Origin of the sequence: Pseudomonas sp. LB-090624 (assembly GCF_003205205.1) — a bacterium.
In the GTDB taxonomy this organism is placed as follows: Bacteria; Pseudomonadota; Gammaproteobacteria; order Pseudomonadales; family Pseudomonadaceae; genus Aquipseudomonas.
In genome coordinates this window covers 1-55,050 of sequence record NZ_QJRL01000005.1, presented here as the reverse complement: position 1 = coordinate 55,050, position 55,050 = coordinate 1, and the positions used below count along the sequence as shown (strand labels likewise).

The following is a 55,050-nucleotide window of genomic DNA, read 5'->3' as shown; positions in this document are numbered from 1 at the left end:
ATGGACGAGCCGCTGGCGGCCCTCGATGGGCCGCGTAAACGCGAGATTCTGCCCTATCTGGAGCGCCTGCACGACGAGCTGGACATCCCGCTGGTGTATGTCAGCCACGCCCAGGATGAAGTGGCGCGGTTGGCCGACCACCTGGTGTTGCTTGAGCAAGGCCAGGCCATCGCCAGCGGCCCGATTGGCGAAACGTTGGCACGCCTCGATCTGCCTCTGGTCGAGGGCGACGACGCCGGGGTGGTGTTCGAGGGCATGGTGGTGGGCCACGACCCCCACTACGACCTGCTTGACCTGCGCCTGCCCGGCAGCAGTGGGCCGCTGCTGCGCATTGCCCACCCGGCGCATGTGATGGGCAGCAGCCTGCGGGTCAAGGTGCAGGCCCGCGACGTCAGCCTGGCACTGTCGGCAGACAGCCTTTCGAGCATTATCAACCGCCTCCCGGTGCGGGTGCGCGAGAGCCGTCCGGCTGCCAACCCGGCGCATGTGCTGGTCAGCCTGGATGCCGGCGGCAATGCCCTGCTTGCACGCATCACCCGCTTCTCGGCCGACCAACTTGGCCTGCATCCTGGCCAGGCGCTGATCGCCCAGATCAAGTCGGTGGCCTTGCTGGGCTGAGCATCCTCTGCCCGCGTGTTGTCCATAGATCAGTGATCTTGATCGAGGCCAGCCGCCCATGCTCGACTGCCCCCTACCACGCAGCCTGCACTACGTCGACGACAGCCAACCGGGGCTGACCCGGCGCCGCTGGCGCGAGCGCTTCATCTATCTGGATACCGATGGCCAACGGGTACGCGACAAGGACACCCTCGCGCGGATTGCCGGGCTGGTCATTCCCCCGGCCTACACCGATGTCTGGATCTGCGCCGACCCGCAAGGTCACCTGCAAGCCACAGGCCGCGATGCCCGTGGGCGCAAGCAGTACCGCTACCACGCTCAATGGCGTGAGCTGCGCGACCAGCACAAGTACGGGCGCATGCTGGCCTTCGCCCAGGCCCTGCCCAAGCTGCGCGCACAGCTGGAAGCCCACCTGGCACGACCAGGCCTGGACCGGGAAAAGGTCATGGCGCTGGTGGTAAGCCTGCTGGACCATACCCTGATCCGCATTGGCAACCAGCGCTACCTGCGCGACAACCAATCCTACGGCCTGACTACCCTGCGCAACCGCCACGTGCAGGTCAAAGGCAGCACCATTCGCTTTCAGTTTCGCGGCAAGCGCGGCGTCGAACACAACGTCACCCTCAACGACCGACGCCTGGCCAACCTGCTCAAGCGCTGCATGGAGCTGCCCGGGCAGGCACTGTTCCAATATCTGGATGAAGACGGCCAGCGCCACAGCGTGGGCTCTGCCGAGGTCAACCAGTTCCTGCAGCAGCTGACCGGCGCCGACTTCACCGCCAAGGACTACCGCACCTGGGCCGGCAGCAGCCTGGCACTGGACTTGCTCAGGCCTTTGGCCTGGGAGCCTGAAACCGAGGCTAAACGGCAGGTCGCTGCCATCGTCCGCCAGGTGGCTACGCGGTTGGGCAATACCCCGGCAGTGTGCAGGCGTTGCTACATCCACCCGGCGGTGCTTGAGCACTATGCCCTGGGGCGCCTGGCCGAGCTGCCGAAAAACCGTATTCGCAAAGGCCTGGACCCAGAAGAAGTGGCATTACTGTTATTTCTTCAGGCACTTGAGGAACAGGACGACCATTAAGCCTGTCTATTTACCCCATGATGCGAAGAAATTTCCCATTGGTCGCCAAGCGCCCTATTCTTGCCATCGAGCACCTTGACCGACAAACCGCTGACGGTTTGCTTCGGCACCTGCAAGTGAAAGTACGCAACAGAATTTTTCTGTCGGGGAATTACTATCCGCCGAAAGCGTCTTTAATGAGAAGGAAGAGGGACCAGCTCCCGCCGCCGTGGCAACTAGCCCAGCGGTCTTTTATATCACCAAGGAGAACTACATGCTGATACTCACCCGTAAGGTTGGCGAAAGCATCGTCATCAACGATGACATCAAAGTCACCATTCTGGGCGTCAAAGGGATGCAGGTGAGGATTGGTATCGACGCACCCAAGGATGTGCAGGTACATCGCGAAGAAATCTTCAAGCGCATCCAGGCCGGCAGCCCAGCCCCGGAGAAGCACGAAGACTCGCACTGAGTCACCCTCTACAAAGTGCATGGATGCGCTCGACCGCCAGCCTCAGGTGCTCAGTAACTGGCCCACCTTGGCGATCATCTCGTCCATGTCGAACGGCTTGTCGAAGATTGCGGCAAACAGGGCCGGGCATCCTTGGCTGGCCTGGGCGCCGCTCATGAGAATGATCGGCAGTTCGCACAACGCCGGATCTTCGCGCATGGCCCGTGCCAGCTCTTCACCATTGAGCAGCGGCATCATGTAATCGGTAATCACCAACTGCACACGCTTTTCCTTCAGCACCTCCAGTGCCTTGCTGCCGTTGCTGGCCTTTTCCACCAAATAGCCTTCATCCTCCAGGGCAAAACCAAGGATGTCGGCAATCAGGTACTCGTCATCGACGATCAGGATGGTATTCATCGGCCTGCCTGTCACCCGCTCCCTGGCGGCGTCGGCGTACCCGAAAGCACCCCACAGGCGCCTTCGAACGCTTTGCGCAGGGCGATGCCCTGCGGCTGGATCAGCAGCTCATGCAAAGCCGGGTCATGGTGGCTGTCGCGCACCTTGAGGATCGACAGCATGCGCCGCAGTTGCGAATCCAGCTCGACAAAGCGCATCAGCATCAGGTTGTCGACGATGCTCGACAGGTCCGGGGCCGGGGCGCTGATTTCCGAGCCGAAGATATCGCGCATTTCCCAGGTCAGCATCACGCTCACATCACGCGCGCGCAACTCCCCGGTCAGTACGCGGAAAAACGCGTTCAGCCGCGCCGGGTCAATGGCCAGACGGCTGAATGCACCGAGGCTGTCGATCAGCACGCGCTTGGTGCCCTGCGCCGCGACCCGTTCGAGCAGCCGCGCACCGACCTGGTCGAGCAGGCCCTCGGTGGTGGGCTGCCAGCACAGCTGCAGGCTGCCGGCCTGTTCCATCGCGGCAAAATCGTAACCTAGCGACGCGGCCTTGCTGCGCAAGCGTTCAGGCGTTTCGTAAAAACCGAAATGCAGCCCAGGTGCCTGTTGGGTGCTGGCGCCGAGAAAGGCCAAACCCAGTGAGGTCTTGCCAATTCCCGAAGGCCCGATCAACAGGCTTACCGACCCCGCGGCCAGGCCACCGTCAAGCATTTCGTCAAGGGTGGGGACGCCGCTGCTGATGCGTCCGAGGCCGGCGCTGCCCAGCTGGCTGGGGTGGCTGAACAGCGCTTCCAGGCGCGGGTAGACATGCATGCCAGCCTCATCGATGAGGCATTCGTGGCGACCCGACAAGGCGGCACTACCACGGGTCTTGCGTAGCTGGATATGACGCACCGCGCGGCTGCCGAGCAATTGCTCACCCAGCTCGATCACCCCGTCGACCATGGTATGTTCTGGGCTACCCTCGTCAAGCCGGGCGCTGGTCAGCAAGAGTACGGTGCAGCCTGCGAAAGCCGCATGCCCCTGCAGTTCGGAGACGAATTTCTTGGTGTCCAGGGCGGTTTCCGCGCGCACTCGGGCATTGAGCACACCATCGACAATCAGCAGGCTGGCCTGCTGCCGGGCGATTTCCTGGCGCAGCAACCGGACCACGGCGTCCAGCCCATCCTGCTCCAGTGTGTCGAAAGCGCTGACGAACTGGATCTGGTCACCGACCAACGCCGGGTCGAAGAAATCCAGGGTGGCCAGGTACTGGAACAGGCGCTCGTGCGATTCACTCAGCAAGGTGGCCACCAGCACCCGGCCACCGCCACGCACATGCCCACAGGCCAGTTGGTTGGCGAGGATGGTCTTGCCGGCTCCCGGGGGGCCCTGAATGATGTAAGAGGCACCGGCCACCAGGCCACCCCTGAGCAACGCGTCGAGCCCGTCGATCCCCGTCCCCAGCCGCCTGAGTACTTGTGCCATGGTGTCTACCTGTTGGGTTGGCTGTCTGTCTGATCCTGATACATTGGCAAGTAAAGCTGCATGCAAGTTCCGCGGCCGGGTTCGCTGTCGACACAAATCGCGCCACCACTCTGCCTGGCGAAGCCATACACCTGGCTAAGGCCAAGACCAGTGCCTTTACCGAAGGGCTTTGTGGTGAAGAATGGCTCGAAGATACGCGGTATTACATCGGCGGGTATACCCTCGCCGCTGTCCTGAACCTGGAAACGCACAAAACTGCCCAGCAGCCCATCGACCTCCCCAGTCAACTCAACCCCATCGACCGTCAAGGCAATCACGCCTTGCCCTGTGATTGCGTCACGGGCATTGAACAACAGGTTGAGCAAGACCATCTGCAACTGCCCGGCATCCACCTCGATCAGTGGCAGGTCCGGTTGCAGCAGCACCTTGAGCTTGATCGAACCTGGCAACGCATGCTCCAGCAGGCCCCGGGTCGCGGCAACCAGGTCTGCCGGGGCAACGCTGGCGACATCGAGTTTGCGGTGGCGGGCAAAGCTGAGCAGTTGCTGGGTCAGTTCGATACCACGCTGCCCGGCTTCGAGGATGTGTTGCAGCATGCGCTGGGTGCGCGCCGGATCCTGAGTGGCCAGCGCCAGGCGCGCTGAACTCATGATGATGGTCAGCATGTTGTTGAAGTCATGTGCCAGGCCACCGGTCAACTGGCCCAGGGCTTCAAGCTTCTGCGCCTGAAACAGCTGGGCGCGCACGGCGTCCAGTTGCAACGCTGACTCACGGCGGTCAGTGATGTCGCGGGTTACCTTGGCCAGGCCGATGATCTGGCCATTGTCATCACGGATCACATCCAGCGCGGCCAAGGCCCAGAACTGCGTGCCATCTTTGCGTACCCGCCAGCCTTCGTCCTGTGCCACGCCCTGGTCCAAGGCCTGGCGCAGCAGGTGGTCGGGGCGGCCGTCGGCACAATCCTGCGGGGTGAAGAACAACGAAAAATGTTGCCCGATCACCTCATCGGCGCGGTAACCCTTGATCCGTTGCGCGCCCGCGTTCCACGACACCACATGGCCGGTTGGGTCAAGCATATAGATGGCGTAATCCACCACCGACTGAACCAACTGTTCATAGCGGTGGGCAGGCATGATGGGGTGGTTGAGGCAATCAGCTGAAACCATGAAGACTCCACTGGCACAGCAGGAGGGACAAAATGAACGTAGCGCAGCATACCCGGCAACGACCACGCTTGCGACAACAGGCTTTCAGGGGTGCAGTTCCATCAGCACCGGACTGAGCTGCGCGCCTCTCCCTGTGTCATCGCCAACCGCTGTTGGATCCAAGAAAAGGGTCACAGTGGCGTAATGACAGCAAGGTGTCAATTGCCCCTACGATCGGCCCTTCACTGTGTTGATCATAGGCGCTGCGGTTGACTCAACTATAACAATGGGTTATAAAGCCCGCTTGATTGCGAAGCCCTTCTACTTAGAAGCGAGCTGGTCGTTGCGACCCCTTCAAGCGTGCGAGTGTGGTGGAATTGGTATACACAGCAGACTTAAAATCTGTCGGCGTGAGCCTTGCGGGTTCGAGTCCCGCCACTCGCACCAAACTTCCTTGAAAAGGCGCCCTTGCGGCGCCTTTTTGCTGCCTGCCGGCAATGTCTTGCGCAGCTGCTAGAGTGGAGCTTGAACTCGTCCACTGGAATGCCACCATGCGCTACTCCCTGTTCGATGGTCAACGCGACATCATTATCCTGCTTGCTCGCGTACTGCTGATGATCCTGTTCGTCTTGTCTGGCTGGGCCAAGCTCACCGGTTTTGAAGGTACGGTCGGCTACATGACCTCACTGGGTGCCCCTGCGCCGATGCTGGCCGCAGCGGTTGCCGTGCTGATGGAGTTCATCGTCGGCATCCTGCTGATCCTCGGCTTCTACACACGCCCACTGGCATTCCTGTTCGCACTGTTCGTGCTGGGCACGGCGCTGCTTGGCCACCCGTTCTGGAACATGATCGACCCCGAACGCAGCGCCAACATGACCCAATTCATGAAGAACATGGCCATCATGGGCGGCTTGCTGCTACTGGCCGTGAGTGGTCCGGGGCGTTTCTCGGTGGACGGGCGCTGAGTCAATCGTCTTCACAGTCGTCGTACCAGGCTGGATGATCGCGCTCCTCTTCGTCGAGGTCATCCAGCGTCTCCTCGTCTTCCTCTATTTCATCCTCGGCACCCTGTGCATCGGCCTCGGCATCCATGCCATCGTACAGAAACTCATGATCAAGCAAGTGATCGTGCTCGGGTTCATGCAGGTCGTCTTCGTCGTTCATGCTGGCTCTCCTGGGGTGATGGCAGGCCTGTATAGGCGCTTGAGCATGCCGGGTCAATGCGCTATCGCTTAATCCTGGATTAACGGGGCGGGCCCAGTCTGCAGGCTCTCCCTTCAAACGTTGTTTGCCCGCCTTCATGGCGGGCTTTTTTATCGGCCACTTCCGCCCGGCGCGATGACAACCTCATGACCTGCCCTTCACGAAATACCGACATGCACCTGGGCACACTGACCCTGCTCCGTACGTTTTTGCAGCCCGCCGCATCTTTGCCGCGGGCTTTTCTTTGTTCCGCAAATGCCAACCCGGCCTCCCCTGGTATTTTGTGAGAGCGTCCACCATGACCTGAAGCAGTTTTGCCTGGCCAGGCAAGGGCTATGCTGTCCCAGCAATAAACCAAGCCCACATCGGATAGATACGGAGGCTCTTATGAAAGCTGCTGTTGTTGCACCAGGCCGTCGGGTGGACGTGGTAGAGAAAACCTTGCGCCCTCTCGAGCACGGCGAAGCGCTGCTGAAGATGCAATGCTGCGGGGTGTGCCACACCGACCTGCACGTGAAAAATGGCGACTTCGGTGACAAGACCGGTGTAGTGCTGGGCCATGAAGGCATTGGCGTGGTGCAGGAAGTTGGCCCCGGTGTCACTTCGCTCAAGCCGGGCGACCGCGCCAGCGTTGCCTGGTTCTACCAGGGTTGCGGGCATTGTGAATATTGCACCAGTGGCAACGAAACCCTGTGCCGCGAAGTGAAGAACTCCGGCTACACCGTCGACGGCGGCATGGCCGAAGCCTGCATCGTCAAGGCCGACTACTCGGTCAAGGTACCCGATGGCCTCGACTCCGCTGCCGCCAGCAGCGTGACCTGCGCCGGTGTCACCACCTACAAGGCGGTGAAAACCTCCAATGTTCGCCCCGGCCAATGGATCGCCATCTACGGCCTCGGCGGCTTGGGCAACCTGGCCCTGCAATATGCCAGGAACGTCTTCAATGCCAAAGTGATCGCCATCGATGTCAACGAAGAGCAACTGCGCTTCGCCAGCGAGATGGGCGCCGACCTGGTGATCAATCCGCGCACCGAGGATGCAGCCAAGGTCATTCAGGAAAAAACCGGCGGGGCGCACGCTGCCGTAGTGACGGCGGTCGCCAAAGCAGCGTTCGACTCTGCCGTGGATGCCCTGCGCGCTGGCGGCCGCCTCGTCGCAGTCGGCCTGCCATCGGAAGCCATGAATCTTAACATCCCCCGCCTGGTGCTGGACGGCATAGAGGTGATCGGCTCGCTGGTCGGCACTCGCCAAGACCTGCAGGAAGCTTTCCAGTTTGCCGCCGAAGGCAAGGTGGTGCCCAAGGTGACGCTGCGGCCGATCGAAGATATCAACCAGATCTTCGATGAGATGCTGGAGGGCAAGATCAAAGGCCGCATGGTAATTCAGTTCGAAGGTTGATTAGGCTGGACACAGGCCATTGCGCAAGACTACAACAACGCCCACAGATGATCTTCTGCGGGCGTTTTGCCTTTTACACGTCAAGGAACAGACCATGAGCTTCGACTGGCATGCCGGGCCGATTACCCGTTCAACCCCGCTGGACAAGCACTACCGCAACACGCAGAAGGTCCGTCAATTTCTGCTCAGTGAGTGCGGGGCCGCATTCGCGTTTGACCGGGCCTTCATCGCCTGGATCAAGAGCGGCACACCGTCCAACATGGGCGAGGTGGCGGATGAGTGGCTGCGAATACACCGATGACCGTCAGCAACCAACGGCCGCGCGCAGGGCTGTTCTGCTCTTGAGTCTTGCGGTGCGGGCGCTGCTTTCAGCATCCTGTCCAACGATTCAACCATGCTGAAATAATCCATTTTCCGACTCCCTCGCTGGTGGTTTCTGCTCGACGCCACAATCATAGCGTTTGAACATTGCAGAATTGGAAGTGGCAAGCCCAAGCAGGCACGTGCCCCTCCATGCTGATGACCAGCAAGCTGGTCGCCAGGTTCAAGCGAAGATGGCAGAATCCTGGCCAGGCCGGTGAGTGATCACCACGGAAGCCGATAGGCGTTAATCAAGGATGAAACCCATGAAAGGCTCAATCGCGGTCGGTATCACGGCCCTTGCTCTGACGGGGAACATTGCCCATGCCGACCGGGGGCGAGAAGAAGCGCAGCAAATGGCACTTCACCATTTTCAGGCAACGCTGGAAAACCGTTATCAGCATTGTATGAAAGCCGCCAAGACGACCTGGGATTCCGATCACTGCTTGGCGCTCAAACGCGACAGTGTTAATGACGCCGTGGAATGGATGTATCAGGTCAAGCTGGCCCAAGCGCAAATAGACCTCAAATACAAGCGTCCGGCTGAGTCGGACAAGGTCCCGGAGATGCTTCAGCAATCGCAAGCGCTATGGAAGCAGTATACGGATGCTGAATGCCAAGGCCTGTTCGAACAATACATCAGTGGCACCATCAGAACAGGCATATCGATCGACTGCCAGTACCGGCTGGCTGTGCAACGGCTGGCCGTGCTACAGCAATGGTAGGGACAGTGCTATGAAGGCCCGCTTGTTTGAGTGCTCCGGGCCTCATGACACTGATCTTGACGCCCCATCAATGGAGCGGTGAAATAATCTCAGGCAACAAATCGCTATAATCCATTTGAATTTCTTGCACCAACCCACCGAGACGCGAGTCGCCCGTCAGGATCAAGCCCAGCTGTAGAGCCATCACGCTCAGGCCGTTGCTACTCGTGACAACACCCCGGACCAACCCTTCAGGATAGCCTTCGGAATGACGGCGGAGAGGATGGATACCGCTATGAACATAGGAGTTCATAGCCTGATAATTAACATCCTTGAAACTCTGTAACATCTTAGATGGGATCGCAGGTGCCGTACGGTGAATCTCTTTCAACATTTCAGAGAACATTGGCATTTTCTTTGCTGCCTGCTCGGAGATCACACTAAGAGGGGACGCCAAAGTCTCAACTTGACGATCTGTGGCGGCGTACAAAAGCCAGATACCCCTTGCCAGCGCCTCGTACTGCAACCGCAGCATTGAGACAGCTGATGTGTAGCAGCTCGTTCTGACCAGCAACCGAAGGCTAAGCGCGTGCTCGAGAGCCAAACTGCAGGCCACCATACCCATCTCTATGCGCATGCCAGGCGCTAGCTGAACGTTCTCAAGCAGTGTCATCATCAGTCCATGCAGCTCGTCTGAGCTCTCCAGAAACTCGTCCAGCATTCCTTTGCCTCGTTCGCCGATTACATTCCTGACGATGGTATCACGCTGTAGCAGCCCCCTTGACCTAGCACGAAGCCGCTTGAGTCATGATCCCAACTAGTAGGCACGATACGCCGAAACCGAATGCGGCGGGCATACGAAGAGAGCGTAGGTGGCCCCCGTCGAGGTACCGTCTAATCTGCTTGCCCTCACTCGGCGGTTGAGCACCTGACTACGCTGGACAAGTGGCCTTGAGCATTAGGTTCAGGCGTTTACAAGCATTGAAGAATAGTAAACACGGGCTCTCTGTGCGGTGATCAATAAAACCTCGCAGATTTTCATCTGCGGGGGTTCAATAAGGAATAACCGCCGCTAGCCAGGGGAAGCCCATGACGATTCGCAGCTTGGCCAGAAACCTCCCAGCCGACCCCGACAACCAGGGTTGGGTACTTGGCTGGGGCGTGCTACGAGACCGGTATCCATGGCATTTTGTCGATGTATACGCCGATCAGCAGACCGCCAAGGTGGAAGCCGAGCGCCTCGGTGCGGGCTATGTGGTCGAGTACGGATCACACCGGCTTGGCTCGGATGAGTTCATCTGCGGGGTAAGCCTGCCCGAGGGTTAGCGCGCTGGCTGAATGTTATTCCAATGGGCGCTTGTGGTAACTGTAACGCTCTGCGTGGGATACCCGCGATGGGTCCGGCGGGCCCTGCTTCTGCTCCCTTCGAAAGGGAGGGCTGTCGAAATTGTCTTCACGGCCCTCGTGGCAACCACGCTTGTCGTGATCGACGGATCGCTCTGGCGGTCCCTCGTTACCGGCTGGCTGACTGACCTGTCTGTCACTATCTACGCCATACCTGTCTCTGGACATACACACCTCTCAATGCTCAGAAGTCCTGAGCGCTTTGAGTATGCGCTTCAACCTCATCCAGAAAATTTAAAACGGACCACCGGGACACAACTCATGATGAGGGTGCGTCGCCAGCATCAAATGCTCAATCCAACTCACTCAAGCGCCGGTCGCCTGGCTTTTCAGCTTTCATGAGGAAGGTGAAACTGCCCGTAAGGCTCTGGCGTAGCTCGCGGGGCATCGCGAAGGAAAAATGGATGAGCCACGAACCATCTTTCAATCGAAATGTATCACCCCGGTAAAGAGCCACATCCGTCACGCTGACGCCAATCCGCGCGGCAATATCCAAATCACTTGGCGCATGAAACATACTTGTGCCCTCGCGTACGCTATGGAGCGACAAAGCAGTGCATTTGGGCGCGCTATCGTTTGTGGATCGGCTTGGCGGTGTGCGGGCTCGTCCAAACGACCTTCGGCTTACTCGCGAGCACTCCGCTGACGCCGGAAGGAACGCTTTCAATCAGGCCTCCCTGGTTGATGAACAGTTCGGTCTGTTCATTCAAGCGCTCATGGGCACGCTGCGTCTCGGGGGATATGGCCTGGTGCATGACAGCTACCTAGTGAAGAACCGCAGAAAGCGGCTACTCGATCACTATACAGGGAACTGGCAGAAGCCGTGTCAATTCTGACGAGATACTGAAATTTGGCAGCAAAATAAATACAAAATTCAGCAACTTTTGCATAGAAATCCGAGAGGCGCGGCATTTGCCGCCAGATCATCAGGAGATGGGGTCACCTGCAAGCCATCGGACCCGAGGACTACGACGCCAAAAGATGAGCCGGGAAGTGTGCACTGGCCCATTTGACCCTCAACTACGAGGTCACATTCAGCACCAAGGTCATTGACGAGTTACGGCCTGAACCTCCGGTGTGCGTTTCATGAGGTTCCTTCCTTTGAAATGGCCGGGCGTTATACGAAACATCGAACCTCATCGCAAAACCTGACACCACGCGCTGCCAGGCAGGGAGCAGTCGCGATCATCTGGTGCTGGCAGATGAAGTTTCGGAACTCCATGCATTTAGTTTCGGAACTCTTGGCTTTTTGACGCGCAAATAAAAACCCCGCAGACGTTAATCTGCGGGGCTTTCGAATGGTGGAGGCCGAGGTCGGAATCGAACCGGCGTAGACGGATTTGCAATCCGGAGCATAACCACTTTGCTACTCGGCCTCAAAGGTCGGATCTAGCGGCTTTCGCCTTGCTATCTCCTTGAAACGCTGAACCTTTTTCAAAGTTTGCTGCGTTTCGATGGGCGCCATTATGTCTTCATTCTTTTAACCTTGCAACCCCCTGAACGAAAAAAAATTTCAACGGGTTCAAGGTGTTAGCGCAGGCGGCCGAGTTTACTCCACAAACCCACCACGGTGTTCTCCACCGCGCCGCTGGCGGCCACGCCGATACGCTCCTGCAGGCTCTTGCGCTCGGCATAGTGCAGGTGGAACAGGTTGGCGTTGCGCGCCCGCTCGCTCAGGTACTCGTCGCTGGTCTGCAGCGCGTCCACCAGTTTGCGGTTGAGTGCCGCCACGCCCAGCCATACTTCACCGGTGGCCACTTCGTCGATATGCAGCTGCGGGCGGTAGCGGGCGACGAAGTCCTTGAACAGCTGGTGGGTGATGTCCAGGTCTTCCTGGAACTTCTCCCGGCCCTTTTCGGTGTTTTCGCCAAATACAGTCAAGGTGCGCTTGTATTCGCCGGCGGTCAGCACTTCGAAGTCGATGTCGTGCTTCTTCAGCAAGCGGTTGACGTTGGGCAACTGCGCCACCACGCCGATCGAACCGAGCACGGCAAACGGGGCACTGACGATTTTCTCGCCGATGCAGGCCATCATGTAACCGCCACTGGCCGCCACCTTGTCGATGCACACGGTCAGCGGGATGCCTGCCTGGCGAATGCGCGCCAGCTGCGAGGCGGCCAGGCCGTAACTGTGCACCAGGCCACCGCCGCTCTCCAGGCGCAGCACCACTTCGTCACGCGGGGTGGCGAGGGTCAGCAACGCGGTGATTTCGTTGCGCAGGCTTTCGGTGGCCGAAGCCTTGATATCACCGTCGAAATCCAGCACGAACACCCGGCCCTTTTCATCGGCCTTGCCCTTGCCTTTCTTATCCTGTTTTTCCGCTTTGGCCTGTTGCTTGCGCAGGACTTTGAGCTGGGCCTTGTCGAGCAGGCCGGACTCCAGGCGCTCGCGCAAGTCCTTGTAGAATTCGTTCAGGCGGGTGACCTGCAATTGCCCACCCGGTTTGCGCCGCCCTTTGCCCCGCAACCCAGCGATGGCAGAGAGCACCACCAGGATAGCGATGACCAGGGTGGCGGTTTTGGCGAGAAAGCTTGCGTATTCGGCAAGAAACTCCACGTTGACTCCTTAAATGCCTGCGCCACTGCGGCGCGTATTTGTTGCAAGCATACCGTTGCGCCTGGAGTGCTGCCAGCCGATGCAAACGCTGGCAACATCTTTCAAACGACCTTTTCAAACGCTTGTATGTTTTTTCGTTGACAGCCCGTGTGCCGCATCCTAACCTCGCAGCAAACTCCAACAGGCCGGAACCTTCCGTGGGCAACCTCTACCTGATCCGACATGGCCAAGCCTCCTTCGGTGCCGATGACTACGACGTCCTCTCGCCCGTGGGTGTGCGCCAGAGCCAGGCCCTGGGTCAACACCTGGCCCAGCTTGGTGTACGGCTGGACCGCTGCGTGGCCGGCGACCTGCGGCGCCAGCAGGATACCGCGCGCATTGCCCTACAAGCACTGCATGTCAGTGGCTGCCCGGTGCCGGCTGTTGAGACCGACGCAGCGTTCAATGAGTTCGATGCCGACGGCGTGATCCGTGCACTGTTGCCCGGCCTGTTGCCAGAAGAACCCGATGCTCTGCAAGTGCTGCGCAATCCCGCCCAGCACCGCAGTGAGTTCCAGCGGCTGTTCGCGCTGATGGTTCAGCGCTGGCACGATGGCGAGCATGCCGACGATGGCCTGGAGACCTGGCAGGCGTTCACTGCCCGGGTCCAAGGTGCTCTGCAACGCGTGCTGGATGCTGCCGGCAGCGGCGACAATGTCGCCATTTTCACCTCCGGCGGCACCATTGCCGCCCTGCTCCACCTGGTTACCCGCATCACCCCAAGCCAGGCGTTCGCGCTGAACTGGCAGATCATCAACACGTCGCTCAGCCAGCTGAAGTTCCGCGGCCGCGACGTGGCACTGGCTTCCTTCAACAGCCAGGCCCATGTGCAGTTGTTGAGGGCGCCGGAGCTCGTCACTTACCGATAAGCCCGGCTAGTTGTGTCCCTGCGGGGACGTGTAAATCACTCTATAAGGAATGCGCCATGACCTCCGTAGCTGATGCCGTGAAAAAGATGCAAGAGAAGTTCAACCCATCCGCTGCCGCCGGCCTGGACCTGGTGTTCGGCTTCAACATCACCGACGAAGGCAAGCACTACGCCCTGATCGTCAAGGACGGCACCTGCGACCTGCAGGAAGGCGAGAACCCGGATGCCAACTGCACCCTGGTGATGGACAGCGAAACCCTGAAGGGCATCGTCAGCGGCGAAACCGACGGCATGCAGGCCTTCATGGGCGGCAAGCTGCGCGTTGAAGGCGACATGATGCTGTCGATGAAACTCAGCGAGCTGTTCCCGTCCTGAGTGCCGGGGATACCGCATGATCGGAAAACCGAAGCCTGACCGGCTTCGGTTTTTTTTTGCCCGCTTGCGCAGGCTCAACCGACTAGCGCGGCCCTCTGGGAAAGCGGCCTCGGTCGCAAACCGTGCAAGTGATCTGCAGGAATAGGTGGCGCCCTGCAGCGGAGCAAAGAGACTGCTCACACGATGAGCACTCGCCGAGCGGGCAGGTCTCATCAAGGCAGTTGATCTTGCTGCAACACCCTCACCTATATGGCGCCTGGCACGCTTGTTCCAACCTCGCCAGGCCATTAGATTAGCCAATAGTCCTTGCGATCGAGAATAAGGAAAACGCATGACGCTCACCGACCAGTCCACCCAGGTACGCCCCGGCGAAGAGCTCGACGCGGCCGTCATCGACCCTTACCTCAAAGCCCACATCCCCGGCCTGACCGGCCTGCCGAGCATCAGCCAGTTTCCGGGTGGCGCCTCCAATCTCACCTACCTGGTCAGCTACCCGAATCGCGACTTTGTGCTGCGTCGTCCACCGTTCGGCCAGAAGGCCAAGTCGGCCCACGACATGGGCCGCGAGTTCCGCATCCTCAACCAGCTGAACAGCGGCTTCCCCTATTGCCCCAAGGCCTATGCACACTGCACCGACACCAGCCTGATCGGTGGCGAGTTCTATGTGATGGAGCGGGTCAAGGGCATCATCCTGCGCTCGGACATTCCGGCCGAACTGAACCTCGACGCCAGCCGTACCGAAGCCCTGTGCAAGAGCTTCATCGACCGCTTGGTGGAACTGCACCAGGTGGACTACAACGCTTGCGGCCTGACCGATCTGGGCAAACCGGAAGGCTATGTACAGCGCCAAATCGAAGGCTGGACCAGCCGCTACGAGAAGGCCCTGACCCCGGACGCGCCGCGCTGGGAACAGGTAACTGCCTGGCTGCACGCTAAAATGCCCGCCGACCACCCGCAACCAGGCATCGTGCACAACGACTACCGCTTCGACAACGTGATCCTCGACGCTGACAACCCCATGCGCATCATCGGCGTACTGGACTGGGAGATGGCCACCTTGGGTGACCCGCTGATGGATCTGGGCAATAGCCTTGCCTACTGGATCGAAGCCGGCGACCCGCCGCCGGTACAACTGATGCGCCGCCAGCCGAGCAATGCGCCCGGCATGCTGAGCCGCCGCCAGTTCGTCGACTACTACGCCGAGCGCGCCGGCATCCGCCTGGACAACTTCGATTATTACTATTGCTACGGCCTGTTCCGCCTGGCCGGCATCGTCCAGCAAATTTACTACCGCTTTTATCACGGCCAGACCCAGGACAAGCGTTTCGCACAGTTCATCCACATGAACCGCTTGCTGGAGCACATGACCTTGCAGGTCATCGACACGTCCAGCCTCTGAGCATTGCCCACGACGACGGTTAACAAGGAAAACAGCATGTCCAAGACTCACCTGTTCGACCTCGACGGCAAGATTGCCTTCGTTTCCGGCGCCAGCCGTGGCATTGGCGAGGCCATCGCCCACTTGCTGGCGCAGCAAGGGGCCCATGTGATCGTTTCCAGCCGCAAGCTCGAAGGTTGCCAGCAAGTGGCCGACGCCATCATCGCCGCAGGGGGCAAAGCCACGGCGGTGGCGTGCCACATTGGTGAACTGGAGCAGATTCAGCACGTGTTCGCCGGCATCCGTGAACAGTTCGGGCGCCTGGACGTGCTGGTCAACAACGCCGCCACCAACCCGCAGTTCTGCAACGTGCTGGACACCGACCCAGGCGCCTTCCAGAAGACCGTGGATGTGAATATCCGGGGTTATTTCTTCATGTCGGTAGAGGCCGGCAAGCTCATGCGTGACCATGGCGGCGGCAGCATCATCAATGTGGCGTCAATCAACGGGGTTTCACCGGGGCTGTTCCAGGGCATCTATTCGGTGACCAAGGCCGCAGTCATCAACATGACCAAGGTGTTCGCCAAGGAGTGCGCCCAGTTTGGTATCCGCTGCAATGCCTTGTTGCCCGGCCTGACCGACACCAAATTCGCCTCGGCACTGGTCAAGAACGATGCCATCCTCAACGCCGCCTTGCAGCAGATCCCGCTCAAGCGCGTAGCCGATCCCAAAGAAATGGCCGGCGCGGTGCTGTACCTGGCCAGCGATGCCTCCAGCTACACCACCGGCACCGCACTCAATGTAGACGGCGGGTTCCTGTCCTGATCAGGTTTTGACCGCCGCCAGGGTGTAACTCAGGGGCAGACGCGCCGGCTGCTCGCACAGGCGGTACTCACCGTCGTCGCCCTTGACCATCTGCCCAGGCAGCGCCTCCCAGGGGATGCTCTGGTGCTCGACCAGTGCCGTCAGTTGCAGCCCGTGGCCCAGCAAGGCGGTAATCACTTCGCCAAGGCCGTGGTTCCATTCGTGAGTTTCGCTGTGAACCAGCCGTTGATCGGTCTCGACGTAAGTCTGGTCGTTGTGCCACACCGTTGGCTCCTGGTGCTCGAAATAGGGATATTCGAGCTGCAAGCGGTTCTGGTGGTCTTCGTTGACGGCCATCAGCATGGGATGGCCATCGCGCAGGAACAGCCGCCCGCCCGGTTTCAGCAGCGCTGCCACGGTACGTGCCCAGGGTTCGATACGAGGTAGCCAGCAGAGCGCGCCAATGCCGGTGTAGACCAGGTCGAACGTACCCGCCGGCAAGACCTTGTCGGCCGCGTAGACGTCAGATTCCACATATTCGATGGCCGCCGTGCAGCGCGCAGCCAACGCCCGCGCCTCGGCCAAAGAGGCCGCAGAATAGTCCAGGCCGCAAACCTTGGCGCCTAGGCGGGCCAGCGAGAGGGTATCGGTGCCGATATGGCACTGCAGATGGACCGCATTGAGGCCGTCGATATCACCCAGCAACGGCAGGTCAAAGCGCACGGTTTCTGACAGCTGCTCGCGGTGCTGGACCAGCCGTTCGACTTCGTAATCTTTCGAGGCAGCGTGCAGCGGGGCGCGCTCGTCCCAGCTGGCACGATTGAGTTGCAGGGAGCGGTCCATGGCGTCGTCCTTGAGGGTAAGCGCTTGATGCTAGACTCCACCCTGCGCACACGACAGCACTGCCTTGCTAAAATTTGTAAACCCGGTGCCTCAACCCGGGACGGGCCCGTACAGAAGGCAGTGCCCCCGCTCAAGTCGATACCGTTACAAACAGGTCGCCGCTGCCGCCCGGCGCTGCAGCGCCACGCTGTCGTTCTTCTGCGCGTAGTAATCCACGTGCGTGCCACCCGCCTGCGGATACACATCCACGAACGACTCGGCCTGACGGGTATACACGGTCAACCCCCCTTGCTTGCGCGGTTCCAGGTAGCCACTGGCGTCATCGCCGAACACCTTCTCTTCCTGCCAGCTGAACTGGATGCACTGCGCCACCAGCTCTGGTGCCTTGTGCGAGTCGAGCTGGGCAGTCGGCTTGCCGCCGCGCGCAGTGTCCATCGTCGCAGAAGCACAACCGACCAGCATCAGCGCCGCGGCCATCGGCAGAATCGCACGCATGTTCCATCCTCGAGGTTTGAAAAGAAGCGACTCTAGCACTGGCGCGCAGCCCGAGTGAATTGTCACGCCCATTCCGCTGTCGCAGACAAGACATGCCGTTACAAGGAGCCCGTCATGAAACTGCACTACCTGTTATTCGCCGCCCTGCCCTGCTTGCCACTGGCAGCCACCGCAGCCCCCTCCAGCGAAGAAAGCATCACCGCCCCGGAAACCCACAATCGCGAACTCAAGGTCGGCGACAAGGCTCCGGACCAGTACAAGCGTGACGACCAGACCATCAAGGACTGGAAAGCCAAAGGCCTGCCCACGCCGGAAAAGGAAAGCCACTGGGTGCGCATGGGCGAGCACTATGTGCTGATACAGATTACCAACGGAGTGGTGCTGGCCATCCAGCCTGCCTCCTGATCCATCCCGCCTTCACCAGCGCCGCCATGTGCACAGTGTCAGGCCCGGCGGCTTTGGTCTGATAAAGCGCCGCATCGGCCTGGACCAGCAGGCTGGCGGCGCTGTCTTTCGTGCCCCGCACGCCGCCCCCTAGGCCAATGCGCCGCAACCCCATCCACCGGCCCCGGTGACCATTGAAGCGTTGAGACGCGCGATGTTGAACATCGCCAGCGCCAAGCCGCGCCGCTCATCGCCGGCAGCACATTTTTTTTCTCGCTCAGGAAACCAAATGGATCGATCCCAGTCTCAGAAGGTGTGCGGTAAACCTTTGCGGATCAAGGACCTATATCGTGATGATGCGTTTTGCAAGCCTTTCGCTGGTTGCTGTTGTCCTGCTCACCGCAGGTTGCCATAGCCATCGCTACCATGACGATGACGATGGATGGCGTGACCGCGACCGTGACCATCGCCACCACCACCGGCATGACCGCGACAATGACGAGGATGACAATCGCCAATACCGCGGTGACCGTTACTACCGCTGAAGCGTCTTTTCCAGCCCTGACCCGCCGCCCGTCGGGCGGCAACACATCCTGATGATTCCTTTGAGGTTCGTATCATGCGTCTGACTCTGCCTTCCCTTGCCCTCGGCCTGCTGCTGTGCCAGGGCGCTTTCGCCGGTGACGGTACTGCCGCCATCGGCGGTGGCCTGGGTGGTGTCCTGGGCAACGTTGTTGGCCAACAGCTCGGCGGCAGAACTGGCGCCGCCATCGGCGCCGGGGTCGGCGGCGCGGCCGGCAGTGCCGTGGGCGCACGCAAGGGTAACCGCACCGAAGCCGCCATTGGCGGTGGCCTGGGTTCAGCCGGCGGCTCGCTGCTGGGCGGCGCAGTAGGCGGCAAAACCGGTTCTACCGTAGGTGCCGGCCTGGGCGGCGCCGCCGGTGGCGCACTGGGCAACCACCTGGGCGACGACAACCGCGGTAGCAAGAAGCATCGCCGTCACCGTCACTGATACCGTTGGCCTGAAAGGCCGCAACCTCGGCCACCGGGGGCGCGGCCTTGCGCGGCGAAAGGGCCATCACTGGCGAATAAAATCTTCAGCATGACCGGCCGCTTTGCATCACAAGTCTGTTCCTGCCGGACAGTCTTGCCCCCGAAACACTGCAGCACATCAACACCCCCTTCACCGCAAGCTGGCACACTGGCTGCTACTGTCTATCGTGCCTCCGTGTGAAGGAACACCCCCTCCCCATGAACCAAGAGCTGCTCTGGGTCCTCGGCCTGCTGGCCATTGTCATTGTCCTGTTCGTCATCAACCGCCCACGCATGGACGTGGTCGCGCTATTGGTGATCCTCGCCCTGCCATTGCTCGGCATACTGACCGTGGAGCAGGCCCTGGCCGGCTTCAGCGACCCCAACGTGGTATTGATCGCTGCCCTGTTCGTACTTGGCGAAGGCTTGGTCCGCACCGGTATCGCCTACCGCATCGGCGAGTGGATGAGCGAGCGGGCTGGCAACAGTGAGGCCCGCCTGCTGGTACTGCTGATGGTGGCCGTGGCCGGGCTAGGCTCGATCATGAGCTCAACCGGCGTGGTCGCCATTTTCATACCGGTGGTGTTGAGCATCGCCGCACGCCTGCAGCTATCCCCCAGTCGCCTGATGATGCCACTGGCCTTCGCCGGCCTGATCAGCGGTATGCTAAGCCTGGTCGCCACGCCACCCAACGTTGTGGTGCACAGCGAGCTGGTACGCCATGGCCACGCGGGCTTCAGCTTCTTCAGCTTCACCCCGTTCGGTCTGGTGGTGCTGGTGATGGGCATCGGCTACATGCTGCTGACCCGCAAGTGGCTCAATGGTGAAGTGCGCAAGGATGGCCGCGTGGAAAGCCGACGCACGCTGCTGGACTTGGTACTGGACTACAAGCTCAACGGCCGTGAGCGGCGCCTGCGCATCCGCCCAAACTCGCCACTGATCGGCCACACCCTCGGCGAACTGGAGCTGCGCACCCGGCACGGTGCCAACGTGATCGGCATCGAGCGCCAGCACAAGTTCACCACCCGGGTGATCTCCGCCGGGTCCAGCACCGTGCTGCAACAGGGCGACGTGCTGCTGCTCGACCTGTTCGCCAACCGTGACGACCTGCGCAGCCTGTGCCAGACCATGCAGCTGGAACCGCTGCATTTCAAGGCGGCCTATTTCATCGACCAGTCCCAGGACCTGGGCATGGCCGAGGTGTCACTGCCACCAGGTTCACAACTGATCGGCAAGACCATTCTGGAACTTGCCTTTCGTACCCGCTACGACCTCAACGTGGTCGGCCTGCGCCGCGAGCAGGCGGCTATAGAAGAACAACTGGTGGAAGAAAAGCTGCGCCTGGGCGACACCCTGCTGGTGGTCGGCCCCTGGAAGGCCGTGCGCCTGTTGCAAAGCAAACCCAAGGATTTCCTGGTCCTGAGCCTGCCCGCAGAGATCGATCAGGTGGCGCCTGCCCGCACCCGTGCGCCACAGGCATTGCTGAGCCTGGCGGTGATGGTCGGGCTGATGGTCAGCGGCGCGGTGCCCAATGTCATCGCCGCGCTGATTGGCTGCCTGTTGATGGGTGCCGGCCGTTGCATCGACATGAACAGCGCCTACCGGGCCATTCACTGGCAAAGCCTGGTGCTGATCGTCGGCATGTTGCCATTTGCCCAGGCGCTGCAGAAAACCGGCGGTATCGACCTGGCGGTAGGCGGGCTGGTCGGCGTGCTGGGCGGCGCCGGCCCCAGTGCCATCCTTGCCTGCCTGTTCGCCGTCACGGCGGTGATTGGCTTGTTTATTTTCAACAACGCCACTGCCGTGCTAATGGCGCCAGTAGCCGTCAGCACGGCGGCGCAGCTGGGCATGTCGCCCTACCCGTTCGCCATGACCGTAGCGCTGGCCGCATCGGCAGCGTTCATGACGCCGGTGTCATCGCCGGTCAACACGCTGGTGCTGGGGCCGGGGCAATACCGCTTCGCCGACTTCGTCAAAATCGGCGTGCCATTCACCGTGCTGGTGATGCTGGTCACTGTGGTCATGGTGCCGTGGTTCTTTGGCTTGCAATGACAATCGCAGGCAACCTGGCATTATCTCGACCGATCGCGGCAGATTGACATCAAGTACCCTGACGAACCACACTGCTGCTCATTGCCCCAGGTGCTTCAAGCCGTTGTCCTGGATTTCGTTTCCGCTTGCCGGTCGCGCTCATGGTTCATCCAGCCCAATCGCGCTTGTTGCCTTATGTCATTCTGCTGTGCCTGACCTTTGGCCTCACCTTGGGCGGCATCCTGGCCCGCCCGATCGAATCGCTGTCGCTGTTCTGGCCGGTGAATGCGGTACTGGCTGGCCTGCTGCTGCGCTACCCCCGCCAGGCCACGCCTGCCGGGTTCAGCCTGGTGTGGCTGGCAATGGTCGGCGCCGACCTGCTGTGTGGGAGCGCCTGGGCCCCAGCGCTGTGGTTCAACCTGTGCAACCTGGGCGTGGTGGTCACGCTTTGGCAACTGCTTTCGCGCTCGCCGCGCCTGCATCGGCGCATGCGCACCCCGCACGGCGTGCTCAGCGTGTTCGCCGCCTGCGCCGCCGGCGCCATGGTGGCGGCCAGCATGGCCGCGGTCATGGCCGCGCCGTGGTTCGAACAATCGTTGCGCGCCACGTGGCTGGCATGGTTCAGCGAGCAATTCTCGACCGGCGTGCTGGTGCTACCGGTGCTGCTTACCGCGCCCTCGGCACGCGCCATGGTGCGCGGCGGTGCGCAGGCCATCCGCCTGGCGCCGCTGCTGGTGTTAATGGCCTCGCTGGCGTTCAGCATCGCGTTCGGGGGCCCAGGGGCGATTGCCTTCCCGATTGCCGCCTTGCTCTGGTGCGCCTGGACCTACTCGCCATTCCTGGTTTCATTGCTGACCCTCACCGCCGGCAGCACCTTGATCGTGGCGGTGGCGCAGAACCTGATGCACTTCAGCGTGCCGCAAAGCGAGCCCGGGGTCACAACGCTGATGTCCGCACGCCTGGGCATTGCCATGCTGGTACTCGGGCCGCTGGTGGTGGCCTGCGTCAGCCAGGCCAACCGCAGCCTGATGGCTCGGCTGGCGCACCAGGCCACCATCGACCACCTCACCGGCGTGCTCACCCGTAGCGCCTTCACCCGCCGCGCCAACGCACTGCTGGACAGCCGCCAGCAGCACGCCCAGGCGCTCCCGCTGACCCTGATGATGCTGGACATCGACCACTTCAAATCGATCAACGATGCCCACGGCCACGCGGTCGGTGACCAGGTGCTGCGCCAATTCGCCGGCACCCTGCAAGACCAGTTGCATAACGATGAGCTGTTCGCCCGCCTGGGGGGCGAGGAGTTCGTGGTTGTTCTCCCCGGCCTTGCGCCGGAGCGGGCCAAGTTCACTGCCGAGCGCCTGCGCCGCGCCGTGCAGGACCTGCACGTGCTGCAGGGGGGCCAGCGCCTGCAAATTACCGTGAGTATTGGCGTGACTGGCTGCGACGCTGACGTGCCGGCCCCCAGCCTGGACGAACTGCTGGCAAGCGCCGACCACGCGCTGTACCGAGCCAAGGCCCATGGCCGCAACCGTGTCGAGCAGACCGAAGCACAGCGCCAGGTGAGCTGAACTAGCCCGCCAGCAAGTCCCACGACAGCTTGGCGATCAGCACACACAACAGCACCAGGAACAACCCGCGGACAAAACCGGCGCCCTTGCGTACCGCCAGCCAGGTGCCGGTCAGCGCCCCCAGGATGTTGCACACCGCCATGGGCAGGGCGATGGCATACAGCACGTTGCCCGACGGCACGAAGAACACCAGCGCCGCCAGGTTGGTAGCAATGTTCACCACTTTGGCTGAGGCCGAGGCGTGCAAGAAATCCAAGGCGAAGAAGCGGATGAACAGGAAGATCAGGAAACTGCCGGTACCCGGGCCGAACAAGCCATCGTAGAAGCCGATGGCCCCACCGATCAGCACCGCCAGGCATTGTTCCTTGCGGCCGATCCGCGCTGGTTTGTGCAGAGTGCCAAAATCCTTCTTGCAGAAGGTGTAGATGGCCATCAGCACGATCAGCACCAGAACAGCCGGACGCATCACGCTGGGCGGCACCAGCGACACCGTGGCGGCACCGACGAACGACATGACGAAGGCGCTGACTGCCGCCGGTACGATCAGGCCCCAATCCAGTGTCACCTTGCGAATGAACGAGCGCGCGGCGAAGGCCGTGCCACACACCGACGCCAGCTTGTTGGTGCCCAGCAATGCTGCCGGTTGCGCGGTAGGCAGCACGTTGAACAGGGCCGGGATCTGGATCAGCCCGCCGCCACCCACGGCGGCATCGATCAGCCCAGCGGCGAAGGCGAACACAGAGAGCACGGCAATATCCATGAGTAAGCGGTTCCAGGCAGTTAAGACGTGCAAGGCTAATCAAAGAGGCGCACTTGTGTTGAAATGCCATATTGCAAAATCTGCAACGAGGACCCGGCAATGGCATTGGACATGCTGCGAGAAATTCAGGCATTCGTCAGCGTGGCGCACAAGCGCAGCTTCGTTGCCGCCGCCCGTGCACTGGGGCGCTCGCCCAGCGCCGTGACCCGTGCAGTCCAAACGCTGGAAGACAATGCCGGGAGCAAGCTGCTCAACCGTAACGCCAATGCCGTCACGCTGACAGAAGCGGGTGAGCGCCTGCTGCCCCACGCCGAACGCTTGCTGGATGTGCAACGCGACGCTGCCGACGAACTGGCCGCGCTCAGTGGCAGCGCCCAAGGCTGGGTCCGCTTTGCCGTACCGCAGCTACTCGGTGAACATGTGCTGCCGCAGGTCCTTGCCGAGTTTTCTCGGTGCCACCCCCAGGTGACCCTGGATGTGCAGTACAGCGATGAGGCGCTTGACCCGCTGCAGGACAAATTCGATTTCGTGGTACGCGGCGCCTTCCCGCAATCGAGCGAACTGATCGGCTACCCACTATGGCCCTATCAGCGCCACCTGTATGCCAGCCCGACGTACTTGGCCTTGGCCGGTACGCCGCAACACCCGGAAGAGCTGGAGGGGCACACGTTGATCCTGCACACAGCGCCACGCATTCTCAAGGCTTGGCACTTCTGCCGCGATGGGCAGATCACCAGCCTGCGCCCGCGGCCCCGGCTGCGTCTAGGTTCGGGCACCGCGGTGTACCATGCTGCCTTGGCCGGTGCCGGCATCGCCCGCCTGGCCGCCTGGGTTGGCGAAGCACAAGTGGCGGCCGAGCGCCTGGTCCGCGTGTGCCCACAATACCGCCTGACTTCCAGCAGCGGTCAGGACCCACAGATGCACGCCGTATTCCCTGCCGGCGAACTGCCGGCACGGTTCCGCGACCTGCTGGCAGCCCTACGCCGGGCCGGCATGGCCCGTTGAATCAGCCCTCGAAACCACTGTTCAATTTCTGCTCAATTTAACAGAGGCCGCCGGGGGCTTGGCTTACAGCACTTTATCCACAGACCTACCCACGTTTTTTGTGGACAGATTTCCCAGCGCTAAGAACGACTTATCGCACAACCAGCAAGGCCGAATTGGCCAGTTTGACCAGCTCGATCCACTCGGCCGTGCTGATGACTCCGGCTTGCTCAAGCGCCTCGGCATTGCGCAGTGCCTGGTCATAAACCTGCTCATCAAGCGCCCCTTCAGCGAGAAAACGGCTACGCCACTCCAGCATGGCTGAAGTGCCTTTGTTGCATTCCATGAATGTGTCGACTCCAAGACAAAAACACCGACCGAATGAACGGCGGCGGGAGACTACACGAGGCTTTTACACTTGAGAATGACTTGCACCTACCGCTTGTCCAGCAGTGCAAAGCAGGGGAATACTGGCCACTTGGTCAGGTGTTGGGCCCGCCTCTTGAACTAGACGGGCCGCGCAGGTAAACCGCAGTTTGCATTCAGCTCGGCGGAATCGTGCCAAGCAGACCGATCAGAATGGTCAGCAGCAGAAAACCACCGAGGAACAGCGCCAGCTTGCCCATTGGAACCTCTACAGTTGTGATGCGGGAATGAGCACATTGTCGAGCCTGGGCTGATACGGTTACAGATTCAGGTTTGCGGAAAAAAAGCGGATCAGATGGTCCTCATGTTTCTTGGGCGGGGGCAAATGCACGTTGCCACAACGCACGCGCTGCTTCCTGCGCACGCTGTTGTGGCGGCAGGTGCAGCTCAGGTCAGTCGCTGAAGTTTTTCTGCCGGTAGCCAGCCGAGTTCACCATTGCCATGGCGCCGACACCAGACCCAGCCATTGAGCGGGCGAACCAGCTGCACCAGCTGGCCCGGTTCGGCATCCAGCTCGTGCGCGCAATAATGGTCCAGTGCCCTGCCCTGGCCCACGCTGAGCCGTTCGATAAGCTGCGCCGGCACCCAGCCGGGCTCCTGGCCGGTGCAGCTGCACAGGTACCAGTCCTGCCAGCCCGGCTCGCCTTCGTAGCGCGGGCCAATATCCAGCAAGGTGCCCTTGGCGAAGCGGATTGGCCGCGGGTATTCACTGCGGTGCGTTTCGATCACGACGTAATGCATGGGCCTCTCCCTGGCCGAAAACTTCGATGGTAGCAGCCACAGAACACACCGCCGCTGCCGCGCGTTTGTGGCGATCCTGCTGCATGGCTGGCCTTATGACCTTCACCGCCGCGAGCAAGTTGCACCCACCCTCGCGGCAAAAGCAGGACGGTAAGTGCTACATAACGTTTCAGAATGCGCGAGGGGCCCTGTGCCGCAGGGCTACCCCATCGAAAAATGATCGAACCCGGCAAAGCCGGGCTGTCGGGCTGGTTACGAGGACATGATTTGAAACGCCGGATGTAGGACGCTTTACCACGCGATGTAGGAAAACGGACAACGACAGGATTTGCCTGTATGAAACATCAGTTTCTGGAGCAAAATCGAGATGCTACGGTCCATTTTTCCTACAACGGCATGGAAGCCCACAGCGTGAGAACCACATGGACCCGTTCAATACCTCGGCCCTGAAACTGCAGAAAAATTTGCTCAACCTGCGCATTGAGCGGGACCGCCTGAGAAATGAGGGCAAGAACAAGGAGGCGGATCAGCTTGCGGGGCTAATTGCACAGCTGGAAGCGGCGATTCGGCAATTGCCGGGCGACATGAAGCCTGTGACCTTGCAGTGAGGCCTGATGGCCTGAAGACTTGCGCGATTCCTGTGGAAGCGGCCTGGTGTCGCGAAAGGGCCGCAAAGCGGCCCCAGCATTTCGTGCATCACTGCAACTACCCTGTACCTTCAAAACAACTTGACCGTGTAACTCACAATCAACCGGTTTTCATCGATATCGCTGCGGTAATTGGAGCGCGCCATCACGTTGCGAATGCGTACACCCAAACCCGCCAGCGGTCCGCTCTGCACCACGTAGGCCAGGTCCAGATCCCGCTCGCGGTCACGCCCTTCAAAACCCAGCCCGGTGTCTACGTCCCGCCCGTTCACATAGCGCAGGGTCGAGGTCAGGCCCGGAATGCCCAGCGCGACGAAGTTGAAGTCATGGCGCACCTGCCACGACCGCTCGCCCGGCGCCGAAAACTCATAAGTCGGCAACGTATTGCCCATCGGGTTGGTGTTCGCGCCCACCTGGATAAAGCCATCGTCACCGCCGATCTGCTGGTAGCCCACGTAAAAGGTATGCCCACCGGTCTTGGCCGAGAACAGGCTGAACAGGGCATGGTTGTCGTAGTCACCGGCAACCTTGCGGCCGTCTTCGCGGGCATCGAAATAACCGGCATTCACCCCCAGTGTCCAGTCACCCAACGGCTCGGCGTGCTTGAAGCTGTAGAAGCGCTGTTGGTAGATATCTTCCAGCTGCGCCTGCCACACGCCCACGCTGGTGCGGTTCTCGTTGAAGGCATATTCGGCGCCCACGTAGTTGAAGCGGTCACTGGTGAACCGCGCCAGTCGCGCCGGGTTGATCGGGTCGTTCACCAGCGCGTACATCTTCTGGCTGTTGGACGAGTCGCGCAGGCTGGTGGAGCGGAACTGGCCGGCATTCAGGGTCAGCCCGGCAAATTCGCGCGACTCCAGCATCGCCCCCTGATAGGTCGGTGGCAGCAGGCGCAAGTCGCTGAACAACAGCACAGGCAGGTTGGGCATCAACTCGCCCACCTTCAGCTCGGTCTGCGACACCTTGAACTTGATTGCCGCGCCCAGGCGGCTGTATTCGTCAGCCGACTTACCGCTGTCCAGGCTGGGCAGCAAGCCCGACTTGGCATGCTCCGGGCTGCTGTCGAGCTTGAAGCCCAGCAGGCCGGTCACGTCCACGCCAACGCCTACGGTGCCCTGGGTATACCCCGAGCTGGCATTGAGGATAAAACCCTGCGCCCATTCCTGGGTACGCGACTGGCTACTCGCGCCCTTGATGTCGGCATAGTCACGGCTAAAAAAGTAATTGCGCGCCTGCAGCGTGGCGCGGGCACCTTCGATGAACCCAGCCTCTTCAGCCGAGGCCTCGGTGCAGAGCGCGGCGGCAATACAGCCACCGGCCAGGCGCGCAGACGAAGAAAAACGTGGTGTTATGAAACCTTGCATGGGGCTACTCCTGGATTTCGGGCAACAGCGACCCGGCGCGGTAGCCTTGTGCGGCTACCGACGTGCGGGTTGCATAGGGAAAGGGTCGGCAGGCGGGCACCCGGCCCGCCTGCCCTGCCGTTGCGAGAAGCGCTGGGCCGCTAGCGGTTGACCAGCTTCGCCGGCAGGGCGATGACCAGGAAGCAGCTGAGAATCAGGCAGCCGGCGAACACCCATAGCGCCGCGTGGGAAGTCCCCGTCAGGTCAGTCACCATGCCCATCAGCGAGTTGCTGACCAGGCCGGCGATGTTGGCCACCGAGCAAGCCAGGGCGAATCCGGTGGCCGCCGCGGTGCCTTTGAGGAAGGTCGCCGGCAGGCTGAAGAACACCGGCACTGCGCCGATGATCGCCGCCGAGGCGATGGCGAACAGCAGTACGGTCATTACCAGGTTCTGACTGAACAAGGTGCTGCTGGCCATGGCAATTGCACCAATGATGAACGGCACGATGATGTGCCAGCGGCGCTCGCGGTGGCGGTCGGAGCTGGCGCCGATCATCAGCATGCCGGCCAGCGCGGCCAGGCTCGGGATGGCCGTGAGCAAGCCGATGTGGAAGGTGTCGCTGACGCCCGCATCACGAATGAAGGTCGGCATCCAGAAACCCATGGCATAGGCGCTGAGCAGGATCGAGAAATCGATGCCACCGAGCATCCACACCTTCAGGTTGAAGAAGCCGTCACGGAAGCTGTGCTTGCTGTCCTTGCCCTCGGCATCGTCGGCGGCCAGGTCTGCCGCCAGTTGGGCCTTGTCTGCGGCTGAAAGCCACTTGGCCTGCTGGTAGTGATTGGGCAATGCCCAGAACGTGAGGATGCCGAGCAGCACGCTGGGGATCGCCTCCAGCAAGAACAGCCACTGCCAGCCGTGCAAACCGTGCACCTGGTCGAAATGCCCCATGATCCAGCCGGAAATGGGCCCGCCGATCACGCTCGACAATGGCAGCCCGATCATGAACAGGGCAATGATGCGCCCGCGCCGATAGGTGGGGTACCACATGGTCAGGTAGAACAGCACGCCCGGCAGGAAGCCGGCCTCGGCCGCGCCGAGCAGGAAACGCAGGATGTAGAACTGCGTAGTGGTGCTGACGAACATGGTGCAGGCCGACAGCAGGCCCCAGGTAATCATGATGCGGGCGATCCACAGCTTGGCGCCGACGCGCTGCAGGATCAGGTTGCTTGGCACCTCGAAAATGATATAGCCGACAAAGAACAGCCCGGCACCCAGACCATAGGCGGCGGTGCTGAACTGCAGGTCTTCGAGCATCTGCAGCTTGGCGAAGCCGACATTGATGCGGTCCAGATAAGCTGCGAGGTAGCAGAAGCACAGGAAGGGGATGAGCCTCCAGGTGATCCTGCTGTACAGCGCTTTCGTGCCATGGTCAGTGTCACTGTGGACCGTGGTTGCGTTCGCAATTGGCATTTCCTGTCTCCTGGCGGGCGACTTTGTGGTTGTTTTAAGGCCAGCAGTTTTCGACGCGCCGGGCACGCCGCGCACTATACGCGGCGTACCTGGGTAACGCCTGAAAGACCCCGAGTGCTCCTGCGGGGCGACCGCCCGGACAGCAGGCGTTCATGAACGGGCTTCCGGCACCGTTCCTTGATTGTTATTGGGTAAGGCGCTGCCCGGCGTTCAGCCGGCCAGTTGCCTGAGTTGCTGCATGGCGTCCTGCCGGGTGACGACATCGCCATACTTGCTGTCGATGTCGAACAGGTTGGCTTCGTGCGGGTCGTTATGACGGTCACCGACGCACTCACGCACCACGATGGTTCGGAAACCATGCTGCATGGCATCCACCGCACTGGCGCGGATACAGCCGCTGGTGGAGCAGCCGGCCAGCACCACGGTGTCCACCCCTTGGGCATGCAGCAGCGGGGCCAGGCTGGTAGCGAAGAAGGCACTGGCGTACTGCTTGCTCAGCACCACTTCCCCCGGCTGGGGTGCGACGGCCTCGCAGAACGCCGCCAGCGGGTTGCCTTCGACCATGTCCTTCATTACTGGCGCCTTGCGCACCCACACACCGCCATCGGCGAAATGCGGCGGCTGGTAGCGGATATTGGTGTGCACCACCAATGTGCCGCAATCGCGGGCCAGCGCCAGCAGGCCGGCGGCCTGCTCCACCGCCGTGACCACTCCCGGGGCGTAGAGCGGTGCGCCGGGGGTGGTATAGCCCTGCATGAAATCGATCATCAACAGGGCCGGCTTGCGACCAAAGCCGATGCGCTGGCCCCACACCCCTTGGTAATTGTCACGGGCGCTCTGTGCGTCGCTCATGTCCGCCTCCCGGTTCAGTAAGCGCCTGACAGCAGGGCACCGGCGCCGGGTACGACCGGCTCCAGGTCCAGCGCCTTGAGCATGGCGTAGGTGGTGGCGATCGCCGCGGTGACCACGGGTTTGCCGGTTTGCGCCTCGACCTTGGCCACTGCCGGCAGCGACTGCATTTGCACACAGGCCGAGAGCACCACCACATCGACGCCTTCAAGGTCCATGCCGGCGACAATGCCTGGCAGGTTGGCCGGGTCGTGGCGGGCAACGGCGAGGTTGTCAGGGATTTCCAGCGCGCGCCAGTCCTGCACCTCGAAGCCTTCCTCGCGGATGTAGTTCACCACCAACTCGGTCAGCGGTTTCATGTACGGCGCGACGATGGCAATGCGCTTGGCCTTCATCACATGCAAGGCCTCGACCAGCGCCCCGGCACTGGTGATCACCGGCGCCAGCGCGTCGTTGTCGGCGGTGGCCTGCTGCAGGCGCTTCTCCGATTGGCGGTGATAACCCAGGCCCATGGCCATGATCGCCACCAGGCAGGCGTAGCCCAGCACGTCGACCTTGGCGTCGGACAGCTCCACCGCGCAGCGGTCGGACTCGGCGTCCATGGCCGCCAGCTCTTCCTTCTTCACCTGCTTCATGCGCATGCGGCTGGAATGGAAGGTGAAGCGCTCGGGGCGGATGGCCTGGCGGGCGTGGAGCATCGCCGGGATCTCGGTTTCCATGGTGGTGTTCGAGCTCGGCACGATCTGGCCGATGCGGTATAGCTTGGTCATGTTGCGTGCTCCGTCAGACTAGGGGTTGGTCGAGGAAGTCGCCAAAGGCGGCGAAGAAGCCGTCCAGGTCATCCCAAGGGATCATGTGGCCAGCGTTGTCCACCTGGGCAACCTGGATGTCCGGCTTCAGCTCGCGAAGTTCGGCGATGTCGCAGGGCTCGATCACCCCGCCACGCCCGGCCACCATCAGCAGCGCCGGCTGGCGCACGGCGGGCAGGTACTGGTGGATATCCACGGTGTGGAAATCTTCAAAGGCACGCACGACCGCCGGCTCGTAGCAGGTGTGCAGCCATTCGGCACGCAGCGACAGTTGCTCGTCGCTCCAGGTGGCGCAGAAGGCACGCATGTCGTCACCGCTCATGCCAACTGAGGCCTGGCGGATCGAATCGACATACCACGGCAGCTTGCTTGGGTAGGCACGGCGGCCCGGCCCAGACACTGGAGGGTCGACCAGCACCAGCCGCTGCAGCCCGGGCGCCCCTTGGGCGGCAGCGCGAATCGCAAAGCGCGCCCCCATCGAATGCCCGACCAGGTGGTAGCTATCCAGGCCCAGCGCTGCGGCAAAGGCCGGGATATCCGCAGCACAGGTATCGGTGCCGTAATCCAGTTGCGGGCCGCTTGAAGACAAGCCGCGCCCGCGCACATCCAGGACATAGGTGTCGAAGTGCTGGCCAAGGCGCTCGGCGACGAAGCCCCAGGTGATCGCCGGGCTGGTAATGCCCGGTACCAGGATCAGCGCCTGGCCTTTGCCGCCGTAGCGCAGGTAGTGCTGGCGGATGCCATTGGCGCTGACGTTGCCGCCGGCGACGAAGGTCGTCATGCCGCCTCCCCGCTTTTGAGCTGCTGGCCGTACAGGTCGTAGCCGTAGACCCAGGCCGGATCTTCCTGGCTGTAGAGCCAGGTGTTGGCGTTGGATACCGCCTGCACCTGCGAGGCCCGCTCTTTGCGGTTGGCTTCATACAACGCGAACGCGGTGCGGTGGTCGGACAGCCCGGTTTCCTGCAGGCAGCGGGTCAGCATGGCCGCGTCCTCGATGGCCATGCATGCACCCTGGGCCATGTGCGGCTTCATCGGGTGGCAGGCGTCACCCAGCATGACCAGGCGGCCACGACTCCACAGCGGCAAGGGGTTGCGGTTGCGCAGCGGCCACTTGGTGATCGATTCGGTGGCGTCGATCAGCTTCTGCACCGTGGGGTGGTAGCCTTCGAAGGCGGCGCGCATTTCTTCCTGGCTGCTGTCGACGTAGGCGCCCTGGAAGTCCCAGGCCTCGTGTGGCACGCCGGTGACGAAGTAGTACTCGTCGCGCTTGCCGGTGGTGTAGTACACCATCATGTGGCGATCTTCAGACCACCACTTGACGCAGGGCTCGAATACATCGGCATGCTGCGCCAGGTTGACGCCGCGGATCAGTGCCCGATGCGCGACCCAGCCGCTGTAGTTCGGCGCTTCGGCGCCCAGCAGCTCTTCGCGGATCTTCGAGTGGATACCGTCGGCACCAATGACGATGTCGGCCACGGTGTGGCTGCCGTCGGCGAAGTCCAGACGTACCTGGTCGCCTTCATCGACGATCTTTTCCAGGCGCTTGCCAAAATGCACGGTACCCGGCTTGATCGCGTCGATTTGCAGGGCATGCAGATCGCCGCGGTGGATGGTGATGTAGGCCGCACCATACTCGCGGCGGGCAAAATCCCCCAGCGGGATGCGCGACAGGTAATCGCCGCTGGCGCCGTCGCGGCTGAACCAGAAGTCCGGGTGCGACCCCATCAGTTCCAGCTTCTGCTCAAGCCCCATGCGGCGGAAGATCTTCATCACGTTGGGGCCGATATGGATACCCGCGCCAAGGCGGGTGAACGCCGGCGCCTGCTCGTACACTTCTACATCGAAGCCGGCCTGCTGCAGCAACGTGGCGGCCGCTGCCCCACCCAGACCTGCACCGACGATTGCGATTTTCTGCCTACCCCGCATGGGTGTGTCTCCTCTTGTTCTCATGTGTGGTCAGCCGTTCGGCCGCCTGACGATTTAGAGCGTATACGCTACAAATGCAATTTGAAAAGAGGGTGGTGGAAATATTTTTTCAAACCGCTGACGGGAACGCCATTCGGCCTATTGTTACTGCAAATACTGAGCATTGTGTGAATAGGTAACGTTTTAACAGATAACTTGCGCTCGCTGGCAGGATGCGCTTTCATCTGCAAATGTATGGTGTACACACTATTATTTTGCACCGAGATGAAGCACCAGGCACCGCCATGGTGCGCCCCCTGTCAACGCCACCCAGGAGAACCCCGATGCCGGTGAGCAATGCACAACTGACCCAGATGTTCGAGCACGTACTGAAGCTGTCTCGCGTCGACGAAACGCAAAGCGTGGCTGTGCTCAAGAGCCACTATTCAGACCCGCGCACGGTCAACGCCGCCATGGAGGCCGCCCAGCGCTTGAAGGCCAAGGTGTATGCGGTAGAGCTGCCAGCGTTCAACCACCCCACGGCCATGGGCAATGACATGACGGCCTACTGCGGCGACACCGCGCTGACCGGCAACCTGGCGGCGCAGCGGGCGCTGGAAGCGGCCGACCTGGTCGTCGACACCATGATGCTGCTGCACTCGCCTGAGCAGGAGCAGATCCTCAAGACCGGCACGCGCATCCTGTTGGCGGTAGAGCCACCGGAAGTGCTGGCGCGCATGCTACCCACCGAGGACGACAAACGCCGCGTGCTGGCCGCCGAAACCCTGCTGAAACAGGCGCGAAGCATGCATGTGCGGTCCAAGGCCGGCAGCGACTTCCACGCCCCGCTCGGTCAGTATCCGGCCGTGACCGAGTACGGCTATGCCGACGAGCCGGGGCGCTGGGACCACTGGCCAAGCGGCTTCCTGTTCACCTGGCCGAACGAAGACAGCGCCGAAGGCACGCTGGTGCTGGACGTCGGCGACATCATCCTGCCGTTCAAGAACTACTGCCGCGAGCGCATTACCCTGGAGATCGAAAAAGGCTTTATCACCGGCATCCATGGCGGCTTCGAGGCTGAGTACCTGCGCGACTACATGAAGTACTTCAATGACCCCGAGGTGTACGGCATCTCCCACATCGGCTGGGGGCTGCAGCCGCGTGCGCAGTGGACCGCCATGGGCCTGCACGATCGCAACGACGGCATGGGCATGGATGCCCGTGCGTTCTATGGCAACTTCCTGTTCTCCACCGGCCCCAACACCGAGGTCGGCGGCAAGCGCAAAACCCCATGCCACCTGGACATCCCGCTGCGCAACTGCGATATCTACCTGGATGACAAGGCCGTGGTGCTGGCAGGCGACGTGGTAGCACCAGAGGAGTCGCGGGCACGATAGTGGTTATACTGGCCGGGCGCTCCGCTATTGGCGGCCGGCCAGCACCTTTCCACCAGCCCAAGCCATCCTATGCCGAACAAAACCAACCCCAGCAGCCCCCCGCTCGACACCACCCCCTATGACGTCACCGAACAGGTCGGCCACCTGCTGCGCAAGGCCTACCAGCGGCACACGGCGATCTTCCAGCAACAGGCCTGCGACCCGCAGTTGACCTCGATCCAGTTCGTTACCCTGTGCGCCCTGCGCGACCACGGCCCCAGCTCGCAAGCTGAGCTGATCAAGGCCACGGCGGTAGACCAGGCAACCATCCGCGGCATCGTCGAGCGCCTGAAGGCGCGCGAACTGGTACAGCTGTCGCCAGACCCGGGCGACCGGCGCAAGGTCATCGTCGAACTCACTGACAGCGGCGCGGCATTACTTGACGCCATGATCCCCTGCGCCCGGCAGATCAGCGAACTGAGCATGGGCAGCCTGAATGCCGGTGAGCGCGTGGCCATCCTTTACCTGCTGCGCAAGATGATCGACAGCGACGAAAACCCGGGCTGAAATTTGTTGTGACTGCTGCGATTGCCGTCACAGATACGAGGTCTTCGAGATCGAGCGCCGCGCAGGCGGCGCTCGATTTCCCTGGCGCCAATAATCTTCCGCCATACCCATCACCCCCATCACAGCGCTCTGCAAATTCATCTCTGGCCTGCTTCTTGCTCACTCATTTCATGTAGTGAGTACTTACCGAAAATCTCAAATCATTTGAGTCCTTTGGTAGCGCAAGCAACCCCCAGAGATGAGCCAATAATGCAAACAACCATCTCCCTGCAGGTCAACGGCCAGCCGGTCGAAGTCAGCGCCATGCCCGACACCCCGCTGCTGCTTGTCCTGCGCAACGACCTGTACCTGAACGGCCCCAAGTACGGCTGCGGCCTGGGCGAATGCGGGGCATGCACGGTGATCATCGATGGCGTGGCCGCCCGCTCCTGCGTCATCCCCTTGGCCGGCGCCGCCGGCCGCGATATCACCACCCTCGAAGGGCTGGGCTGCAAGGCCGCGCCGCACCCGGTGCAACAGGCGTTCATCGACGAGCAGGCGGCTCAGTGCGGCTACTGCATGAACGGCATGATCATGACCGCCAAGGCCCTGCTCGACCGCATTCCCGATCCCAGCGACGAACAGATTCGCAACGAACTGTCCGGCAACCTGTGCCGCTGCGGCACCCACGTTGAAATCCTGCGCGCCGTGCGCCGCGCCGCCGACACCCGGAGGAAAGCATGAACCACTCACAACAGGTGCCCAGCCGTGACCAGTTGCTGGCCAAGACCGGCGTGCTGTTGATCGTCGACCAGATCACCCCGCCCTCGGGCCCGGTTGCCAAGGGGGTGACACCTGCCGTCAAGGCGCGCGAACTGGCGTTGTTCATCGCGGTCAGCGACGACGGCATGGTCTACGCCTTCAACGGCCACGTCGACCTGGGCACCGGCATCCGCACCTCGCTGGCGCAGATCGTCGCCGAAGAGCTGGACCTGCGCATGGACCAGGTGCACATGGTGCTGGGCGACACCGAGCGGGCACCCAACCAGGGCGCGACCATTGCCAGCGCCACCCTGCAGATTTCCGCCGTACCCTTGCGCAAGGCTGCGGCCACCGCGCGGCGCCACCTTTTGCAACGGGCTGCACAACGGCTTGGCTGCGAGGCACAAGACCTGCGCATTGAAGAAGGCACTGTGGTCGCCGGCAACGGCAGCACCCTGAGCTTCGCCGCACTGGTACAAGGTGATAACCAGCAACTGCGCATCGCCGACGATGCCCCACTGAAAGCCGTCGAGGACTACCGCCTGGTCGGGCGCAGTGCCGCGCGGGTAGATATCCCTGGCAAGGCCACCGGCGAGCTGACCTACGTGCACGACATGCGCTTGCCCGGCATGCTGCATGGCCGGGTGATACGCCCGCCCTACGCCGGCCACGACAGCGGCGACTTTGTCGGCAATAGCCTGCTGGCGGTGGATGAGAGCTCCATCGCCCATGTGCCCGGCGTGGTGGCGGTGGTGGTGATACGCGACTTCGTCGGCGTGGTGGCCGAGCGCGAGGAACAAGCCATCCGTGCGGCCCATGACCTGAAAATCAGCTGGAAGCCCTTTACAGGCAAGCTGCCCGACCTCAGCGATGTCGCCCAAGCCATCCGCGACAACCCGCGGGTGCAACGCACCGTGCTGGACCAGGGCGATGTGGACGCTGGCATCGCCAATGCCAGCCAGCGCCTGAGCCGCAGCTACCTGTGGCCGTACCAGTTGCACGCATCGATTGGCCCATCGTGCGCATTGGCCGACTTCACGCCAGGGCAGATCCGTGTGTGGTCCGGGACGCAGAACCCGCACCTGCTGCGCGCCGATCTGGCCTGGTTGCTGGAATGCGGCGAAGAACGCATCGAGATCATCCGCATGGAAGCCGCCGGCTGCTATGGCCGCAATTGCGCCGATGACGTGTGCGCCGACGCAGTGCTGCTGTCGCGGGCGGTACAGCGCCCTGTGCGGGTGCAACTGACCCGCGAGCAGGAACACGTGTGGGAGCCCAAGGGCACTGCACAACTGATGGAAATCGACGGTGGCCTGAACGCGGACGGCAGCGTGGCCGCCTACGACTTCCAGACCAGCTACCCTTCCAACGGCGCGCCTACCCTCGCCCTGCTGCTGACCGGTGCCGTAGAGCCGGTGCCGGCCTTGTTCGAAATGGGCGACCGCACCTCGATCCCGCCTTATGACTACGAACACATGCGCGTCACCATCAACGACATGACGCCGCTGGTGCGTGCCTCGTGGATGCGCGGCGTGTCAGCCATGCCCAACAGTTTCGCTCACGAATCGTATATCGATGAGCTGGCGTTCGCTGCGGGTGTCGACCCGGTCGAATACCGCCTCAAGCACCTGTCCGACCCACGCGCAATCGACCTGGTCAAGGCCACCGCCGAACGCGCCGAATGGCAGCCGCATACCCGGCCCATGCAGGCGCAGGCCGAAGGTGACGTGCTGCGCGGCAGGGGCTTTGCCTATGCCCGCTACATCCATAGCAAGTTCCCAGGCTTTGGCGCGGCCTGGGCGGCGTGGGTGGCCGATGTCGCAGTGGACCGGCGCACCGGTGAGGTCGCCGTCACCCGGGTGGTGATCGGCCACGATGCCGGGATGATGGTCAACCCCGAAGGCGTGCGCCACCAGATCCACGGCAACGTCATCCAGTCCACCAGCCGGGTGCTCAAGGAGCAGGTCAGCTTCGAAGACTCGACGGTGGCGAGCAAGGAATGGGGCGGCTACCCGATCCTGACCTTCCCCGAGTTGCCCGCCATCGACGTGATGATGCTGCCACGCCAGCACGAGCCGCCCATGGGCAGTGGCGAGTCGGCCTCGGTACCCAGCGCGGCGGCCATCGCCAATGCCATTTTCGACGCTACCGGCATTCGCTTTCGCGAGCTGCCGATCACGGCAGAGCGGGTGCGTGCCGCCCTCGATGGCGAAGGTCAGGGCCCTGATGCACCTGCGCCAGCACCGCCGACAGCCAAGCGTTCGAAGTGGTGGTTCGGCTCGTTGGCCGGGGTATTCGGTGCTGCATTGGGCGTGCTCGCCACCGCCTTGCCCTGGCGCGCCGAAATCGCCCCGGTAACCCCGCCAGCCGCTGGCAGCTGGAGCGCCGCGATGCTCGAGCGCGGGCGCCAGGTGGCCGCAGCCGGCGACTGCGCCGTGTGCCATACGGTCAGCGGTGGCAAAGTCAATGCAGGCGGGCTGGCGATGGAAACCCCGTTCGGCACGCTGTACAGCACCAACATCACGCCCGACCCGGAAACCGGCATCGGCCGCTGGTCGTTCGGTGCGTTCGAGCGGGCCATGCGCGAAGGCATCAGCCGCGATGGCCGCCACCTGTACCCGGCCTTCCCCTACACCTCGTTTCGCAACATCAACGACGCCGACATGCAGGCGCTGTATGCCTACCTGATGTCACAAACCCCGGTACGCCAGGAAGCACCTGCCAACCAGATGCGCTTCCCGTTCAACCAGAGGCCGCTGATGGCCGGCTGGAATGCGCTGTTTCTGCAACGTGGCGAATATCAGCCCGACCCACAGCGCAGCGCGCAGTGGAACCGGGGCGCCTATCTTGTCGACGGCTTGGGCCACTGCACAGCCTGCCACTCACCGCGCAACCTGATGGGCGCGGAAAAACGCGGCAGCAGCTACCTGGCCGGCGGCCTGGTGGATGGCTGGGAAGCTCCAGCGCTGAATGGGCTGGCCAAGTCATCCACGCCGTGGAGCGAAGACGAACTGTTCAACTACCTGAGCACCGGCTTTTCCGAAAAGCACGGGGTGGCGGCCGGCCCCATGGGCCCGGTGGTCAGTGAACTGGCCACCCTGCCAAAAAGCGACGTGCGTGCCATCGCCCACTACCTCAGTTCACTCGACGGCGAGCCGCAGGCAGTGGTCACCAAGGCCGCCCCCCAGGCGGACACGCACGTGTCGATAAGCAATGGCGAGCGGGTATTCAAAGGCGCCTGCATGGCCTGCCACAGCGATGGCCTGGGGCCTAAGCTGTTCGGCGTCAGCCCGTCGATGGCGGTCAACAGCAACCTCCACAGCGCGTTGCCGGACAACCTGCTACGGGTGGTCATGCATGGCATCCCAACCCCGGCAACCCGTGACCTGGGCTACATGCCCGGCTTCAAGGACAGCCTGTCGGACCGCCAGGTAGCCGACCTGGCGGCCTACCTGCGCCAGCGCTTCGCCGCCGACAAGCCGGCATGGCAAGGGTTGGCGGCCAAGGCTGCGCAAGTACGTGCCAACCCAGGCAGCCACTGAGGTCAGCGGCGCAGGCCACGCAGTGCAAGGTCGCTGATGAAGGCCAGCCAGTCAGCCTTGGCCTGCTGGTCGGCCAGGTCCACGGCCAGGAACGAGCTGAGGGTATGGCGGTTGGAGTTATAGAAGTAGCAGAGCGAGGCAATCATCAGGTAGGCGTGGGTGACATCGATGTCGTCGCGGAACAGCCCCTTGGCCTGGCCGGCTTCGATGATCGGCCGCAACACGCCCACCGCCTCGCCTGACAGCGCCCTGAGGTTTTGCGACTTGCGCGCATGCTGGCCCTGGTGAAGGTTTTCGGTGGCGAGGATGGTAACGAATTCGGGGTGGCGCACGTAGTAGTCCCAGATGAATGCCACCAACTCGCGCAGGGCCTGTTCCGGGTCGGCGAGGTCGAGGCGCAGCTTGGCCTCAGCCTGGTTGAAGCTGGCATAGATGTGCTCCAGCACACTGATGAACAGCTTTTCCTTGCTGCCGAAGTAGTAATAGATCATCCGGTCGTTGGACTTGGCCAGCGTGGAGATCTGCTCGATGCGCCCACCAGTGAAGCCTTCCTTGCTGAAGACCTTCACTGCGGCCTTGAGAATGTTGTCCCGAGTACGGTCGGCCTGCTGGGCGCGAACACCGGTTTTGCGAGTTTGCATGGGGGTCCCTGTGGGGCTGGCCTGATACCCAACACTGCCACAGACGTTGAGCCATTGCGCGGCTTTTTCGGCTGGCCGCCAAGGCCCCCGCCAAACATCCAAGGCCCGGGGTTGCCCCACACTGCCGATTGAATCTTCGCTGTTGAATCGACTTCAGTGGCTTGTCAGTACACGCCAGCATCCCTCGCCTGCATCCAGAAATGCACTGCACCCGATCCTGATAATTAATTGGAGTCATGTGCGCATGCCCCCTACCGTGGTACGTCACCCAAGCCTCAGTCAAAAAGGCCCGATCATGAACGACCGTGAGTTCATCAACGCCACCGACGCCGATGGTCTGCCCCTGCACATTGCCGTCCGCAGCGGCCGTATTACCCACATCGGCGCGCAGCGCGCCAGCACCCCCGCCCGCGAGACCATTGACCTTGAAGGCCTGTTGGTACTGCCTGGTTTCGTCGACGGCCACATCCACCTGGACAAGAGCTTTGTCGGCGACCGCTGGCGCCCGCACCAACCGGTCACCAGCCTGCGCGAGCGCCTGGCGGTGGAAAAGCGTGAACTCGCCAGCGCTCCGCCCATCGTCGAACGCGCGGATGCGCTGATGCGCCGGGCCGCCTCATTCGGCACCCTGGCCATGCGCTGCCACGTGGACGTGGACGCCACCACCGGCCTGACCAACCTGCGCGCCATTCTCGAAGCTCGGGACCAATGGAAAGACCTGCTCGACATCGAAATCGTGGCCTTCCCCCAGGCGGGCGTGGTGACCTGCCCTGGCACCGCCGAAGTGATGGCGGCGGCGGTACGCGAAGGCGTGCAGGTAGTCGGCGGCATCGACCCGACCACGCTGGATGGCGACGCCGACGCCCAACTGGACATCGTGTTCGGTATCGCCGAACGTTATGGCGTGAAAGTCGACATCCATCTGCACGAGCCCGGCGACATCTGCATTGCTCAGCTCCAACGCATCGCCGCGCGCACCCACGCACTGGGCATGCAAGGCTTGGTGGCGGTCAGCCACGCCTATGGCCTGGGCGACGTCTCCGATGCGGTTGTCGACCGCACCGCCGAACTACTGGCGGGTGCCGGTATATCCATCATGACCAACGCGCCCGGTGACCATGCGTTCCCTCCCGTGCTGCGCCTGCGTAAAAGCGGCGTGCGGGTATTTACCGGCAACGACAACATCCAGGACGCCTGGTGGCCCTATGGCAATGGCGACATGCTGCAACGGGCCATGCTGGTCAGCTACCGCTCGGGCTTCAATACCGATGAGGAGCTGCGGGTTGCGCTGGAAATGGCGACCGAGGCCAGTGCCGGGGTCATGGGCAAACAGGGTTATGGTTTGAAGGTGGGTAACGAAGCCAGCTTCGTATTGTTCAAGGCACCGAATGCCGCTGCGGCGGTAGCGGCTGCCATTCATGAACGGGTGATCGTGCGCCACGGTGCGTTCTGGGGCGGGCCTGCGCGATTGCAGTTGAAGGCTGCGCAGTTTGCGACGGAAATGCGCCGTTAACACCACACCCAAAGCACAGATCACCAGCCCTGCGCCGCCGCTGTGGGAGCGGGTTCACCCACGAACACCGGCCCGCCATGATGCATTGCCCGAGGGCACGGCGGGCCTTGTCTGCATGCACGAACCGGCTCGTGCACCCGGTCCCCTGCTCACGCTGCAGCGGCCCCCTTATCCTCACCGCTGACCTCGAACTGCCCGACCAGCTTCTGCAACTTGCCAGCATCCACCCGCACCTTCTGCGCGCTACTTTGCAGCACCACCGCCGTCTGCCGCATCTCGCTGGAGGACTGGTTGACCTGCTCGATGGTCTTGCCGTATTCCACGCTCCGCCGGTTGAGCTGCTGGATGATCGCGAACATGCCTTCCACTGCCTGATGCAGCTGAACGTTCTCGGACGAGGCGTCTTCGGCAAGGCGCAGGCTGTTGTCGACGTCCTGAACACCCTGCTCCATGAAGCTGACAGCCTGGCGGGTTTCGCCCTGGAGGCTCTCGACCATGTGGCGGATGTCCTCGGCGGCGCGCGCGGTTCGCGCGGCGAGGCTGCGCACCTCGTCGGCCACCACCGCGAAGCCACGGCCATGCTCGCCGGCACGCGCCGCTTCGATGGCGGCATTCAGCGCCAGCAGATTGGTCTGGTTGGTGATGTCGCTGATCAACCCGGTGATGTTGTCGATTTCGACCATACGGCTGTCGAGGCGCTGCACACTGGAAGACGAACGCGCCACCACATCGCGAATCGATTGGGTGCCTGACTGCACCGCCAAATACTGCTCGCGGGCACGGCTGACCACTTCGTCCATGGCCTGCTTCATCTGTTCAGCGCTGACCGAGGCCTGCTGCAGCTCGCCAAGTTGCTCCTCCATGATGATCATCATCTGATGCACCGCATCGGCCACGTCGGCGGAGCTCACGCTGGCCGCCTGGCTGCGCCCAAGCATCATCTGGTTGGTACTGCCGACCGTGCGGCTGGCCTTGACCACCTGCCCCACCACGGCGTCCAGGCGATCGATGAAACTGTTGATCCAGCGCGCCATGTCGCCGCTCTCGTCGTTGCCCAGGGTGCTGATATCCAGGCGCTGACGCAGGTTGCCTTCACCCTCGGCGATGGTACGCAGCACGCCGCTCATGCCATTCAACCTGGCAGCCAGGCGCCTGGGCCCCAATACCCCGAACAACAGCGTGGCGCCGAGCATGCTCAAGGCCAGAATGACGTCGTTCAGCGCTTGCGACAGGCCGGCATAGTGCTGCACCAGGTAGTTGCAGCCGAATAGCCCGGCCATGGTCGCCACACAGGGTTTCATCAACCCGTAGCTCAGTGAGCGGCGCCGGTAGACCTCCTCCAGGTCGGCTTCGCACATCATGCCCCAGCGGTCGGGCGAGCCCGGCAACTGAAAGGTCACGCCCTTGCCGACCACCGGCACATGGCGGTAGTCCGAATACCCCGGGTAGGTCACGAACAGGTTGGCACCACGCCGGATGGTTTCCCTTACCCCAGGGTGCAGTTCGCCAGTGGAGGGGTCGGTGAAGCGCAGTTCCAGTTCGGTATGGCGCTGGACCTGTACCGTGGACCAAGGCGTGTGCACACCACTTTTGAGGTTCTCGCCATGGGTGAAGGTACCGTCCTCGAAGCGCGAACGCGACAGGGCCGTGCCGGGCTGGATGGCCGGGTCGAAGCGCGACTGCGCCATGAACAGGTAGTTGTCGCCCGACTCGGCGAAAATATGCCCGGCCTCGCGCTGGATCAGGTCGCCCAACACATCGTTGGGTACACGACCACACAGGCAACCGAGGACTTTGCCGCCGGCCTTCACGGGCTGATAGAACATCAGCGTTACTTCGTCGTGAAAGCGCGAGGACGACGGGCCGATGCGCAGGGTCAGGGGGTCGCTGTAGGGGCCATGCAGAAACGGCGCCTTCAGCCCTTGGGCCAGCGCCGAAGTCTGCTCGATACGTGGCGTACCCCGCTGTGGCCAGGTCGAGGTGATAAGGCTGCCAGCGGCATCGACGAGAAACAGCTCGGAAAAATCTTCGGCCTGCGCCAGCTTGTCCCGCAACAACGCGCTGTCGGGTTGCGCGAAGCCTTGCGCCAGCTGTTCCGCCACTTCAGCCAAGTGCTCCCACTGTTCGCGGGCCCAGTCCTGCAGCAAACGCACGCGGGTCTGGGCAATGGCTTCAAAGGTTTGCTCGATCTGCGAGTAGCTCGACCGGTTGACGTGGCACGCCCAGCCCATGCTGAGCTTTCCAGTTTTACCGAACCAGGGCAGCCAGCCCTTTTCACTCGATGACAACTCCATGGACTCACTGGAAAGCGACATTATCTTCACCATACGCGACATCAAATGGCAATCTGATAGCAAGTCGCACGCCAACGGCGGGAGAAGTGATTATTGGGGAGTTACCGGCGTTTAATGCACAGCCCTTGTGCAGGACCGCTACGGGATAGCCTTGTACGCACCAGCAAGGGGCAATATGGCTGCAATCAGGCCCTTGACTGAATTGTGGCAAAGAGACGCCAGAACTGCTCGCAGATCGCACAACAGTTCGATAATCGCACAAATTCCACCAAACCCTCTCTACTGTTGCCCTATCTTGCGGCACGCTATAGCGAAAGTCAGCAAGCAATTGCAAGTGCTGAGTGGCCTCATCGCTTCACACGCGCCGGCCAGCCCGACAACCACAACTCCAGGAACAACCAGGAGCTCGCCTTGATCAATAAAACGTACGAGTCCATCGCCAGCGCGGTGGAAGGGATCACCGACGGATCGACCATCATGGTCGGTGGCTTCGGCACTGCCGGCATGCCGTCCGAGCTGATCGATGGCCTGATCGCCACCGGCGCCCGCGATCTGACCATCATCAGCAACAACGCCGGCAACGGCGAAATCGGCCTGGCCGCCCTGTTGATGGCGGGCAGCGTGCGCAAGGTGGTCTGCTCGTTCCCGCGCCAGTCCGACTCCTACGTGTTCGACGAACTGTACCGCGCCGGCAAGATCGAACTGGAAGTGGTGCCCCAGGGCAACCTGGCCGAGCGCATCCGCGCAGCGGGCTCCGGCATTGGCGCGTTCTTCTCCCCGACCGGCTACGGCACGCTGCTGGCCGAAGGCAAGGAAACCCGTGAAATCGATGGCCGCATGTACGTGCTGGAAATGCCGCTGCACGCCGATTTCGCACTGATCAAAGCCCACAAAGGTGACCGTTGGGGCAACCTGACCTACCGCAAGGCCGCACGCAACTTCGGCCCGATCATGGCCATGGCCGCCAAGACTGCCATCGCCCAGGTCGACCAGGTTGTCGAACTCGGTGAACTGGACCCGGAACATATCATCACCCCGGGTATCTTCGTCCAGCGCGTGGTCGCCGTTAACGGCGCTGGCGCTTCTTCGCTTGCCAACGCTGTCTGAGGCCTGCCATGACCATCACCAAAAAGCTCTCCCGCACCGAGATGGCCCAGCGCGTGGCCGCAGACATTCAGGAAGGTGCCTACGTAAACCTGGGTATTGGCGCACCGACCCTGGTCGCCAACTACCTGGGTGACAAGGAAGTGTTCCTGCACAGCGAGAACGGCCTGCTGGGCATGGGCCCAAGCCCGGCGCCTGGCGAGGAAGACGATGACCTGATCAACGCCGGCAAGCAGCACGTGACCCTGCTGACTGGGGGTGCCTTCTTCCACCATGCGGACTCGTTCTCGATGATGCGCGGCGGCCACCTGGACATCGCTGTGCTGGGCGCATTCCAGGTGTCGGTGAAAGGCGACCTGGCCAACTGGCATACCGGCGCTGAAGGCTCCATCCCTGCCGTAGGTGGCGCGATGGACTTGGCTACTGGCGCGCGCCAAGTGTTCGTGATGATGGACCATTTGACCAAGACGGGTGAAAGCAAGCTGGTGCCTGAGTGCACCTACCCGCTGACTGGCATTGGTTGCGTCAGCCGTATCTACACCGACCTTGCCGTGCTGGAAGTGACGGCTGAAGGGCTGAAAGTGGTCGAGATCTGTGCAGATATCGACTTTGATGAGCTGCAAAAGCTGAGTGGCGTGCCGCTGATCAAGTGATCGTCAGAACCGCGCAGGCATCCGCTGGCCTGCGCGGTTTTGTTGCAAGAATGGCCTTGTGACCCGCCCGGGTCACACTGCGGCCCCAAGGTTCTCAGCTGCGCAGCAAAAATCGCCGGTGCCGCCATGCGGCCCGACCCTGGCGCAAGGCCTCCCCTAAAGGAGTTCAGGCTTCGCCCACGCACGCCTGCACTTCGACTTCCAGCTCTCCAACGCCAGCGCCGAAGCCACGGTTGAACGTAGGCTTTAGTGCCCCACCGTGCCTGGGATCAGGCCTGCCCCTGTGCGGGGATGCTCGCGACACGCAGGTGGGAGGGGCGACGGCGCGTTGAAATCGCAAAGCGACGCCGCGCTCACGGGATGATTTTTCGATCCATTGGCGGTTATAACCTAATAACGAACAAGTCTATTTGGCTATAAAAAAATCTATATGCTGGCTGTATCCGATAACGGGCAAAGTTGGGCAGTCGAGTAGCGTATGGATGTAGGTTCTTTTGGTTTCACCATTGCGGGACTGGTCGTGGGTTTCATCGTCGGTATGACCGGCGTCGGCGGCGGTTCGCTGATGACCCCGATCCTGTTGTGGTTCGGCATCAACCCGGCTACCGCTGTCGGCACCGACCTGCTGTATGCCGCCATCACCAAGGCCAGTGGCGTCTGGGTGCATGCGCGCAACAAAAACATCGACTGGAAGATCACCGGGCTGCTCAGCCTGGGTAGCGTACCTGCCGCGGCGTTGACCCTGTGGTTCCTCAGCACCCTGCATACCGACACCTCGGCGCTCAACGCGATCATCAAGCAAGGCCTGGCGGTAGTGCTGATCCTGACCGCGCTGGCCATCTTGTTCAAATCGCGCCTGCAGGCTTTCGCCAACCGCCACGCCGGTGATCACTACCACCTCAGCGACCGCAGCCTGAACACCCTGACTGTGCTGACAGGCGTAGTGCTGGGCGTGATGGTTACCCTGACCTCCATCGGTGCTGGTGCCCTGGGTACCGTGGCGTTGTTCCTGCTGTACCCATTCCTGGTCACCCGCCGCCTGGTCGGTACCGAAATTGCCCACGCCGTGCCGCTTACCCTGGTAGCAGGCCTTGGCCATGCCGGCATGGGTAACATGGACTGGTCGCTGCTGGGCTACCTGCTGCTGGGTTCGCTGCCGGGCATTTACCTAGGCAGCCACCTGACCGGGCGGATCTCCGACCGCGTACTGCGCCCGTGCCTGGCTGCGATGCTGCTGCTGATCGGGTACAAGTTGGCGTTCTGACCTTCAGGCAAGGCGCAGCCGCCACTGCCCGGTAAAACTCAACTCCAGGCGTGACAGCGGCAACACGTCGATACGCTGACTGGCGTCCATCGGGCAACCCAATACCTGCACCAGCATCGCACGCATGACCATCGGGTGAGTCACCGCCAGCCACTCACCCGGCCTGTCGAAGGCCGCCAGCCAGGCGGCCATGCGCATGCAAAGCGCGGCAAACGACTCCCCTCCATGCACCGCACTGGCCGGGTCCTGCAGCCATTCTGCCAACGCCTGCGTGTGCTCGGCTTGCAGCTGCTTCAACGACAAACCTTGCCAATGCCCCAGGTCGCAGTCAGCCAATGCGGGCTCGACCTCTACCGTGCCTGAGAAGCACGCTGCTGTCTCGCGGGCACGGCGCTCTGGCGCTGTCAGCAGTTGCAGGTTAGGCAAGTTGCCAGCGGGCGGGCGCGCCAGCGGCAAAATGACATCGTCCACGCAGTGCAGGCGCCCGGTCTTCTGGGCCTGGGTCAGGGCATGGCAGATCAGGGTCAGGCGGATGGCTTTCACCAGGCGTTACTCGTAGCGGGCTGGGGCGCATGGTTTAACATGCCGCAACGCGTTTGGCTGCAACAAGATCGATTGATGACTGCCATTACGGCGATCTGCCACCATGAATTACTGCATTCCCGTTTCGTCCCAGTAGTGACCATTGACAACAGGGACGTCGACGCATGACCGATATGACACGTCGCTCGCTGGTGGGCCTGGGCATGGCCTTGCCGCTGCTCGGGCAGATCAACTGGGCCAACGCTGCACCACCCTCTCCGGCCGCTGATAGCGGCCCAGTGCGCATCAACTACAATGAGAGCCCTTGGGGGCCGAGCCCCGCAGCATGCGAGGCGATGCGCGAAGGCATCGACCAGTGCGGGCGCTACCCCTACGAAGCGCAATACCAATTGATCGACACGTTCGCCGCCAAGCACGGCCTGGCGTCAGACCAGGTGCAAGTGTTCTGCGGCTCGAAACTGGCGCTGCAGCACGCGGTAATGGCCTTTACCGGACCTCGCAGCCTGGTGGTACCCGAACCCTCCTACGAAGCGCCAGCCGAGGCGGCCAGCGGGCGAGGTAGCCAAGTGCACCGGGTTGCCCTGACCGCCAGCCACGCCCACGACATCGACGCCATGCTGGCGGCTGACCGCGCACCCGGGCTGATCTACCTGTGCAACCCCAACAACCCCACTGGCACGCTAACCCCGCGCCAGGACATCGAGCGCCTGCTGGCACGCAAGCCGACGGGTAGCGTGGTGGTGGTGGACGAGGCCTACATTCATTTCAGCGATGCGCAAAGCTGTATCGACCTGGTGAGGGAACACCCCGGACTCCTGGTGTTGCAGACTTTTTCCAAGCTGTTCGGCATGGCGGGCGCGCGCCTGGGCCTCGCGATCGGCCAGGCGCCGCTACTGAAGCGGCTGGAAGTGTATGACGGCGAGAACGTCGCACCCGCCCCTACCTTGCTGGCTGGCCTGGCGAGCCTGCAGGATCGCCAGCTGGTGGCCCAGCGCAAGGCCGCCAACGCCCATCTGCGCGAACAGACCGTTGCCTGGTTGGCCGAACGCGGCTGGCGCTGTACAGCGTCGCAGACCAACTGTTTCATGATCGATATGCGCGCGCCTGGGCAGCCGGTCGTCGAGCGCCTGGCCAAGGAAGGGGTGCTGGTCGGGCGGATCTGGCCTAGCTGGCCCAACTGGGTGCGGGTGAGTGTGGGCAATGACCGCGATATGCAACGCTTTCGTACAGCGTTTGCCAAGGTGGTAGCGGGCTGAGCGCATCGACCCCATCGCCGAGCCAGCTGCCATAGGCACTTCACAAGCCTGAAGGGCTGCGGTAGCCCAGCGGGGGCTGGCTTGCCGGCGATGCACCCAGCTCAGCCGAGCATCATTACCGCCCCCCACACTGGCAGCGCCATCACCAGCCCCACCGCCAGCTTCGGCCAGTACGGCAGTAGCATTACCAGCAGCATCCCCGCCAGCGATATCGCCCCTAGGCAGGCCACAGGCCCCATAGCCCAACCCCACGCCTGGGCACACAGCACCAGGCTGACCAGCAAGGCAAGCCACCCGGCCCCACGCAAGACGACCCGCAGCAGGCGTGGGCAGGCCCGATTCCAGACTTGCTGGTAATGCCGCTCCAGCCCTTGGCACAGCCCAAGCATTCCGGCGTAGGCAAACAACATCCCGCCTGTAATCCACATCATCATGCCCCGGCCTCCATCCGCCGCCCTGCCCTGGCCTTGTGGGGTGCCGGTTGTGCTTGCTGAACCCGCCAGGCCACCAGCCCAAGCAAGGCTCCCAGTGCCAGCGCGCACGCTACAACCCCTAGGCGCATTGGGTCGTCCAGGCCGCCGAATGCCACCAAGCCAATGCACAGCAACGCCGTCAGCAGCAGTTGCTCAACCCACGCCCGGCGGGCCGGCCTGACACCCGCATGCAGCAGCGCCAGCAACCAGACCCCAAAGAATGCGCGCACCTCCCAGCTCTCCCGCTGCAGCAACTCCACCGGCAACAGGCGGTTGGCCCACAGCAGCCCCACACATGCCAGCAGCAAACCGCTGATAAAGCCGACGTTACACACCTCGGCCAAGCGGTACCCCCGGCGCGCTGAAGGCTCGGCGGTATCAGTGGCGTATTTACGCCCGCGCTTCACGCAGAACAGCACAAGGCCGCTGGCGATCATCAGGCAACTGACCAGCCCGCAGATGAAATACAGCCAGCGCAGCGGGTAGCCACCGAACTGGGCGAAGTGCAGGCCGACCATCACCCGCTGGGTAAGGGGTACCGCACGCAATTCCGGCACGTCACGGAGCAGTTGCCCGCTGACCCCATCGAAGACCATCGCCTGGCCCTTGGCCAAGGCAATACGGTTGCCCAGCCCAGGGCGGATCTCGATACGCGCCGCTGCGGTGTTGGGGTTGCGAATGTTCAAACCGGCGAGTGGCCCCAGCCGAGCCTCGGCCAGGGCCAGCAGCGGCGCCACATCGACCAGCCCAGCGGGTTCCCTGGCCAGACCACGAGGCTGCTCCAGGCGGGTATTGCCCTGCGCCTGGAAGTAGGCGCGGCTGTCGCCATCGAACAGCGCATCGACCCCGGCCGGGATGTAGACCAGCATGAAGATCACCAGGCCGGTGTAGGTGATCATCAGGTGGAACGGCAGCAACAGCACTGCGCTGGCGTTATGGAAATCCAGCCACGAGCGCTGGCCTTTGTTGGGCCGGAAGGTGAAGAATTCCTTGAAGATCTTCTTGTGGACGATAATGCCGCTGACCAGCGCAGCCAGCATCACCAGGGCCAGCGCGCCGACCACGAAAATGCCCCAGTTGCGTGGCAGGTCGAGGGTGAAGTGGAAGCGGAAGAAGAAGTTGCCGCCGACACTGTCGCGCACGTCGATCGCCGCGCCGGTGCCAGGGTCGAGCTGCACACCCCCGCCATGGCGCCGCTCTCCGGTAGACACGCGCAACCCGGGCGAGCGCTCGCTCGGCAGGCTGATGTTCCAGTTGCCGGCTTGCGGCTCGTGCGCCTGCAGGTAGGCGATGGCGCGCCGGGCGGCATCGGCCTGGGTTACTTGGGTAGCCGGAATTTCCGGCTGCATCCAGTGGTTGAGTTCCTTGTCGAACACCGCCAGCGTACCGGTGACGAAGATGGCGAACAGCAGCCAGCCGAAGATCAGCCCGGCCCAGGTGTGCAGCCAGGCCATCGACTGGGTGACGGTCTGCTTCATGCCAGCCACCCCAGCGCTTGTGGCCAGAAGCCGACCAGGCTCAAGGGTACAGCCAGGGCAAGCGGCGCCCAGGCGCGCAGTGCATTACGGCAGGCAAAGGCCCAGAGCATGGCGACGGTGTAGAAAATGAACGCCGGCAGGGTCGCGACGATGACCGCATCGCTGGCGGGCAGCGGCAGAATGCGGGCCAGGCAGGCGCTGGCGGCGTAGCTGAAGGCATAGCCGCCGAGCAACGCGGCGCAGCTGCGGGAGAAGATCTGTAGCCAGGCAGGGGCTTTGATCATCGGAGATTCCTTGGGGTCCGGTGATGAGGCCGCAGCTGTTGTGCGGCCCTCGGATCAGAAGTTGATATTCAGTGCAGCGAACACCGCCCGGCCCGGCTGGTTATAGGTATTGGCCCCCGAGGTGCTGGCGTTGCCGCCACGCAGGATCTGCTTGTCGAACACGTTGTTCACCCCAACCCGTACGTCGTAGTTGGCGTTGAACTTGTACCCGGCGCTCACGTCCACCAGGCCATAGGCCTCGACATCTTCCTGAGCGGTCTCGTCGTAGTCCTGCTCGGTGCGGTAGTTGTAGGTCGGCGATTTCTGCTTGCCGAACCAGGTCCCCGCCACCTGGAACGACAGCTGTTCGGTAGCGCGCCAGTCAAGGGTGGTGTTGACGGTGTATTCCGGGATCACTGACAGCGGCTCGCCAGTCTCGCGGTTGTCGTTGTCGAGCATCCAGGTCAGGTTGGTGTTCCAGTCCAGGGTCGGACTCAGCTCGATGAAGAAGTTACCTTCTACACCTTCCACCCGCGCTTTGCCGGCGTTGTCCCACTGGGTCACGCGGCTACCGGTGCCGATGGTGTACAGCACATCGGTGTCACCGATGATCTTGTTCTTGTAGTCGTTGCGGAAGTAGGTGGCACTGGTGCGCCAGCTGCCACGGTCGTAGAGCAGGCCGATTTCCTTGTTGACGCTGATCTCGGGCTTGAGGTCGGCGTTCCCCTGCAGGTAGCAGCCACCGTTATTGGTCTGCTGCACGCTGCAGCCATTGCCACGGCTGTACAGCAGGTAATTGGGGTTGGACTGGAACAGGTTCGGCACCTTGTAGGCTCGGGCAATGCCGCCCTTTACCGACAGGGCTTCGGTCAGTTTGTGAGACAGGTTGAAGCTGGGGCTGAAGTTGTCGCCGAAGGTTTCGTGGTGGTCGAAACGCAGGCCCGGAGTAAGGGTGGTATCGCCGACGATGATGTTGTCCTCGACAAATACCGCGTAGCTGCGTGCCGTCATCTTCGAGCTGCTGCGATCAAAACCCACCAGCCCGCCAGTGCTGGTGGGGTCGGAGCTTTGTGGGCGCAGCGAGCCCTGGTCATTGAGGGCTTCGTACAGGTACTCGCCACCGAGTGTCAGCACATGCTCGGTGCTGCCCATGGCAAATGGCAGGTTCACCTCGCTGCTCAGGCGCGTATTGCGCAGGCGCGACATCGCCCCTCCCTCGTCGCTGGGCGCGCCTTCGGTACGCCCGGCCAGGCCCTCGTTGAGGCGCCAGGTGCGTACGTATTCGTAGGCCAGCGTGGTCTTGCTGGTACCCCAGGTGAAATCCCCCAGGTGGGTCAGGTCGTAGGTGCTGCGCTGCATCACGTTGGTTTCGTGACCGTAAAGGCTGGAAACGAAGTCGACGTCACCCCCGCCGTTGCTGTTCATGGTGTCGCCGGCAAAGATATTGCCCTGGCGACTGTAGCCGGCGCTGGCTTCCAGGCGGTGCTCATCGTTCAGTTTCCAGCTCAGCAGGCCATTGATGTCCTTGTTGCGCACCCCTTCACGGCCTGCTACCAGGGCACTGGTGGCGTGGCCGGCGTTGATGTCTAGATCATCGGCGTCGGTCTTCGCCAAGCCTCCGTACAAGCGGAAGCCGAGGTTATCGGTAAGGCCACCGCCAAGGTTGAAGTTGGCGCGGCGGCTGGCGCCTTCGGCGCTGTCTTCGGGCATTTGGGTGTACAGGCTGACACTGCCTTTGAGCGCATCGGTGGGGCGCTTGGTGATGATATTGACCACCCCGCCCATGGCGCCAGAACCATAGCGCGCCGCGGCCGGGCCACGGAGGATCTCGATGCGCTCGACCGCTTCGGCCGGCACCCAGTTGGTTTCGCCACGGGTATCACGGTCGCCGTTCCAGCCGTAGCGCACAGCGTTGCGCGCGCTGGACGGCTTGCCGTCGATGAGGATAAGGGTGTTTTCCGGCCCCATGCCGCGCAGGTCGATCTGGCGGTTGTTGCCCCGGGCGCCACTGGCGCTGTTACCGGTGAGGTTGACGCCTGGCTCACGGCGGATGATATCGGACAAGTCATTGGCCGGTGGGTGGCGCTTGATGTCTTCGGCGGTGATGATTGACGAACCCAAGGCCTGGCGGGCCTCGCGTTCGGCAGTGACCAAGGTGTTCTCGATCACCAGAGCGTTGTCGGCCAGCGGTACTTCCAGCACTTCACCCCCATGCTGATCTTCGGCGTCCGCCGCAGTGGCCATCATGGCCGGTGACGCCAGCGCGACGAACGCCAGGGCCAGGCTGTTAGGTGAAGTTCTGTGCTGCATGGTACATCTCCTGCGATTCATGAGCGAAAAGGCACATCCTTGTCACGAACCGGGAGCCATCGCCCACCGGCCCGCAAATACAATCTGGCGGCCAACAGGGGAGGTAAATATAGGGAGCTTCAAATGCGAGTAAATCTTATTTACGAAGTTTACATGTTTGTAACGGAACTTTGCTGGACCCGCGGGATAGAGCCGTTGCCGTGACCAAGTCGACAGGGGGCCGAAGATCACCCCGATCAGCAGCCCGGCGATCTCGCCAAGGCTGCACGTGCTGGCGGGTGCAATGCATCGCCTGCTTTGCGGGATGAGACAGGCAGGGGTTACCAGCGCCACGCTGGTGGGGCTCACGCTGTTGCGCTGAGCCCTACCAGCTTGCGTTTGCCTAACATCGAGACACTATGCCAACGCTGGCTCTTGCTCCAGCAACGACCAACCGCCCTGCCCATCCACCTCCAGCCGATGGGTATGGAACGCTGCCAGCGTGCTACGGTGCCCGACACTGACCAGCAGTGCACTCGGCAACTCCGTACGCAACAGCGAGTACAAGGCGTGCTCAAGCCCTTCATCCATCGCGGAGGTCGACTCGTCGAGAAACACCACCTGCGGCCGGTTGAACAGCACCCTGGCGAACGCCAGGCGTTGTTGCTCACCTACGGAGAGGATGTGTGACCAGTCGCGGTTGATATCAAGGCGTTCGGCCAGGTGGGCCAGGTTGACCTGGCGCAGCGCCTGCTGCATTCGCCCTTCATCCTCCGGCATGCCGGCTGCCGGATAAGCAATGACGGTACGTAAGTCACCCAACGGCAGGTACGGGCGCTGTGACAAGAACAAGGCCTGATGGCCCATTGGCCGCCTGACCTCACCTATGGCATACGGCCAAAGGCCGGCCAAGGCACGTAGCAGCGTGGTCTTGCCGCTGCCCGATGGCCCTTTGATCAATAGTGCCTGACCGGCATGCAGGCTCAGCTCAAGGTCGGAGATAAGGGCATGACCGTCCGGGCGCAACACCTGCAGGCGAGCGATCTGCAGCACATGTGCCTGTTGCTCGGTGAACACCCTGGGCAAGGCACTCGCTTGCTGATTGGCATCCAGGAAGCCCGTCAGACGATCGAGGGTGGCGCGGTACTGGGCGAATGCATCATACGATTCACGGAAGAACGACAGCGAATCCTGCACCTGGCCAAACGCCTGGGAAGTCTGCATGACATCCCCCAGCTTGATCGCCCCACTGAAAAAGCGTGGTGCCTGAAGAATGAAAGGGAACACCACGGCAACCTGGCTGACGCCCAGGTTGAAACCACTGAACTTGAGGTTCCGGAACACCAGCGCCCAGGCATTCACAATCAACGCAGCAAAGCGGCCCAGCAAAGTGCCCCGCTCGACCTGAGCACCTTGGTAGAAAGCGATGTTCTCGGCATTCTCACGCAGACGCATCAGCGCGTAGCGGAAGTTGGCGGTGAGTTTTTCGTTGAGGAAGTTCAGGCGGATCAGTGGGCGGCCGAGACGGAAGGCGATCCAGGTAGCCACGATGACATACAGGTATACGGCAAACACCATCGCCCGGGGTATCTCCACCCCGCCAACCGCCAGGGGGGCCGACAGCCCCCACAGAATACCGGTGAATGCCACCAGCGAGACCAAAGCACTGACCGCACCCAGGGCCAGGCTAACCGAGTTGCTGACAAAGGCGTTGGCGTCCAGTTCGATACGCTGGTCAGGGTTGTCCACGGGCTCGGCGAGGAACTGGCCACGGTAGTAGGCGTCACCGTGCATCCAGTCGTGGGTGAGGCGCTCGGTCAACCACACGCGCCACTTGATGCTGAACGCTTGGGTGACATAAAAGGTGAACAGGGAGCGCAGCACGTGAATGGTAGCCAGTATCGCGAACACCCCGAGCAGGTACCAGAAGGCGGCTTGGTCAAGGCCTTGCAATGCGCTGTAGAAACCGTTGTACCAGAACGAGAACAGTACATTGAGGCGGACTGAGAACAGCGTCAGCACCAGCAGCAGGGCAAATACCAGCAACGGTCGCCAGCTGCGCCTGAAACTGAAATAGGGCCCGGCAAGTTGCCAGAACTGGCTCCCCCAGCGCGTGTAACGTACGGCCAATAGGGCGGCGGCCGTGAAACCGATAAGTGTGATGAACGAGGCGGTTGCCAGCCAGCTCAGGCTCTCTTGCAGGGCCTGGTGCCAGTTCATTTCCATGGTAGGTATCCGTGCAGGGTATTTCCGCGAGCGTAGCATTGCCCTGCGATTCTTCAGGCATAAATGACGCTTATTTCATTTTCGCGTTGGGCGTTATGCAGCCGCTCTGCAGGAGACCGCGGGTGGTATGGTTTTCAAGGCACAAAGACAAAACCCCTACCTGCATGTGCAGATAGGGGTTTTGCGAAATGAATCTTGACGATGACCTACTCTCACATGGGGAAACCCCACACTACCATCGGCGATGCATCGTTTCACTGCTGAGTTCGGGATGGGATCAGGTGGTTCCAATGCT

At 62.1% G+C, this 55,050-nt stretch carries 55 protein-coding genes, 2 tRNA genes and 1 rRNA gene (1 of these 58 only partly in view); 29 read left to right on the top strand and 29 right to left on the bottom strand.

The genetic code is table 11. From position 1 onward, the window contains the following. The 3 genes from modC to csrA all read left to right on the top strand — a co-directional run. Positions 1-618, top strand: the 3' portion of a protein-coding gene (gene modC, locus DMX11_RS07360) for a molybdenum ABC transporter ATP-binding protein (protein ID WP_110743895.1). 474 nt of this gene lie to the left of the window's left edge; the window shows 618 of its 1,092 coding nt (coding positions 475-1,092); its start codon lies off the left edge, out of view; its stop codon occupies positions 616-618. Positions 619-676: 58 nt separating this feature from the next. Then, complete coding sequence (locus tag DMX11_RS07355; RefSeq protein ID WP_110743894.1) at positions 677-1,699, top strand: DNA topoisomerase IB; 1,023 nt, start codon at positions 677-679, stop codon at positions 1,697-1,699. A gap of 253 nt (positions 1,700-1,952) precedes the next feature. Further along, the gene (gene csrA, locus DMX11_RS07350) at positions 1,953-2,150 is read left to right on the top strand and encodes a carbon storage regulator CsrA (protein WP_012051904.1); all 198 of its coding nucleotides are present in this window, start codon (positions 1,953-1,955) and stop codon (positions 2,148-2,150) included. A gap of 42 nt (positions 2,151-2,192) precedes the next feature. Here the strand turns inward: csrA and DMX11_RS07345 are convergent, their stop codons facing one another. From DMX11_RS07345 to DMX11_RS07335, 3 genes are read right to left on the bottom strand one after another with little or no spacing between them, the layout of a single operon-like run. After that, positions 2,193-2,546 (bottom strand): response regulator, encoded by a 354-nt coding sequence (locus DMX11_RS07345; RefSeq protein WP_110743893.1) that lies wholly within the window; start codon positions 2,544-2,546, stop codon positions 2,193-2,195. Positions 2,547-2,557: 11 nt separating this feature from the next. Continuing rightward, positions 2,558-4,003: an ATPase domain-containing protein gene (locus DMX11_RS07340; protein WP_110743892.1), complete on the bottom strand. Its 1,446-nt coding sequence runs from the start codon at positions 4,001-4,003 to the stop codon at positions 2,558-2,560. A gap of 5 nt (positions 4,004-4,008) precedes the next feature. Further along, positions 4,009-5,169: a nitrogen regulation protein NR(II) gene (locus tag DMX11_RS07335; protein WP_110743891.1), complete on the bottom strand. Its 1,161-nt coding sequence runs from the start codon at positions 5,167-5,169 to the stop codon at positions 4,009-4,011. Positions 5,170-5,510: 341 nt separating this feature from the next. On the opposite strand from DMX11_RS07335, the gene DMX11_RS07330 reads away from it, so the two are divergent. Together DMX11_RS07330 and DMX11_RS07325 are read left to right on the top strand one after the other, a co-directional pair. Beyond that, positions 5,511-5,595 (top strand) — tRNA-Leu (locus DMX11_RS07330). 104 nt (positions 5,596-5,699) lie between these two features. Continuing rightward, positions 5,700-6,113 carry a DoxX family protein gene (locus DMX11_RS07325; protein WP_110743890.1) on the top strand — a complete coding sequence of 138 codons (414 nt, stop codon included), beginning with the start codon at positions 5,700-5,702 and terminating at the stop codon, positions 6,111-6,113. Position 6,114: 1 nt separating this feature from the next. Here DMX11_RS07325 and DMX11_RS07320 read toward each other — a convergent pair whose 3' ends face one another. Further along, on the bottom strand, positions 6,115-6,312 hold the full coding sequence (locus tag DMX11_RS07320; protein WP_110743889.1) for a hypothetical protein: 198 nt from the start codon (positions 6,310-6,312) through the stop codon (positions 6,115-6,117). 426 nt (positions 6,313-6,738) lie between these two features. Here DMX11_RS07320 and adhP point away from each other — a divergent pair, with 426 nt between their 5' ends. The 3 genes from adhP to DMX11_RS07305 all read left to right on the top strand — a co-directional run bounded on the left by adhP (position 6,739) and on the right by DMX11_RS07305 (position 8,834). Then, positions 6,739-7,749: an alcohol dehydrogenase AdhP gene (gene adhP, locus DMX11_RS07315; protein WP_110743888.1), complete on the top strand. Its 1,011-nt coding sequence runs from the start codon at positions 6,739-6,741 to the stop codon at positions 7,747-7,749. Between the two features lie 94 nt (positions 7,750-7,843). After that, positions 7,844-8,050: a DUF6434 domain-containing protein gene (locus tag DMX11_RS07310; RefSeq protein WP_110743887.1), complete on the top strand. Its 207-nt coding sequence runs from the start codon at positions 7,844-7,846 to the stop codon at positions 8,048-8,050. A 325-nt stretch (positions 8,051-8,375) separates the two neighbouring features. After that, positions 8,376-8,834, top strand: a complete 459-nt coding sequence (locus DMX11_RS07305; RefSeq protein WP_158286160.1) for a lysozyme inhibitor LprI family protein — start codon at positions 8,376-8,378, stop codon at positions 8,832-8,834. A gap of 67 nt (positions 8,835-8,901) precedes the next feature. Here DMX11_RS07305 and DMX11_RS26190 read toward each other — a convergent pair whose 3' ends face one another. Continuing rightward, positions 8,902-9,534, bottom strand: coding sequence for a hypothetical protein (locus DMX11_RS26190; protein ID WP_256590520.1), 633 nt, complete (start codon positions 9,532-9,534; stop codon positions 8,902-8,904). A gap of 368 nt (positions 9,535-9,902) precedes the next feature. Between DMX11_RS26190 and DMX11_RS07295 the strand changes: the two genes are divergently transcribed. Next, positions 9,903-10,139, top strand: a complete 237-nt coding sequence (locus tag DMX11_RS07295; protein WP_110743885.1) for a hypothetical protein — start codon at positions 9,903-9,905, stop codon at positions 10,137-10,139. 370 nt (positions 10,140-10,509) lie between these two features. Here the strand turns inward: DMX11_RS07295 and DMX11_RS07290 are convergent, their stop codons facing one another. The 4 genes from DMX11_RS07290 to sohB form a co-directional block, all read right to left on the bottom strand. Continuing rightward, the gene (locus tag DMX11_RS07290; protein WP_110743884.1) at positions 10,510-10,734 is read right to left on the bottom strand and encodes a hypothetical protein; all 225 of its coding nucleotides are present in this window, start codon (positions 10,732-10,734) and stop codon (positions 10,510-10,512) included. Positions 10,735-10,786: 52 nt separating this feature from the next. After that, positions 10,787-10,972 (bottom strand): hypothetical protein, encoded by a 186-nt coding sequence (locus tag DMX11_RS07285; protein ID WP_110743883.1) that lies wholly within the window; start codon positions 10,970-10,972, stop codon positions 10,787-10,789. Between the two features lie 547 nt (positions 10,973-11,519). Beyond that, positions 11,520-11,593: transfer RNA gene (locus DMX11_RS07280), tRNA-Cys, on the bottom strand. Positions 11,594-11,747: 154 nt separating this feature from the next. Then, entirely contained in the window at positions 11,748-12,773 is a 1,026-nt protein-coding gene (gene sohB, locus DMX11_RS07275) for a protease SohB (protein WP_110743882.1), read from the bottom strand. Positions 12,774-12,970: 197 nt separating this feature from the next. Here sohB and DMX11_RS07270 point away from each other — a divergent pair, with 197 nt between their 5' ends. From DMX11_RS07270 to DMX11_RS07255, 4 genes are all read left to right on the top strand, one after another. Beyond that, positions 12,971-13,681: a histidine phosphatase family protein gene (locus DMX11_RS07270; protein WP_110743881.1), complete on the top strand. Its 711-nt coding sequence runs from the start codon at positions 12,971-12,973 to the stop codon at positions 13,679-13,681. Positions 13,682-13,737: 56 nt separating this feature from the next. Beyond that, on the top strand, positions 13,738-14,055 hold the full coding sequence (locus tag DMX11_RS07265; RefSeq protein ID WP_046614879.1) for an SCP2 sterol-binding domain-containing protein: 318 nt from the start codon (positions 13,738-13,740) through the stop codon (positions 14,053-14,055). A gap of 331 nt (positions 14,056-14,386) precedes the next feature. Continuing rightward, entirely contained in the window at positions 14,387-15,454 is a 1,068-nt protein-coding gene (locus DMX11_RS07260) for a phosphotransferase family protein (protein WP_110743880.1), read from the top strand. 36 nt (positions 15,455-15,490) lie between these two features. Then, entirely contained in the window at positions 15,491-16,258 is a 768-nt protein-coding gene (locus DMX11_RS07255; RefSeq protein WP_110743879.1) for an SDR family oxidoreductase, read from the top strand. Here DMX11_RS07255 and DMX11_RS07250 read toward each other — a convergent pair whose 3' ends face one another. Next, positions 16,259-17,080 (bottom strand): bifunctional 2-polyprenyl-6-hydroxyphenol methylase/3-demethylubiquinol 3-O-methyltransferase UbiG, encoded by an 822-nt coding sequence (locus tag DMX11_RS07250; protein ID WP_110743878.1) that lies wholly within the window; start codon positions 17,078-17,080, stop codon positions 16,259-16,261. It lies immediately after the preceding gene. 144 nt (positions 17,081-17,224) lie between these two features. Continuing rightward, positions 17,225-17,575 carry a hypothetical protein gene (locus DMX11_RS07245; protein WP_110743877.1) on the bottom strand — a complete coding sequence of 117 codons (351 nt, stop codon included), beginning with the start codon at positions 17,573-17,575 and terminating at the stop codon, positions 17,225-17,227. A gap of 114 nt (positions 17,576-17,689) precedes the next feature. Between DMX11_RS07245 and DMX11_RS07240 the strand changes: the two genes are divergently transcribed. From DMX11_RS07240 to DMX11_RS07215, 5 genes are all read left to right on the top strand, one after another. Further along, positions 17,690-17,980 carry an RcnB family protein gene (locus DMX11_RS07240; RefSeq protein ID WP_110743876.1) on the top strand — a complete coding sequence of 97 codons (291 nt, stop codon included), beginning with the start codon at positions 17,690-17,692 and terminating at the stop codon, positions 17,978-17,980. A 332-nt stretch (positions 17,981-18,312) separates the two neighbouring features. Further along, positions 18,313-18,504 (top strand): hypothetical protein, encoded by a 192-nt coding sequence (locus DMX11_RS07230; RefSeq protein ID WP_110743874.1) that lies wholly within the window; start codon positions 18,313-18,315, stop codon positions 18,502-18,504. 74 nt (positions 18,505-18,578) lie between these two features. Continuing rightward, the gene (locus tag DMX11_RS07225; protein WP_110743873.1) at positions 18,579-18,971 is read left to right on the top strand and encodes a glycine zipper domain-containing protein; all 393 of its coding nucleotides are present in this window, start codon (positions 18,579-18,581) and stop codon (positions 18,969-18,971) included. A gap of 239 nt (positions 18,972-19,210) precedes the next feature. Then, positions 19,211-21,043, top strand: a complete 1,833-nt coding sequence (locus DMX11_RS07220) for an SLC13 family permease (protein ID WP_110743872.1) — start codon at positions 19,211-19,213, stop codon at positions 21,041-21,043. A gap of 125 nt (positions 21,044-21,168) precedes the next feature. After that, positions 21,169-22,593 carry a GGDEF domain-containing protein gene (locus tag DMX11_RS07215; RefSeq protein WP_110743871.1) on the top strand — a complete coding sequence of 475 codons (1,425 nt, stop codon included), beginning with the start codon at positions 21,169-21,171 and terminating at the stop codon, positions 22,591-22,593. Between the two features lies 1 nt (position 22,594). On the opposite strand, the gene DMX11_RS07210 is transcribed toward DMX11_RS07215, so the two are convergent. Further along, entirely contained in the window at positions 22,595-23,353 is a 759-nt protein-coding gene (locus DMX11_RS07210; RefSeq protein ID WP_110743870.1) for a TSUP family transporter, read from the bottom strand. Positions 23,354-23,452: 99 nt separating this feature from the next. On the opposite strand from DMX11_RS07210, the gene DMX11_RS07205 reads away from it, so the two are divergent. Continuing rightward, positions 23,453-24,358, top strand: a complete 906-nt coding sequence (locus DMX11_RS07205) for a LysR family transcriptional regulator (protein ID WP_110743869.1) — start codon at positions 23,453-23,455, stop codon at positions 24,356-24,358. A gap of 130 nt (positions 24,359-24,488) precedes the next feature. Here the strand turns inward: DMX11_RS07205 and DMX11_RS07200 are convergent, their stop codons facing one another. Beyond that, complete coding sequence (locus DMX11_RS07200) at positions 24,489-24,683, bottom strand: hypothetical protein (RefSeq protein WP_110743868.1); 195 nt, start codon at positions 24,681-24,683, stop codon at positions 24,489-24,491. Between the two features lie 467 nt (positions 24,684-25,150). Next, positions 25,151-25,504: an SH3 domain-containing protein gene (locus tag DMX11_RS07195; protein WP_110743867.1), complete on the bottom strand. Its 354-nt coding sequence runs from the start codon at positions 25,502-25,504 to the stop codon at positions 25,151-25,153. Between the two features lie 422 nt (positions 25,505-25,926). Between DMX11_RS07195 and DMX11_RS07190 the strand changes: the two genes are divergently transcribed. After that, the gene (locus DMX11_RS07190) at positions 25,927-26,112 is read left to right on the top strand and encodes a hypothetical protein (protein WP_110743866.1); all 186 of its coding nucleotides are present in this window, start codon (positions 25,927-25,929) and stop codon (positions 26,110-26,112) included. Positions 26,113-26,222: 110 nt separating this feature from the next. Here the strand turns inward: DMX11_RS07190 and DMX11_RS07185 are convergent, their stop codons facing one another. The 6 genes from DMX11_RS07185 to nicC form a co-directional block, all read right to left on the bottom strand. Beyond that, positions 26,223-27,515: an OprD family porin gene (locus DMX11_RS07185; RefSeq protein ID WP_110743865.1), complete on the bottom strand. Its 1,293-nt coding sequence runs from the start codon at positions 27,513-27,515 to the stop codon at positions 26,223-26,225. 140 nt (positions 27,516-27,655) lie between these two features. After that, positions 27,656-28,969: an MFS transporter gene (locus DMX11_RS07180; protein WP_110743864.1), complete on the bottom strand. Its 1,314-nt coding sequence runs from the start codon at positions 28,967-28,969 to the stop codon at positions 27,656-27,658. 210 nt (positions 28,970-29,179) lie between these two features. After that, complete coding sequence (locus tag DMX11_RS07175; protein WP_110743863.1) at positions 29,180-29,821, bottom strand: N-carbamoylsarcosine amidohydrolase; 642 nt, start codon at positions 29,819-29,821, stop codon at positions 29,180-29,182. Positions 29,822-29,835: 14 nt separating this feature from the next. Next, the gene (locus tag DMX11_RS07170; RefSeq protein WP_012273183.1) at positions 29,836-30,588 is read right to left on the bottom strand and encodes an Asp/Glu racemase; all 753 of its coding nucleotides are present in this window, start codon (positions 30,586-30,588) and stop codon (positions 29,836-29,838) included. 13 nt (positions 30,589-30,601) lie between these two features. Next, positions 30,602-31,408: an N-formylmaleamate deformylase gene (nicD, locus tag DMX11_RS07165; protein WP_110743862.1), complete on the bottom strand. Its 807-nt coding sequence runs from the start codon at positions 31,406-31,408 to the stop codon at positions 30,602-30,604. Further along, the gene (gene nicC, locus DMX11_RS07160) at positions 31,405-32,553 is read right to left on the bottom strand and encodes a 6-hydroxynicotinate 3-monooxygenase (protein WP_110743861.1); all 1,149 of its coding nucleotides are present in this window, start codon (positions 32,551-32,553) and stop codon (positions 31,405-31,407) included. The genes nicD and nicC overlap by 4 nt, the downstream gene beginning before the upstream one ends. 323 nt (positions 32,554-32,876) lie before the next feature. Here nicC and DMX11_RS07155 point away from each other — a divergent pair, with 323 nt between their 5' ends. From DMX11_RS07155 to DMX11_RS07140, 4 genes are all read left to right on the top strand, one after another. Then, positions 32,877-33,929, top strand: coding sequence for a 2,5-dihydroxypyridine 5,6-dioxygenase (locus DMX11_RS07155; RefSeq protein ID WP_110743860.1), 1,053 nt, complete (start codon positions 32,877-32,879; stop codon positions 33,927-33,929). Between the two features lie 69 nt (positions 33,930-33,998). Continuing rightward, the gene (locus DMX11_RS07150; protein ID WP_110743859.1) at positions 33,999-34,475 is read left to right on the top strand and encodes a MarR family winged helix-turn-helix transcriptional regulator; all 477 of its coding nucleotides are present in this window, start codon (positions 33,999-34,001) and stop codon (positions 34,473-34,475) included. Between the two features lie 249 nt (positions 34,476-34,724). Beyond that, the gene (locus DMX11_RS07145) at positions 34,725-35,198 is read left to right on the top strand and encodes a (2Fe-2S)-binding protein (RefSeq protein WP_110743858.1); all 474 of its coding nucleotides are present in this window, start codon (positions 34,725-34,727) and stop codon (positions 35,196-35,198) included. Continuing rightward, positions 35,195-38,758, top strand: coding sequence for a molybdopterin cofactor-binding domain-containing protein (locus DMX11_RS07140; RefSeq protein WP_110743857.1), 3,564 nt, complete (start codon positions 35,195-35,197; stop codon positions 38,756-38,758). Before DMX11_RS07145 ends, DMX11_RS07140 begins: the two co-directional genes overlap by 4 nt. Before the next feature lie 2 nt (positions 38,759-38,760). On the opposite strand, the gene DMX11_RS07135 is transcribed toward DMX11_RS07140, so the two are convergent. Next, a complete protein-coding gene (locus DMX11_RS07135; protein WP_110743856.1) occupies positions 38,761-39,399 on the bottom strand; it encodes a TetR family transcriptional regulator in 639 nt (212 codons plus the stop codon). A gap of 295 nt (positions 39,400-39,694) precedes the next feature. On the opposite strand from DMX11_RS07135, the gene DMX11_RS07130 reads away from it, so the two are divergent. Beyond that, complete coding sequence (locus tag DMX11_RS07130; protein WP_110743855.1) at positions 39,695-40,912, top strand: amidohydrolase family protein; 1,218 nt, start codon at positions 39,695-39,697, stop codon at positions 40,910-40,912. Between the two features lie 149 nt (positions 40,913-41,061). Here the strand turns inward: DMX11_RS07130 and DMX11_RS26400 are convergent, their stop codons facing one another. Next, positions 41,062-41,712 (bottom strand): methyl-accepting chemotaxis protein, encoded by a 651-nt coding sequence (locus tag DMX11_RS26400; RefSeq protein ID WP_371921783.1) that lies wholly within the window; start codon positions 41,710-41,712, stop codon positions 41,062-41,064. 1,905 nt (positions 41,713-43,617) lie between these two features. Between DMX11_RS26400 and DMX11_RS07120 the strand changes: the two genes are divergently transcribed. The 3 genes from DMX11_RS07120 to DMX11_RS07110 all read left to right on the top strand — a co-directional run bounded on the left by DMX11_RS07120 (position 43,618) and on the right by DMX11_RS07110 (position 46,227). After that, positions 43,618-44,313 carry a 3-oxoacid CoA-transferase subunit A gene (locus tag DMX11_RS07120; protein ID WP_110743853.1) on the top strand — a complete coding sequence of 232 codons (696 nt, stop codon included), beginning with the start codon at positions 43,618-43,620 and terminating at the stop codon, positions 44,311-44,313. Between the two features lie 8 nt (positions 44,314-44,321). Further along, positions 44,322-44,963, top strand: coding sequence for a 3-oxoacid CoA-transferase subunit B (locus tag DMX11_RS07115; RefSeq protein WP_110743852.1), 642 nt, complete (start codon positions 44,322-44,324; stop codon positions 44,961-44,963). A 478-nt stretch (positions 44,964-45,441) separates the two neighbouring features. After that, a complete protein-coding gene (locus DMX11_RS07110; RefSeq protein WP_110743851.1) occupies positions 45,442-46,227 on the top strand; it encodes a sulfite exporter TauE/SafE family protein in 786 nt (261 codons plus the stop codon). Between the two features lie 3 nt (positions 46,228-46,230). On the opposite strand, the gene DMX11_RS07105 is transcribed toward DMX11_RS07110, so the two are convergent. Further along, positions 46,231-46,770, bottom strand: a complete 540-nt coding sequence (locus tag DMX11_RS07105) for a histidine phosphatase family protein (protein ID WP_110743850.1) — start codon at positions 46,768-46,770, stop codon at positions 46,231-46,233. A gap of 164 nt (positions 46,771-46,934) precedes the next feature. Between DMX11_RS07105 and DMX11_RS07100 the strand changes: the two genes are divergently transcribed. Next, a complete protein-coding gene (locus tag DMX11_RS07100) occupies positions 46,935-48,026 on the top strand; it encodes a pyridoxal phosphate-dependent aminotransferase (protein WP_110743849.1) in 1,092 nt (363 codons plus the stop codon). Positions 48,027-48,127: 101 nt separating this feature from the next. Here the strand turns inward: DMX11_RS07100 and DMX11_RS07095 are convergent, their stop codons facing one another. The 6 genes from DMX11_RS07095 to rrf all read right to left on the bottom strand — a co-directional run. After that, on the bottom strand, positions 48,128-48,460 hold the full coding sequence (locus tag DMX11_RS07095; RefSeq protein WP_110743848.1) for a DUF3325 domain-containing protein: 333 nt from the start codon (positions 48,458-48,460) through the stop codon (positions 48,128-48,130). After that, positions 48,457-49,977: a PepSY domain-containing protein gene (locus DMX11_RS07090; protein WP_110743847.1), complete on the bottom strand. Its 1,521-nt coding sequence runs from the start codon at positions 49,975-49,977 to the stop codon at positions 48,457-48,459. The genes DMX11_RS07095 and DMX11_RS07090 overlap by 4 nt, the downstream gene beginning before the upstream one ends. Continuing rightward, positions 49,974-50,261, bottom strand: a complete 288-nt coding sequence (locus DMX11_RS07085) for an iron transporter (RefSeq protein ID WP_110743846.1) — start codon at positions 50,259-50,261, stop codon at positions 49,974-49,976. The genes DMX11_RS07090 and DMX11_RS07085 overlap by 4 nt, the downstream gene beginning before the upstream one ends. Before the next feature lie 54 nt (positions 50,262-50,315). Then, positions 50,316-52,550, bottom strand: a complete 2,235-nt coding sequence (locus DMX11_RS07080) for a TonB-dependent siderophore receptor (protein ID WP_110743845.1) — start codon at positions 52,548-52,550, stop codon at positions 50,316-50,318. A 396-nt stretch (positions 52,551-52,946) separates the two neighbouring features. Then, positions 52,947-54,755 carry an ABC transporter ATP-binding protein/permease gene (locus DMX11_RS07075; protein WP_110743844.1) on the bottom strand — a complete coding sequence of 603 codons (1,809 nt, stop codon included), beginning with the start codon at positions 54,753-54,755 and terminating at the stop codon, positions 52,947-52,949. A gap of 193 nt (positions 54,756-54,948) precedes the next feature. Further along, positions 54,949-55,050, bottom strand: a 5S ribosomal RNA gene (gene rrf, locus DMX11_RS07070); the annotation flags it as partial.

What these genes read in the sequence shown, in the direction of transcription:
- DMX11_RS07355 (WP_110743894.1), top strand. Translation starts at nt 677, where the DNA reads ATGCTCGACTGCCCCCTACCACGCAGCCTGCACTACGTCGACGACAGC.
- csrA (WP_012051904.1), top strand. Translation starts at nt 1,953, where the DNA reads ATGCTGATACTCACCCGTAAGGTTGGCGAAAGCATCGTCATCAACGAT.
- DMX11_RS07345 (WP_110743893.1), bottom strand. Translation starts at nt 2,546, where the DNA reads ATGAATACCATCCTGATCGTCGATGACGAGTACCTGATTGCCGACATC.
- DMX11_RS07340 (WP_110743892.1), bottom strand. Translation starts at nt 4,003, where the DNA reads ATGGCACAAGTACTCAGGCGGCTGGGGACGGGGATCGACGGGCTCGAC.
- DMX11_RS07335 (WP_110743891.1), bottom strand. Translation starts at nt 5,169, where the DNA reads ATGGTTTCAGCTGATTGCCTCAACCACCCCATCATGCCTGCCCACCGC.
- DMX11_RS07325 (WP_110743890.1), top strand. Translation starts at nt 5,700, where the DNA reads ATGCGCTACTCCCTGTTCGATGGTCAACGCGACATCATTATCCTGCTT.
- DMX11_RS07320 (WP_110743889.1), bottom strand. Translation starts at nt 6,312, where the DNA reads ATGAACGACGAAGACGACCTGCATGAACCCGAGCACGATCACTTGCTT.
- adhP (WP_110743888.1), top strand. Translation starts at nt 6,739, where the DNA reads ATGAAAGCTGCTGTTGTTGCACCAGGCCGTCGGGTGGACGTGGTAGAG.
- DMX11_RS07310 (WP_110743887.1), top strand. Translation starts at nt 7,844, where the DNA reads ATGAGCTTCGACTGGCATGCCGGGCCGATTACCCGTTCAACCCCGCTG.
- DMX11_RS07305 (WP_158286160.1), top strand. Translation starts at nt 8,376, where the DNA reads ATGAAAGGCTCAATCGCGGTCGGTATCACGGCCCTTGCTCTGACGGGG.
- DMX11_RS26190 (WP_256590520.1), bottom strand. Translation starts at nt 9,534, where the DNA reads ATGCTGGACGAGTTTCTGGAGAGCTCAGACGAGCTGCATGGACTGATG.
- DMX11_RS07295 (WP_110743885.1), top strand. Translation starts at nt 9,903, where the DNA reads ATGACGATTCGCAGCTTGGCCAGAAACCTCCCAGCCGACCCCGACAAC.
- DMX11_RS07290 (WP_110743884.1), bottom strand. Translation starts at nt 10,734, where the DNA reads ATGTTTCATGCGCCAAGTGATTTGGATATTGCCGCGCGGATTGGCGTC.
- DMX11_RS07285 (WP_110743883.1), bottom strand. Translation starts at nt 10,972, where the DNA reads ATGCACCAGGCCATATCCCCCGAGACGCAGCGTGCCCATGAGCGCTTG.
- DMX11_RS07265 (WP_046614879.1), top strand. Translation starts at nt 13,738, where the DNA reads ATGACCTCCGTAGCTGATGCCGTGAAAAAGATGCAAGAGAAGTTCAAC.
- DMX11_RS07260 (WP_110743880.1), top strand. Translation starts at nt 14,387, where the DNA reads ATGACGCTCACCGACCAGTCCACCCAGGTACGCCCCGGCGAAGAGCTC.
- DMX11_RS07255 (WP_110743879.1), top strand. Translation starts at nt 15,491, where the DNA reads ATGTCCAAGACTCACCTGTTCGACCTCGACGGCAAGATTGCCTTCGTT.
- DMX11_RS07250 (WP_110743878.1), bottom strand. Translation starts at nt 17,080, where the DNA reads ATGGACCGCTCCCTGCAACTCAATCGTGCCAGCTGGGACGAGCGCGCC.
- DMX11_RS07245 (WP_110743877.1), bottom strand. Translation starts at nt 17,575, where the DNA reads ATGCGTGCGATTCTGCCGATGGCCGCGGCGCTGATGCTGGTCGGTTGT.
- DMX11_RS07240 (WP_110743876.1), top strand. Translation starts at nt 17,690, where the DNA reads ATGAAACTGCACTACCTGTTATTCGCCGCCCTGCCCTGCTTGCCACTG.
- DMX11_RS07230 (WP_110743874.1), top strand. Translation starts at nt 18,313, where the DNA reads ATGATGCGTTTTGCAAGCCTTTCGCTGGTTGCTGTTGTCCTGCTCACC.
- DMX11_RS07225 (WP_110743873.1), top strand. Translation starts at nt 18,579, where the DNA reads ATGCGTCTGACTCTGCCTTCCCTTGCCCTCGGCCTGCTGCTGTGCCAG.
- DMX11_RS07220 (WP_110743872.1), top strand. Translation starts at nt 19,211, where the DNA reads ATGAACCAAGAGCTGCTCTGGGTCCTCGGCCTGCTGGCCATTGTCATT.
- DMX11_RS07210 (WP_110743870.1), bottom strand. Translation starts at nt 23,353, where the DNA reads ATGGATATTGCCGTGCTCTCTGTGTTCGCCTTCGCCGCTGGGCTGATC.
- DMX11_RS07205 (WP_110743869.1), top strand. Translation starts at nt 23,453, where the DNA reads ATGGCATTGGACATGCTGCGAGAAATTCAGGCATTCGTCAGCGTGGCG.
- DMX11_RS07200 (WP_110743868.1), bottom strand. Translation starts at nt 24,683, where the DNA reads ATGGAATGCAACAAAGGCACTTCAGCCATGCTGGAGTGGCGTAGCCGT.
- DMX11_RS07195 (WP_110743867.1), bottom strand. Translation starts at nt 25,504, where the DNA reads ATGCATTACGTCGTGATCGAAACGCACCGCAGTGAATACCCGCGGCCA.
- DMX11_RS07190 (WP_110743866.1), top strand. Translation starts at nt 25,927, where the DNA reads ATGGACCCGTTCAATACCTCGGCCCTGAAACTGCAGAAAAATTTGCTC.
- DMX11_RS07185 (WP_110743865.1), bottom strand. Translation starts at nt 27,515, where the DNA reads ATGCAAGGTTTCATAACACCACGTTTTTCTTCGTCTGCGCGCCTGGCC.
- DMX11_RS07180 (WP_110743864.1), bottom strand. Translation starts at nt 28,969, where the DNA reads ATGCCAATTGCGAACGCAACCACGGTCCACAGTGACACTGACCATGGC.
- DMX11_RS07175 (WP_110743863.1), bottom strand. Translation starts at nt 29,821, where the DNA reads ATGAGCGACGCACAGAGCGCCCGTGACAATTACCAAGGGGTGTGGGGC.
- DMX11_RS07170 (WP_012273183.1), bottom strand. Translation starts at nt 30,588, where the DNA reads ATGACCAAGCTATACCGCATCGGCCAGATCGTGCCGAGCTCGAACACC.
- nicD (WP_110743862.1), bottom strand. Translation starts at nt 31,408, where the DNA reads ATGACGACCTTCGTCGCCGGCGGCAACGTCAGCGCCAATGGCATCCGC.
- nicC (WP_110743861.1), bottom strand. Translation starts at nt 32,553, where the DNA reads ATGCGGGGTAGGCAGAAAATCGCAATCGTCGGTGCAGGTCTGGGTGGG.
- DMX11_RS07155 (WP_110743860.1), top strand. Translation starts at nt 32,877, where the DNA reads ATGCCGGTGAGCAATGCACAACTGACCCAGATGTTCGAGCACGTACTG.
- DMX11_RS07150 (WP_110743859.1), top strand. Translation starts at nt 33,999, where the DNA reads ATGCCGAACAAAACCAACCCCAGCAGCCCCCCGCTCGACACCACCCCC.
- DMX11_RS07145 (WP_110743858.1), top strand. Translation starts at nt 34,725, where the DNA reads ATGCAAACAACCATCTCCCTGCAGGTCAACGGCCAGCCGGTCGAAGTC.
- DMX11_RS07140 (WP_110743857.1), top strand. Translation starts at nt 35,195, where the DNA reads ATGAACCACTCACAACAGGTGCCCAGCCGTGACCAGTTGCTGGCCAAG.
- DMX11_RS07135 (WP_110743856.1), bottom strand. Translation starts at nt 39,399, where the DNA reads ATGCAAACTCGCAAAACCGGTGTTCGCGCCCAGCAGGCCGACCGTACT.
- DMX11_RS07130 (WP_110743855.1), top strand. Translation starts at nt 39,695, where the DNA reads ATGAACGACCGTGAGTTCATCAACGCCACCGACGCCGATGGTCTGCCC.
- DMX11_RS26400 (WP_371921783.1), bottom strand. Translation starts at nt 41,712, where the DNA reads ATGGACGAAGTGGTCAGCCGTGCCCGCGAGCAGTATTTGGCGGTGCAG.
- DMX11_RS07115 (WP_110743852.1), top strand. Translation starts at nt 44,322, where the DNA reads ATGACCATCACCAAAAAGCTCTCCCGCACCGAGATGGCCCAGCGCGTG.
- DMX11_RS07110 (WP_110743851.1), top strand. Translation starts at nt 45,442, where the DNA reads ATGGATGTAGGTTCTTTTGGTTTCACCATTGCGGGACTGGTCGTGGGT.
- DMX11_RS07100 (WP_110743849.1), top strand. Translation starts at nt 46,935, where the DNA reads ATGACCGATATGACACGTCGCTCGCTGGTGGGCCTGGGCATGGCCTTG.
- DMX11_RS07095 (WP_110743848.1), bottom strand. Translation starts at nt 48,460, where the DNA reads ATGATGATGTGGATTACAGGCGGGATGTTGTTTGCCTACGCCGGAATG.
- DMX11_RS07090 (WP_110743847.1), bottom strand. Translation starts at nt 49,977, where the DNA reads ATGAAGCAGACCGTCACCCAGTCGATGGCCTGGCTGCACACCTGGGCC.
- DMX11_RS07085 (WP_110743846.1), bottom strand. Translation starts at nt 50,261, where the DNA reads ATGATCAAAGCCCCTGCCTGGCTACAGATCTTCTCCCGCAGCTGCGCC.
- DMX11_RS07080 (WP_110743845.1), bottom strand. Translation starts at nt 52,550, where the DNA reads ATGCAGCACAGAACTTCACCTAACAGCCTGGCCCTGGCGTTCGTCGCG.
- DMX11_RS07075 (WP_110743844.1), bottom strand. Translation starts at nt 54,755, where the DNA reads ATGGAAATGAACTGGCACCAGGCCCTGCAAGAGAGCCTGAGCTGGCTG.